Raw genomic sequence first — 57671 nt, 5'->3', positions numbered from 1 at the left:
CGTTTGGGGAGCAGGAATAAATGATCGCCCGGAATAAGCATCCGCAAAAATCCCACCCGAGGCTTCATACCCCTCGATCGCACCAGTTTGCTCATCAAAGAAGAAATCGACAACCGAACCAAGGAACTGCCCATCGGTTGTGACAATTCGCGTGCCTTTAAGAATAATATTGCGATCGAGAACTCGATGAATCTGCTCACTATGTTTTGCAGAAATAATGTCATCTCGACTTGAAATAATTAACGTATCTATTCCAATCGCTCGCAGTGATCTCAACTCGATCACTTTTGCCGAGCGAAATAATCCCGATTCTTCTACCAGTACACCTAATAAGTGATTGGTTTCTTGATCAAAAATTAGATCTTGAACCCATGCCACTCGCTTTCCTGTATCAAAAGCAATCACGCTTTTATTTAGAATGTCGCTACCTTTTCTCATGATTTCCTTTTAAATTTCAGAGGGTTCTTCCATCTGGCTAATCATGGGAGAGGAAGTTGTGCGCCCAAAACCTGGTACAAGATTGATATAGCCAAAATATTCGAGTGAAACTGCCACAGCCGCAGCAAGAATTGCAATCAAGGCGATCGCTGGAGTTGGATTTGAACGTTTCCCAATAAGACGTGGCATTGTTATAGTTTGAAAGATGATGAATTCAATAAAAAGCAAGCTTCAAGCCGATTAAGCCAGATGTTCTTAGTGTATTTTCTGGTTCATTTCTTGCCGTCAATCGACTGATATAAATCATTGGAAAGATGAACTCTATCCAGAAGTAGAGATTGGATAGTATGCGGTCGTTTTTTATTGATTTAGAGTTTGACTCCCTTGATTCAAGAAAAAAGAAGAGAGGATCCGAAACGTTTTCCAAACTCACGGATTTCAATAAAAAAGTCGCGATCGCCAAATTTCTCGACGATCGCGACTTACGTCACAAAATTCTCACTAAACGGTCGTAATATCTTTTTCTTTCTCTGCTAAAACCTTATCGACTTCAGCAATATATTTGTCCGTCAGCTTTTGAATCTTATCTTGAGTATCACGGGCTTGATCTTCAGAGATTTCTTTTTCTTTCTCCTGTTTCTTCACCGTATCGACTCCATCGCGGCGAATATTGCGAATTGAGACTTTGCCTGCCTCCGCGTATTTTGCCGCCAGCTTCACCAATTCCTTGCGGCGATCGCTCGTCAAAGGTGGAATATTCAATCGAATGGATTGACCATCATTATTCGGAGTCAATCCAATATCTGAGAGCGAAATCGCCTTCTCGATCGCATTCATACTGCTGCGATCGTACGGCTGAATTTGAATCGTCGTCGCATCGGGAGTCGAAATATTTGCCAACTGCTTGAGCGGCGTTTCCGATCCGTAGTACTCGACCGTAATCTTATCCAGCAGGCTTGAATTCGCGCGACCCGTGCGGATTGTATTAAAATCGCGACGCACCGCATCGATCGCCTTTTTCATATGGTCTTCTACATCAGCAAACTTCACAAAAACCTCCGACAATCGTTCCGATAGATTCTCCTGCGACCGCCCGCTTGATGTTTCCCCGCACAGACAGGTCAAAGACAATGATAGGAATATCGTTATCTTTGCACAACGCGATCGCGGTACTGTCCATCACCTTTAGATCCTGTTGCAAAACATGCGAATAAGTCAAACTCTTAAACCGCTTCGCGTCTGGATTCTTTTTCGGGTCAGAATCGTACACCCCATCTACCTTTGTAGCTTTAAACAGCACTTCTGCATTAATCTCTGCGGCTCTCAGTGATGCAGTAGTATCCGTCGTAAAGAACGGATTTCCTGATCCGGCTCCAAAGACCACGACTCTTCCTTTTTCCAAATGTCGAATCGCGCGGCGACGAATATACGGTTCCGCGACTTCTTGCATCGCGATCGCAGTCTGAACACGGGTTGGAATGCCAATTCGTTCTAACGCATCTTGCAGCGTCATTGCATTCATTACCGTTGCAATCATTCCGATATAGTCTGCGGTGGCGCGCTCCATCCCGGCTGCTGCACCCATCATGCCTCGAAAAATATTTCCACCGCCGACCACGATCGCAACTTCAATGCCTTCGTTTACGAGTTCTGCCACTTCCTCAGCGATACCATGAACTACGGCAGGATCAACCCCATATGAAAGCTCTCCCATTAGAGCTTCCCCGCTAAGCTTCAGCAGAATCCGCCGATACGTGACTCCCATGTATTTATTTTTTGTCGTAGTTGTGTCCAACTAAAGATAGCAGTTGATCGGAATTTTGTGATCCCTTTGTCAATCTTTAACTCGATCGAGAATTCACGCAAACTCGTCTGCCTTGCCATAGAATAAGTACCTGTTCTTTCCAGGCTAGGGTTTATGTCTGTCCTGTCATCTGCGCCGTTCTCCGCTGCCGAAATTGCATCTGAAGGGATTCAGCCCGAAGAGTATGAAGAGATTGTGCATCGGCTCGGTCGCCATCCAAATAAAGCTGAACTGGGAATGTTCGGGGTGATGTGGTCGGAGCATTGTTGCTATAAAAATTCGCGTCCATTGTTGAAGCAGTTTCCGACGGAAGGAGCACGAGTTTTAGTCGGCCCCGGTGAGAATGCAGGAGTCGTTGATTTGGGCGACGGGTTGCAGTTGGCATTTAAGATTGAGTCGCATAATCACCCATCGGCAGTCGAACCTTTTCAAGGCGCAGCAACCGGGGTAGGCGGGATTCTGCGAGATATTTTTACGATGGGGGCACGCCCGATCGCGCTTTTAAACTCGTTGAGATTTGGATCGTTAGAGGATGCTCGCACACGTCGGATTGTCAATGGTGTCGTCGCTGGGATCTCCCATTACGGGAATTGCGTCGGGGTTCCCACGGTCGGCGGAGAAGTTTACTTCGATCGAGCTTATTCAGGAAATCCCCTAGTCAACGTGATGGCATTGGGATTGATGGAAACGACTGAGATCGTCAAATCAGGTGCGAAGGGTTTGGGAAATCCAGTTTTATATGTGGGATCGACGACCGGACGCGATGGCATGGGTGGAGCAAGCTTTGCGAGTGCCGAGTTGAGTGATGAATCGATGGACGATCGACCCGCTGTGCAAGTTGGAGATCCGTTCTTAGAGAAGTCTTTGATTGAAGCTTGCCTAGAAGCATTTAAAACAGGTGCAGTCGTTGCGGCTCAAGATATGGGAGCCGCAGGAATTACCTGTTCAACTTCCGAAATGGCGGCAAAAGGGGGAGTGGGCATCGAATTGGATCTCGATTTGATCCCAGTTCGAGAAACCGGAATGGTTCCGTATGAGTATTTACTTTCTGAATCGCAAGAGCGAATGCTGTTTGTTGCAGAGAAAGGAAGAGAACAAGAACTGATTGATATTTTCGAGAAGTGGGGACTACATGCAGTTGTCGCGGGGAAAGTGATCGAAGAATCGATCGTCAGAATTCTCTTCCAAGGTGAAATTGCTGCCGAAATTCCCGCAACCGCTCTTGCCGACAATACGCCGATTTACCATCGCGAATTGCTCAGCGAACCGCCTGAATATGCTCAAAAAGCTTGGGCTTGGACAGTTGAGAGTTTGCCGGATGCTACAACTCAAGGCATTCTGGGTCACAGTTGGAATGAGGTTTTGGGAAAAGTTCTGAAGTCACCAACGATCGCATCGAAACAGTGGGTCTATCGCCAATACGATCACCAAGTTCAAAACAATACCGTTTTACTTCCTGGTGGCGCAGATGCCGCAGTCGTCAGAGTTCGACCGTTAGCAGATTCCACGTCCTCATCGGTGACACCGAATCCGGCTGCACTCACGAAGGGCGTTGCAGCAACCGTTGATTGCAATCCTCGCTATGTTTACTTGCATCCTTATGAAGGTGCAAAAGCGGCAGTTGCAGAAGCAGCGAGAAATCTGAGTTGTGTTGGTGCAGATCCGATCGCAATTACCGATAACTTAAATTTTGGTAGTCCAGAAAAGCCGATCGGATATTGGCAACTGGCAGAAGCGTGTCGCGGATTGTCCGAAGCCTGCCGAGAATTTGAAACTCCCGTCACTGGCGGCAACGTTTCGCTATACAACGAGACCCTCGATTCTCAGGGCAACCCCGAGCCAATTTATCCGACTCCAGTTGTGGGAATGGTCGGATTTATTCCCAACCTCGATCGCATTGCTGGACAAAGCTGGAAACAAAACGGCGATGTCATTTACTTACTCGGTTCCGATGCGTTGACGTTGGGTGGATCAGAATATTTAGCGATCGTGCATCAAACCATTGCCGGAAAGCCCCCGATCGTGGATTTTGACTTAGAGCGAAAAGTGCAAGCCGTTGTGAGATCAGGGATTCGCAGCGGTTTGATTCAATCCGCACATGACTGTGCAGAAGGAGGAATCGCGATCGCACTTGCTGAATCGTGCTTTGGCAATCAACTTGGAGCCACGATCGACCTTGCTGCAACCGACTCGCGACTGGATCAAGTCTTATTTGGAGAAGGAGGAGCGAGAATTTTAGTTTCGGTTCAAGCTGACTCGGTTGCAGAATGGGAAGCGGTTCTTCAAAAAGAAGTCGGCGACCATTGGCGAAAACTAGGAAGTGTAGGTGGGGATTCCTTGAAAATATCGATCGCCCAAAACCTAGTTATCGACGCTAGGATCTCAGAACTATTCGCAGAATGGTCAAGTGCGATCGAGAACGGACTTGACCCTAACGAATAGTCCGAACCGTTGTGTGAGATATTTAAGACAATGTTAAGGATTGGGAAAATTCTTAGCGTTCCGATTGCTGTCTAACTACGCAAAACCAAGCCTATGTTGCCTGATGACACGTTTTCTGTAGATCCTGCTGAGCAACGTCCCGACAAACCGGAAGAAGCTTGCGGGGTGTTTGGGGTTTTTGCTCCAGGCGAGCCTGTCGCAAATCTTGCCTATTTTGGGCTGTTTGCGCTACAGCATCGCGGTCAGGAATCTGCCGGAATTGCTACGTTTGAGGAAGGAGATGTAATTCATCTCCACAAGGATATGGGGTTGGTTTCGCAAGTCTTTAATGAAACCAAACTCAAGGATTTGCCAGGATATTTAGCGATCGGGCATACACGCTATTCGACAACGGGATCGAGTCGCGTGGTTAATGCTCAGCCTGCACTCGCAAAATCACGATTGGGAACGCTAGCGTTAGCACACAATGGAAATTTGGTGAATACCAGCGAACTCAGAGCCGAGCTAGCTGAGACGAATCATGACTTCATCACCACAACCGACTCCGAAGCAATTGCATTAGCGATCGCTGAAGAAGTGAATCGAGGCAACGATTGGGTGAAGGGAGCAATCAATGCGTTCAAACGCTGTCAAGGTGCATTTAGTTTAGCGATCGGGACTCCAGACGGCATGATTGGCACTCGTGATCCCAATGGGGTGCGCCCGCTAGTGTTAGGAACATTGGCACAAGAATCTCACGATCAGCCCTTGCGATATGTGCTGGCTTCAGAAACTTGCGGACTCGATATTATTGGAGCCGATTACGTTCGAGATGTTCAACCCGGTGAACTGGTCTGGATTACCGAAAATGGCATTGAGTCGATTATGTGGGCAGAACAGCCTGTGCGCAAGTTGTGCATTTTTGAAATGATCTACTTTGCGCGTCCCGATAGTGTGATGCACGATGAAACGTTGTATAGCTATCGGTTGCGGATCGGGCGGCAATTAGCAGCAGAATCGAATGTTGATGCTGACATTGTGATTGCTGTGCCGGATTCGGGCGTTCCTGCTGCGATCGGGTTTTCTCAAACGTCTGGAATTCCTTATGCAGAAGGTTTGATCAAAAATCGCTATGTTGGTCGGACTTTCATTCAACCGACTCAAGGGATGCGAGAAGCCGGAATTCGCATGAAGCTCAATCCGCTCAAAGATGTACTTGCTGGAAAGCGGGTGATCATTGTCGATGATTCGATCGTGCGCGGAACCACCAGCCGCAAGATTGTGAGAACCTTGCGCGATGCAGGAGCGATCGAGGTACATATGCGGATTTCTTCGCCGCCTGTGACGCATCCTTGCTTCTATGGCATTGATACTGACAGTCAGGATCATCTGATTGCAGCAACAAAATCGATCGAGGAAATTGCGAAGCAGATCGAAGTAGATTCATTGCAGTATCTCAGTTGGGAAGGGATGTTAACTGCAACCCGCGAGAACCCAGAGGAATTCTGTTCAGCATGTTTTACCGGAGACTATCCGATCGCGATTCCGGAGACGATTAAGCGATCGAAGTTGATGCTGGAAAAAGCTGCAAAATAAAGCAACCTACTCTGAGGTTTGTGCAACCTCAGAGTAGTTAAAATCTTTCTTGATCGAGAATCTGCATGGTACACTGACCAACAATTCGTAGTGACAGTCGGCATCTATGCAAGTTCAATTTAGGCTCGCTGGGAATCTTGTTGTAATTGGATTGTTAGGCGGATTTTTTGCCGCATCTGAGGTACAGGTGCAATCCCAGACCTTACCACCCCCCCCAAATGTTCCTGTCTTTCCTCCCAGTGCGCCTTTACCCTCTGTCAATCCTGCACCGATCATTGTCCCCCCTCGGATACCTGATAGTCCTCCAGCACCCAATGATCGAGTCTATGCTCCTCGCATCAACTCAGTGCAGCCGATCAGGGGTCAGTTCCGGATCTACATCGATAGCGCCAGTCCATTCATCTTGCAGCAGGCAAGGATGATTCAGCCGGATGCTTTTTTTCAGAACCTTGCAGGGCGACGGGTGATTCAAGCAGGACTGTTTACGGATGAAATGAAAGCTCGTCAGCAGCTTTCAAGATTCGCAGCCCAGGGACTTGAAGCTCGAATCTCAACGAGATCGCCGCAATCAAACTTTGAACCCTCGGCACCTCAGCGCGGTTACTATGCGATTGTGCCTGGGAATCGTAGTGAAGTTGAGGAATATCGAGAGCGTGCTGTGCGTTTAGGAGTGACGCAATCTATCTTGCAATTGCGCGATCGTCCTCGCGGCTTACATCTCGCAGTCGGTCCTTTTGCCAATCGCAGCGAGGCAGAACAGGTCGTTCAGTATTTGCGAGAGCGCGGCAGTTTGGATGCGCGATTGTTTTACGATCGCTAACAATGCTACATATACATTGCCATGACCCAACCGAGTCCCAGTCCCATCCATGTAACAATGATCAGGACTGCTAAAGATGAAAAATAGCTGAATTCTGCTGTTTGGAGATCAATGCGTACTAATGCTTCTGCACACAGAACCATAATCACTGGGATGAAAATTTTAAACCAGTTGAGCAAGATCGAGGCAAAGGCTGCGAGCATGAGCAATGACAGAAATGCGATCGTGTCCGAGCGAAACCATTTGGTCAGGATCTTTTCAGAGTTTGTGAGGGGACTCATCAACATCAGTGCGAGGAAAACGCCCAAAATTGCAGCAGAAATGATGGACGACCAAAGATGCGAAGTTGTGATGATCAATTTGCTAAAGATCGCATAAGCGATCAAGAGCAGCGATGCTGAAAGCCAAGGAAACTTTCTCACAAGCATGGATTAGACCACTCGATTTTGACGAATACACTCAGCGTACCAGTGATAACTCGATTTCGGGATTCTCTGCTGAGTCTTGTAATCGACATAGGTAATTCCAAAGCGTTTATCGTAGCCGTATGACCATTCAAAATTGTCCATAAAGCTCCAGATAAAGTAGCCCAAAATCGGATAGCCTTCGATCGCGGCTCGATGGACGCTTTGCAAATGCTGACGCAGGTAAAGAATACGATCGAGATCAAACACTTCTCCCTGAGAGGTCAGTTCATCTTGAGCGGCACATCCATTTTCTGTAATAAAGAGCGCTAAATCAGGACGATTCAACGTTTCGCTCACATGGCGAATTCCCCAATACAAACACTCTGGCACAATCTGCAACCAAGGCATATTCAAGGCTGGATAGTTTTTCGGAAAGTTAATCCATTCACAGCCTTGCCAATTGTCAGCAGCCCGAATGTAAGTTCCGGTGTAAATATTTAATCCCAGAAAATCGAGAGGTTGATGAATCGTTTGGAGATCACTGTCTCGAATATCTGGAGCATCATTTTTCAATTGTTCTAACAATGCGGAACTATATTCACCTGTCAATGCTGGATAGATAATGCCACCATTGCCAGCGTGATAAGGAAATGCTTTCTTTGCAGCTTCGATATGTTCGGGAGATTCATAAAGCGGAACTGTTACACCAAAATTATCGACTAGCCCGATCGAGCAAGATTTCGGAGAATTAGCACGAATCGCCTGACACGCTAATCCATGGGCAAGTAAGGCATGATGCGAGGTTTGCCACACTTCTTTTTTCGATCCCACCTTAGTTCCAGGAGCATGTTGAGGCGTTTTTCCTACGCCATATCCCATGTGGGTAAAGCAGGTGATCTCATTCAGCGTCATCCAGTTTGTAATGCGATCGCCCAAGTTTGACACCACGACTTTCACATACTCTGCAAAGTCTTGCGCCATTTCTCGACTGCGCCAGGAGCCGTATTTCGTTTCTAATGCTTGGGGACTGTCCCAATGAAATAACGTGGCGTAGGGGGTAATGCCGTGATCGAGCAAACAATCAACTAATCTGCGATAAAAATCAAGCCCTGCCTGATTCACAGCACCGCGTCCGTCGGGCACAATTCGAGACCAGGAAATACTAAATCGATAGGTCTGGACTCCCAGTTCTGACATCAGTTTGATGTCGTCTTTGTAGCGATCGTAATGTTCACAAGCGATCGCGCCCGTCTGTCCTTGAAACGTTCTGCCTTTGGTCGCGCTGAATGTATCCCAAACGCTGGGCTTACGTCCATCGCGATCGACTGCGCCTTCAATCTGATAGGCAGCAGTCGCGGTTCCCCACTGAAATCCGGTTGGAAATTGCTGGCTAGTCATGTTGATTGAGTAAAAGAACGATCGCTAAAATTACAGTCGGAGATAACACTGCAAATAATACATTCAATGTCGTGGGCGGAATCTCTGCAAATGGAGCGAGATATTTAATCACGATCGACAAGATTAAAGATGCGACCATGACTTTGACAATCACAGCCAGCGTATCAAGTTTCGTAGCGTTCATAAGCTTCGACAATTTTTTGAACAAGTGAATGGCGCACAACATCTCCTTTCGAGAGATTACAGAATGCGATCGACTCGATCGGTTTCAAAATCTTCTGTGCCATTGCTAAACCCGATTCTTGATGCATCGGCAAATCGGTTTGAGTCAGATCGCCTGTGACCACCATTTTCGATTTAAATCCAAGTCGAGTCAGCAGCATTTTCATTTGCGCTGGTGTGGTGTTTTGTGCTTCGTCAATGATCACAAAAGCATTGTTTAAAGTTCGACCGCGCATATAAGCGATCGGAGCCACTTCAATAATTCCGCGCTCCATCAAACCGCCGATCTTCTCCGGTTCGACAAATTCATAAAGCGCATCATAAAGCGGTCGCAGATATGGATCAATTTTCTGCTGCAAGTCTCCGGGCAAGAAGCCTAATCTTTCCCCCGCTTCCACAGCAGGACGAGTCAGAATCAAGCGCTCATATTGATTCGACAAGAGCGCTTGAATCGCCATGACTGCTGCAAGATACGTTTTTCCTGTTCCGGCAGGTCCAATACAAAACGTCAGATCATGCGATCGAATGGCTTGAATGTACTGCCGTTGCCGAAATGTTTTAGCTCGAATCGCTTCGCCGCGTCGAGTTCGACCTAACACATCCTGCTGAATCGTCTGCAATTCGCCTTCTTGATGCGTATCGAGCGCATGTCGAGCCGTGAGAATATCGACACTAGAAACCGCTTGTCCTTTGCTCCACGTATCTGCCAGCGATTCGATCAGCCGTTTGACCAGATCGACCTGATTTTTGGTTCCCGTAATCAGGAGATCTTGACCGCGCATCACCAGCTTTGCGCCAGTCTGATGAGCCAGCGTTTTCAAATTGTCTTCTTGATTGCCAGAAAGCGCGATCGCACTTTCTGGATTCGGCAGTGAGAACGTAATGGTTTCGACCATGCAATCCTAAATAAGTACTCTGTCTCAGTCTAGGCGTTTTCCTCGAATTGTTGCCGTAGTGTTGCAGGATTATTCATCAATTCAGATTGGGTGATCTCGCTTTGCGCTCCAGATTTTAACCATTTCAATTGAGCCGTGCCATTTTCCGCTTCTGAATCTCCGAGAATCAAACATGCGATCGCACCCGATCGATCGGCACGCTTAAACTGTTTTCCAAAGGCGCTGCCGCTCATGTCTAACTTCACGGTAAAGCCAGAACGACGCAAAGAGTGAGCAAGGTTCAACGCTTGAGCTTCAGCTTTTTCGCCACGCGAGACAACATAGAGATCAACAGGATTTACAACAGATTGCTGAATTTGCTGCAATAAGATCACTAATCGCTCTAATCCCATTGCCCAACCGACCGCAGGCGTTTCTGCTCCGCCTAACTGTGAAACTAATCCGTCATATCTTCCGCCAGCACAGACAGTCGCTTGTGCCCCCAAATCATCGGACTGAATTTCAAACACAGTATGCGTGTAGTAATCTAATCCACGCACAAGCCGAGCATTGATATTACAAGCAATACCTAAATCTTGGAGTAAGGCTTGAACGCGATCGAATCTTTGCTGCGATTCTGAACTGAGATAATCCAAAATACTCGGCGCACCCTGTAGAATCTCTTGGGTTTGTTTGTCTTTAGAGTCCAAAATTCTCAAAGGATTCTTAGTCAGCCGAGTTTGAGAATCTGAATCAAGTTTCTCTTGGTGCGGAGTGAGATATTCAATCAATGCAGTTCGATACGCTTGACGATCGTTGGCATCTCCGATCGAATTCAATTGCAAGGTGAGATTCTTCAAGCCAACTGATTGCAGAATATCTGATGCGATCGCGATTGCTTCTGCATCTGCTCTTGCATCTGCACTGCCTAAAACCTCAACGCCCAATTGATGAAACTGCCGTTGCCGACCCGCTTGCGGACGCTCATACCGAAACATCGCGCCTAAATACCATAAACGCTGCACATCTCCTTGAGTGTGCATTCCATGTTCGATATAGCTACGCACTACACCTGCTGTTCCTTCGGGGCGTAAGGTAATTGAGCGATCGCCTCTGTCTTTGAAGGTGTACATCTCTTTTCCGACAACATCAGTTGTCTCACCAATGCCACGTTCAAACAGATCGGTTTGTTCAAAAATCGGGGTGCGAATTTCTTGATACGCTGCTCGCCCTAAAATCTCTCGTGCGATCGCTTCTACTCGCTGCCAATTACTAATTTCTTCTGGCAAAATATCTCGCGTTCCGCGAGTCGCTTGAATACTCATATCAAAACTTGATCCGTTTAACTCACTCGCGAAATTCCCTAGCAGTCAGAGATTAGCGCTAATTCCTGACATATCTTATGACAATTCCTTGCCCGGTTTACACTTTCGTCAATCCTGTTCGGTGTGTAAATAGGCGTGTCTAGTAGTTGAACACAATAAATTGACAACTACTTCACCCGTCCTCGCTGCCAAGCCAAATAACTTTCTCGCAAATCCTGTAAGAACTGATTGCGGGTTGAGGCTTGCCATTCTTGAGCCGCATTACGCAATACTTCTGACATGGCAGGAGACGCAGGAGAAAATCGCTCGAAGCATTGCACCTTCAAATTCTCGGACATTGCCAGGGAAATTGCATTGATCATCTCGATCGCTCCCGATCCGACAATATGCGCCCCTAAAATCTCACCACTCCGCCGCACAATCAACTTACACAGCCCTGTTGTCTCTCCGGTGATTTGTGCCTGCATCAAGGGGCTAAACGGTTGCCGCAAGACCAAAACATCTTTACGATAACGTCGATGCGCTTGCGACTCGTTTAAGCCAATCCATGCACATTCAGGTTCAGTCGCCACGGATTGAATTGCTCGATCGTAATCTACTTTGAAAATCGGTAGAGATGTCAGATTTTTCAGCACCACATCCGTTTGATAGCGGGCGATCGATTGCACTGGATGCGCGATCCAATAAACTCGCGGATGATTGGTTTGTAAGCGATCGTTGAGTTGGATCGGTTCGTAAATCTCCATTGCTTCGAGATTCAGATCTGAGATCATAGGTTGCCAACCAACCGTGACAAGTAATTCATCTGCCTCGATTGTATAGTTCTCAATCTCGATCGCTTTTTTTGGACCCACTTGCTGAATTTGCTTGATATGCAGCGCATTAATGATGCGAATCCCTTCAGCTTCTAGAGCCGCTTGAACTAAGAAAGCGGCTTCTGGATCAGCCATCGTCAGCAAATGAGGTTGACGCAGCAGCATCGTGACTCGCGACCCCAAGCGGGCATAGAGCTGCGCAAACTCTATCCCAATTGGATCATCGCCAATAATTGCGATCGATTCTGGCACTCTGAGTAAAAGCTGATCCGCCGTCAGATAATTAACACTTGATAAGCCAGGTGGATCAGGAATGGCAGATCGATAATCTTTTGCAATCAAATAGGCGGATGATCTCAAAAGTCTCCCATTTACGACAAATCCGGTCTGTGGCTTGCGACAGAACTCGCCTGCACCTGGGATAAATTCAATCCCTAAAGTAGCTAATTTTGCCGGGTCATAGAATTCTTGATGCGATCGATCCACCACATTCATGTAGTGCTGGATCGATTCAAACGAAAGCGATCGCACCTCAGAATTAAAAAAAGAACGGGAACGATTCACTTGATCCAACTTCTTAGTCAAGTTGGAGAGAATATGCACGTGGGGAAATTTTGGCTGACAATTTTGCGCCACAATTGCGACTCTGGCACGCTTTCGTGCTGCTGCGATCGCAGCATAAATTCCAGTTTCTGAGTATCCAAGGATTACGACATCATATTCAGCAGACATGTGCTTAGCCCATCGATCAATCGTTGATTTTCCGAGGTGAGGCGTACTGCAACTCGAAAATAGCGATCGCCTAATTCCGGAAAACTAAGACAATCTCGAATAAGCATCTTATCGTGTTCGAGCAGGTCTTTCTGTAGTTGTGAAACTGAACACTCGGATTTGACTAAATAGAAATTCGCGGCTCCGAGGTGTGGAGATAAGCCTGGAATTTGGTTTAATCCTTCAAATAGCTGTGGACGTGCTGCTTGTAGCCAGTCAAATGTTTGTTTCTGGAACTCAATATCTTGGAGCACGGCTTCTGCTGCTTTTGCTGCCAAAATATTCACTGACCACGGATCACGCCGCTCTTGCCAAGTTTTCAAGCGATCCGGATGAGCAATTGCATAGCCAAATCGTAATCCTGGCAAACTGTAAAACTTTGTCAGCGATCGTAAAATCACTAAATTTGGATACTCTTGCACGTCTCCAATCAAACTTTGCGATTGGTCGGGCGGCAAGAAATCCATAAAGGCTTCATCGACAACCACCAGTTCAAATCGGTGCAGCTTCTCTAAAATCCACGATCGATCAAACAGTTTCCCTGTGGGATTGTGTGGATTATTCAGCAATAGACCTGCATTTCCTAGGAGATCTGCCCCAATTGGACATGTTTTTATCTCAGCACCAAAGGCTTTCAATGCGCGGAAATAGTCCCCAAACGCTGGAACAAACAAAACGGTGTTCGCCAATTCTGCTAAATCCCAACACGCCCAGGTGAGCAACTCAGCAGAACCATTACCGGGAAGAATCCAATCCGGGGAAAGCTGGTGGATCTGAGCTAGCATCGATCTCACCTGCTGATAATTCGGATCGGGATAATCCCGCAGTAAAGGCAATGCAGCTTGGATCGCTTCAATTGCCGATCGCGGTGTTCCTAACGGGTTAATACTGGCAGAAAAATCAAGAATTGCATTGGGGGAACAGCCAGCGAGACGTGCTGCCCAAGATAAATTTCCCCCATGTGCTGGACGAGCCAATGATTTTACCTGCCTGTTTCTATCGGATTGAAACTTATTCCGGAGCAACTTTTTCTTTGAACAGTTTACCTGCCGAAAATGCAGGCACGCGAGTTGCAGGGATTTCCATCTTATCGCCAGTTTTGGGGTTACGTCCTTCGCGCGCTTTACGTTCGCGGGATTCAAACGAGCCAAAACCAACCAAGGTCACTTTATCACCTGACGAAACTGCCTCAACGATCGTTTCGATCGCTGCGGACAAGACTGCATCAGCTTGCTTTTTCGTGACACTTGCTTTTTCTGCCACTGCATCAACGAGTTCACCTTTGTTCATAGCCTTTCTCCTCAGAGAGTGATGAATGTTTTGTTTGTCTCAAATGAGACTGTTTTGTCGAATGCCGAAGATCGAATTCAGATCGGCTGAAACTCCGATTCTCTCGAAATTTCAATTGCTCATTCTATAGTCTGTTTCAAAAAAGTGAACGTCCGAAACGACTAATTTGTATGGATTTTAGGAACTTTTTTCTATTTTTTCAGTTTTAGCTGAGTATTTGTACCCAAAAAATCAGATTTCCTGATCAAACGTTGCTGAAGTTTAACGATTTTGCAATATTCATCAGCGATCGAGCGCGATCTTGATTCTCAAGGTTTCAGTCTCACGTGAGACAAGCTCGGCGCAAAATTTATTGGCAAATCAGCGATCGATTGGAGTGGGAAGTTGGGAGTGAGGAGTGGAGAGATAGGGAAAATCTGAAATCTATAGTTGCTGATTTCCATCTCGCCCTTCCGAAAAGTAAGTAGGTGGGTGTAATTCAACATCAGTTCGGCAAGTTCTCTCGCTTCGTTGCTCACCCGCCCCGGAATGAATTCGGGGCTAACGCTGCGAAGTCCACTCTGGGACTAACAGCCGATAGAAAACGCCTTCTTCAGTGGGTTTCAACCCAGTTCGCACCGTTAGCCCTGGAATTCCATTCCGGGGCGGGACGCAAACGAGAGCAGCTATCTTTCAATTCATTTCACCTCCCTACTTAAATGCAGTGGATGAGTAGCTCTCTTCTTAAATCTGATCTGGATCGACTCCCATCTGCCGCAATCGTTCTGCAAGTTGATTGGCTCGTTGCTGAGCTTGTTCTGCCTGTTGCTGAGCTTGTTCTACTTGTTGCCGAACCTGTTGAAGTTCTCGATCGAGTTCGTCATAACTTAAGAACTTTTCACCATTTGGGCGGTAAATCTGCATTGGATTGACCGTGACATCAAACCAAATCCCCAAACGAGGACTGACATAATTTGGAAAATCGTCAATCTCTTCAAGTGAAATATCAGTTCTGAGCCAACCGCGCAATCGGTTTGTGTCTGGATCGTAGAGATAGTATTCTTCAACCTCATAGCGATCGTAGAACAATAATTTTTGATCCATCTCCTTCTGTGTGTTGCTTGGAGACAAAATCTCGAACACCACTTGAGGCGGAATGTTGCCTTCTCGGTGCTGGACATAAGCGCCCCGTGCTGCCCCTTTGACTCCAAACGGATCACCTTTCGGTCTGCCAAAAACAACCATCGCATCCGGTGCAACTCGAATATTGGCTTTGCCTTCGACTGGATACCAGAGCAAATCGCCTGCAACAAAAATATTCGGATAGTTCTGAAATAGAAGATCGAGATTCTTTTTGATCAAAACAATCCATTCAAACTGCTTGGTATTATCCGACATTGGCTTGCCGTCGCTTTCCGGGTAAGTTAGGTCTGCTTTGATGTCAGAAACCATAAGTTTAGAATCCATCAATTGCAAATTTGCGTTCTAACGTACCTAAGCCGAGATCTTCTGAGGTCAGCGATCTCACTTCATAGAGCGCCATCATGTCTTTTAGCCCTGGATTGCCCCGGCTGCCTCCGGTCAAACCTTTAGCAATCAGCAAGCCACAAATTCCCTTGGTTTTCTTACAGCGCTGATCCCATTTTTTCCGGGCTTGGGCGTGCGTGGGATCGTCTTCTTCAAACTCGCCAAATAAATGAAGTTCCTGATTCTGCGTTTGCAGCAGCCCTAAATCATAGCGATCGTCCACAAAGGGATCAGAGCCAGGATTAAAGCAAATTCCGTTCAAGCCACCTGCGGCTTCAATTTCCTCGATCATCTGTTTCGCTTTGGGACGCGACGTTTGGATCAAAATAATCGGCAATCCTTCCCCGGCTTGAGTTGGCGCTTCAAGTTGGAAATGCTGAACCGACAATCGCATCATTTCCACCATGTCCCACGGCACAACGCCTAAGCTGAGAAACGAATTTTCAGGAACGAGATCATCGCGAATGATTGGCATTGCGCTCAGATCCTCGTCTTCGTCCTCGACCATTCCATACAGTTCTTCTGCAACCTCTGGCAGCGTTGTCACTTTGACTGAAATTGTGTCGCCATCGGGAGCGGGAATTTTAAATTTGCTGCTGAGCGCCGGGAAATCCTCGTTCATCAACTTCCGGCGATGCTGTTTCAAAAACCGATGCAGCGCTTCTAAAACGGTGATGAATGCCATCGCTTCTTCATCGTAAAGAAACGATCGAATGCCTTCTAGCGGATGTAAATTGCCAAACACAGGCTGCAAGATTGGCTCAAAGCGATCTAAATCTAAATCGTCTTCGTCCTCAAAGTCGTCTTCATCCTCGGTTTCATAGGTGAGAAACAAACAATCCTGGGCTAAAAATGCCTCTTCCATCCGCTCCATCGAATCGTTAGAAAGCACACGCTGACGAAATTGGCGCAGAGAATCGAGCGATCGATAGAGCAAAATTCCATACTCCATGCCCAACATGCCCATGACTGAGGCATAGACGCAGCCCAAATCCCATCGATTTAACTCAATTTCAATGATTTTATGGTCGGGCAAGACTGACCAAGGCGCGTCTTCCCAGATCACATCTGCTTTCGCTAACAATTCCTCGGCAAATTGGGGTGGAATAGAGGGCGGACGAGAATTCGTTGCATCCTGAAAACCGCGAAAAATCTCATCAATTAATGGCAAATCGGGAACGTAATCAAGTGCGATGTCGAGATCTTGAAGCACACCTCTTAAATAGAAGAGGATTTCACGATCGCGCACGACAATTTTCTGCGGTCGGGCAGGCTTGGCTGGACTATGCGGATGTTCCATTGCCCGCAACAACGTTCGGACGATCGCTTCATGTCCGGTCTCTGGCGGCACGACATCCATCGCTCTGACGACCCCTTGCGAGCCATCCACCCAGAGAATACATTCGCCATCACTGGGTGTACTGGAATCAGACCAATTTGCCTCGATCGGCACACCAGACGAGAGCGCACGGCGATCGCCTTCCCACACCGATTGGATTTGGGGTAACTCTAACAGCCGACGATAAGTAGAGGGGTTGAGACCAGTCATAACCAAACCAGTGAACACGGTGAAGCAGTAGATTTTATCTTAGTCTGTTCCTCTTGTCTCAGCACCGATTCGCTTAAGGTTCCGCAATGTTTATTGCCAAGGCGCGTCGGGCATAGAGTTGCTAAGATGAAAGTGAATGGTCAAAGGACTTCACCTCTCCACCTTTCTACAGGAGCGATCGCAATTCTCATGACACAAGCAACTGAAACCAAAACTCCCCAACGCGGCATTCTGATGACCGATGCCGCACTTAAACATGTCCTCACGCTTCGAGAACAGCAAGGAAAAGATCTTTGCCTGCGCGTAGGTGTGCGGGGCGGTGGCTGTTCTGGCATGTCCTACACAATGGACTTTGAAGATCCCAGCAATATTCGAGACGACGATCACGTTTACGATTACGATGGCTTCAAAGTCGTCTGTGATCCAAAAAGTCTGCTCTATTTATATGGATTGCAATTGGATTACAGCACTGCCTTGATTGGGGGTGGCTTCCAATTTACGAATCCCAACGCTGACCAAACTTGTGGTTGCGGCAAATCATTCTCAGCTTAAACTAATAAATTGTTAGATCTTAGGGGTTAGTGGCAATGCTGCTAACCACTTTGTTATTGGTTGTAAATTGTCATGACTCAAACGGTTGAAACCCTTTTCGATGAAGGATTAGAGCGCTATAAAGCGGGGGAATCTCCTGAAACGTTGATTCCCGTATTTAAAGAAATCTGCGATCGCTCTCGTAAAACGGGCGCAGCTTGGACTTGCTTGGCATGGCTCTATCTTTTGGCAGATAAACCCGCTTTAGCGTTCCCTGCGGCGCAAAAAGCGGTGAAACTTGTGCCACAAGATGCTCAAGCTCGAATTAATTTAGTCTTAGCAATGTTGGACTTGTCTAAACCTGGGGTGAGACCTCATGTTGAAATGGCGCAGCAATTGGTTTTTGCTGTAGAAGAATTGCGCGAAGAAGTTCAGCAAAATATTGAAGATGGATTGGCAAGAAAACCAGGTTGGAAAAGTATGGAACGCGTCAAAGCCTGGCTATTTGAGTCTTAATTTACTTCAATTTTCTTCACATTCTTGTAGAGTCAGACGTGAATTCTGGCTCTTTTTTATTGAAATTGTGCGCTCGTAAATGAGCATTTACAAACATCAGAATAAATGCGACGAAATCGTTGCATTTTTGAGTTGAAAATCTACAGATTACTTTAATCGTTGTAATACAAACATAAATAAGTTAATAGAAAACTTAGAAAGACAGTGATAGTATTTGAAGACTAGGTTAAATACCTCGTCTTTTACAGTCTTTTCGTCACTTCAGAGAGCAAGTCAAAGATTAACTTGCGTGCTTTATTTCGCAGTGTGCGAGTTTAGTTTAGCAGACTAAACTCACGTTTTCTCATTGCTTTTTAGGGTGTCGATCGACGATTTTCTTGTAGCTTAAGGAGCGGATTACCATGTCTATCGATCGAGTCGGTGTCAAACCTGGAACGCGCAATCACAAAGGCTATTTCGTACAACATGCTTCGGGATATCAATTAGTGGAAATGCACCAGTCGGGTTGGGCGGTAATTTGTTTGAATGATGCGGTATGCCATTACGTCGATCCTGAGAATCTGCAAATTTCACGCGAGAAGGATTTCCCATCGGTTCATGAACTCTAATGTATTGACTTTTTTAATGTGCGATCGGGTTGTGCTGTCTTCAGTTTCAACCCGATTTTTGTTAGGGTTAGAATCGCTGATGCATTGTGTTGGGTGATGAAAGAAACGGTTTTTAAGTGGCTGAATACAGCCTTGATGCTGAATTTATTTTTTGTGCTGCTGTGTTTTGGCTGGTTTGCGATCGCGCTCATTGGCAATGCGGCAAAGTTTCCTTTGGGGCTGAATCTTTGGCTTTCACTCTGGACTCCAGTGGTTCAACCTGCGTTAGGAATTTTGATGGCAGGCGCATTAATCAGTGGATTAAGTAGCTGGGTGATGAAACGCCTGAATCCAAATTAATTAAGCCCACGAGCACCAACCTGCGATTGCGATAGCCACTCCCCATGCGGCAGTTGCTTCACGGTCTTGTTGGGATGCAGTTCCATTGTTTCAAGGAGGAGCCTCGTAGCGTCCTTCGCTCCAAGATGGACGACCTTCATTATCGAGCCAGATCAGTCTGCACTGACCTCTTCATCACAAACCTACACCTGTAATATCCCCTCGCTCCAAACGCTAAAATCCAAAACACAAGTACCCAACCCGATTTCAAATCGCGATAGCATTGGAGGATGTTAGATCTCTTGTTAATGGCTAGTGTTGGGTTTTTGGGCAGCTTCGGGCATTGTCTGGGCATGTGTAGTTCGCTGACCGTTGCATTCTCGCTGTCGAACGATCGCACTTCTCGCTTTGCGCAATTGAGATTCAATCTTCTCTTGAATGCTGGACGGGTGATGAGCTACACCCTAGTCGGAGCCGCGATCGGGGCGCTTGGATCGGTGCTGATCGCGGGTGGACAACTGGCTGGGATTGATAGTGCCTTGAGACGAGGACTCGCGATCGTGACCGGGTTACTGCTCATTTGGTTTGGTCTTGCGAATATCAATCCAACTTGGCTGCCGCAAGTTCCGATTCTGCATCCAATTCAGGGAAAATTGCACGATCGCTTGAGTCAACGCTTGGGTGACTTTTCACGATCGCGAAAATGGTGGACTCCGGCAATTCTTGGTCTAGTTTGGGGGCTGATTCCCTGCGGATTTCTCTATGCGGCACAGATTAAAGCCGCAGAAACTGGCAATGCCTTACAAGGCGCACTGACGATGCTGGCATTTGGCGGAGGAACTGCGCCAATGATGATTAGCACTGGATTATTTGCAGGGACATTGAGTCGCGATCGCCGAAGTCAACTGTTTAAATTAGCGGGTTGGATAACTTTGACGATCGGTCTTTTGACCTTGTTTAGAAGTAGCGATATGGTGGACTACACCGGACATGCTGCTTTAATTTGTTTAATGCTCGCGCTGATTGCGCGACCGATTAGTCGGATTTGGGCGGCTCCGTTGCGGTATCGGCGAGCGTTAGGCGTGGGCGCATTTGTGCTGTCCTGTGCACATATGGGACATTTTTTGGATCACACGTTTAACTGGAATATTTATGCGATCGCATTTCTGCTTCCGAATCAACAAATTGGAATGTGGGCAGGGATAATTGCATTGGGGTTGATGATTCCCCTAGCGTTGACAAGTTTCGATTTTGCTGTTGCTAAATTAGGCACGGCATGGCGAAAAATCCATCTCGTTAGCATTCCTGTCTTAATTCTCGCTGTGATTCACACGAGCCTTACGGGATCGAATTACCTGGGTGAAATTAACTCTGATTTTATTCATCGCTTCCGAGTCGGAATTTTAATCTTTCTTGTGATTACAGTCTTATTGATTCGACTACAAATTTTTTGGTCGCTCTTCTCTTTAGAAAAGTTCTATGCTGCATCTAAACGATAATTTAATTGCTCATAATATTAAAACTTCTGGCAATGTTGCTGCGACTTTTCACATCGAGCCAAACCATAATCCAAAAGTCGGTGAAGTTTCACAAGCTTGGTTTGCACTGACTAAAGCGGGTGGAGAAATCATTCCGCTCGATCGCTGTAACTGTCAACTCAAAGTGATCTCTAAGAATACAATCCTCAAACAACCGCAATTAAAAGCTATTTCAGCCGAGCAATATCAAGGCATTCCAGGTGCAGACATTACGTTTCCAAAAGCGGGAATTTATACCCTGGAAATCAGCGGCACTCCTAAGCAAGCAGACGACTTTAATGAATTTCAATTTGCTTACGAGGTGACAGTTCAAGCTGGAACTGCCCCGCAATCTAGCCCTGTCGCTGCAACTCCGATTCAAACCACCCCACAGACGAATTGGGTTTTGCCTGTCGGACTGAGTGCGATTGTGCTTTTAATCGCTGCTTGGATTGTAAAAAGAACCCTTAAAAAATAGCAGAACCCAAAATTCGAGTCACAATGAGAAATGCCGAATTTTCCGAATGTGACCCATGATTGATCACGATGTCATTATTGTTGGGGGCGGGCTGGCTGGATCACGTGCAGCGCTGGAAATTGTCCGCACCAATCCTAGTCTCAGCATCGCCGTTGTTGCCAAAACCCACCCGATTCGATCGCACTCGGTTGCCGCACAAGGTGGCATGGCAGCGTCTCTTAAAAACGTCGATGATACTGACTCCTGGGAAGCACATGCCTTTGATACTGTTAAAGGCTCGGACTATTTAGCTGACCAGGATGCAGTCGCAATTTTGACGCAGGAAGCTCCAGATGTCGTGATCGATCTAGAGCATATGGGCGTGCTGTTCTCGCGACTGGCGGATGGTCGCATTGCTCAACGCGCATTCGGCGGACATTCTCACAATCGCACCTGTTACGCAGCCGATAAAACAGGACATGCGATTTTGCATGAATTGATTTGTAACTTGATGAAGTACGGAGTCAAGATCTACGAAGAATGGTATGTGATGCGTCTGATCTTAGAAGACGGTCAGGCGAAAGGGGTGGTGATGTATCACTTGCTCAGCGGACATATCGAAGTCGTTCGCGCCAAAGCCGTGATGTTTGCAACGGGAGGCTATGGACGGGTTTACAACACCACGTCTAACGATTACGCTTCGACAGGTGACGGGTTAGCGATGACTGCGATGGCAGGATTGCCGCTCGAAGACATGGAATTTGTTCAGTTTCATCCGACGGGTTTGTATCCGGTTGGGGTGTTAATTTCTGAAGCTGTTCGGGGTGAAGGGGCGTATCTGATTAACAGCGATGGCGATCGCTTTATGGCAAACTATGCGCCGAGCCGGATGGAGCTTGCCCCACGCGATATTACCTCCCGTGCGATCGTGTCTGAGGTGCGAGCCGGACGTGGCGTTAAACCCGATGGAAGTCCGGGTGGACCTTATGTTTATCTCGATTTGCGACATATGGGCAAAGAGAAAATCATGAGTCGCGTCCCGTTCTGCTGGGAGGAAGCCCATCGCTTAGTCGGGGTCGATGCAGTGACGGAGCCAATGCCAGTTCGCCCAACGGTGCATTATTGCATGGGCGGTATTCCCGTCAATACAGATGGACGAGTTCGAGCGAGTGCTGATGAGCTAGTCGATGGATTTTTTGCAGCAGGGGAAACGTCTTGCGTCTCGGTGCATGGGGCGAATCGATTAGGCAGTAACTCGCTGTTAGAATGCGTCGTGTATGGGCGGCGAACCGGAGCCTCGATCGCGAAATTTGTCCAAGGTCGGAAAGCTCCGGATCTGAATGCCGATCGCTATATCACAGAAGCAAAAGCCCAAATTCAAGGCTTATTTAATCAATCTGGACAGTACCGGATTCACGAAATTCGCCAAGCTTATCAAGACTGTATGACCGAGCATTGCGGTGTGTTCCGGACTGATGAAGTCATGCAAGCTGGATTACTCCAACTGCGGGAATTGCAGCAAAAGTATAGTCAGATTCGCCTCGACGATCGGGGAACAAGCTGGAACACGGAATTGATCGAAGCGTTGGAACTGCGATCGCTCTTTGTCGTCGGTGAGATGATTCTGTTCTCGGCGATCAATCGCAAAGAGAGCCGAGGCTCCCATTTCCGCGAAGACTATCAGCAGCGAGACGATGCTGCATTCCTCAAACACACATTAGCTTACTATTCAGCAGCAGGCATTGATATTAACTATCTACCCGTGGTGATTAATCAATTCGAGCCACAAGAGCGGAAGTATTAAATTCGGCTGTGTAGAACTTTAGCGCGGAATCTGAATGATAAATTCTGTCCCATAATCCAGCACCGAATGGCATTGCAAAGTGCCCTGATGCCGTTCGGTAATGATTTGATAGCTAATCGATAGACCTAAGCCAGTGCCTTGACCCACAGGTTTAGTCGTGAAAAATGGATTAAAGATATTTTTGAGGGTTTCTTCTGTCATCCCTGGTCCGTTATCAGCGATGCGAATGACAACAGACTTTTCTTGCAGTTCCGTATCGATGTGAATGGTTGGAACAGAATAAGTCTGGAGTATATCGAATAGCTTCGTGCCTGGTCTGTCTGTCCGTGCTGCGAGTGCATGACAAGATGTGTTGGTGCGAGTTGCTTGCTTATCAGGTGCAATTGCTTCGATCGCGTTGACCAAGATATTCATGAAGACCTGGTTGAGTTGACCGACATAGCACTCGATGAGGGGAATCTGTCCGTAAGTCTTGACAACTTGAATCGCAGAGCGATGATTTGTTGCTTTTAATTGATGGTCCAGAATGACGAGCGCATTATCGATGCCTTCATGAATATTAGCGGGTTTGAAAGCTGCTTCGTCTAAACGGGAGAAGTTACGCAAAGACAGAACAATCTGCTTAACTCGGTCTGCCCCAGCTCGCATTGATGAGAACGTTTTGGGGAGATCAGCTTTGAGAAATTCTAGATCGACCTCTTCAAGTTTGGCTTGAATCGCGGGTGTCGGTTGATCATAAGTCGTCTGGTAAAGCTCCAACAGATCGAGTAAATCTTGTGTATAAGCGGTCGTGTAAGTAATGTTGCCGAAGATGAAACCAATCGGATTATTAATCTCGTGGGCGACTCCAGCGACCAATTGACCGAGAGAAGACATCTTCTCAGTCTGCACAAGTTGTAATTGAGCTTGCTTGAGACTTTCGTGCGTATGAGTCAGTTCGGCTAATGCTTGGCTCAGACTGGCTGTACGTTCTTGGACTTGCTCTTCGAGATAATGTTTTGCTAATTGTAGTTCTGCTGTTCGAGCCTCAATTTTAGATTCGAGGTCGGCATTTGCTTGTTCAAGGCTAGTTTTTGCTTGTTCTCGTTCTATGATCACAGCAGAGAGCACCAGCATCATTAAGGTGATTGCACCAATAAAGGCTTGCAGCAACAACAATGTTTCGTTCAGCGTGCTGCGATTAAAAGAACTAGTTCCGTGAATTGTTCCTGCGAGTGCAAGTCCAGCAACTAGGAGAATCGAGTAATTTGTGAACCGCTGCCCAAATCGTAGTGCTGCCCAAACCAGTAAGGGAACGACCATATACTCGATCGGATATGCCATACCAAAAGCAATAATCCCGACGATCGAGATCAGCACTAACCAAATCCCAACTTCTCGCAACTGCTTAAATTGTCGAGAAGTTTCAGGAGAATGATCTGGGTGCACCAGCAGGCGAGCAATAGATGCAATATCCAATGCATTCTTTTGAGCTGATTTGAAAGTTTGTCCTAACCATTGCCAGGTTGCAATGCGATCGAGCCACATCAAAATGAGGAGCGGCGCAATCACCAAGACTCCAATGTAGTCTCCAAGCCAGAATGTGATCCAGCTATTGAGAAAGTTATTCGGTGAAATGAGTCCACACAAGAGCATCGTTCCGGCTCCAAGGGTGGGGCTAATCATGCAGCTGAATAGTTCAATTCCCGCAAACTTGAAGACGTTCTGAGCTTTTTGAAACAATAGGTCTGCTCCAACCCAGCGGCGAAGTAACCATGCTCCTACTAATGCTTGCAAAACAGAACCCGTTGCAATGCCTAATCCTGACACCATCGACATTGCCCCATTGCCCGTATTCACCCACAGAGGCCACGCTGCTGCGATTAATGCAGCAATCCATATCCCGACTGCAAGCTGATCCCCCCAGCACAACAGCACTGCAACGGCAATGCCAGAGGGGGCGTAAACAGGCGTAATAAAGCCAGGTGGAATGGCGAGATATTGCCCCAATTTGGCTGTAATGTAGTAGACTAATGCGGTTCCGACTAGTCGATAAATGAATGCAGAGGGCTTAGGGGCTGCGATAGAGTTCATTGAATCTTGGTGATAGACACAGTTGACTAGTAGACTGAATGGAGACTGAGCCGAGCAGTTTCAATATTCCCAGAATCAGTTCAAGGTAAGCATTGCCAACGATGTCTAAAAGCTACTATGCAGCTATGAGATTACTTTGCGCCCAAAGACTTGGATCACTTTCTGTTCAACGAGGCTCAATGGCTGGTGATCTGAATTCGGATAAAACGATTGCTGGATGAATTGTATGGCGCTAGAAAGCGATCACAACAAAAAAGGGAATCAACTTGATCCCCTTTCAAAGTCAATTCTCTTAACTTAATTCACGGCCCACCAGCCTGCTGCCGGACCGACAAATCGAATCACGAGCCACGCCACAACGAGCAGGATAATTCCAGTCCATGCCCCCGTCGTTGTCCAATTCATAAACTTTTGGGTTTGAGTCTTTGTGACTGGCAGCCAGGGAGCAATCTTTTGCTCTTTGCCATACTCTTCACCCAGCGCTTCTTTACGACGTTTTGCTTCTCCCATAAGGTTGAAAAAAATGTTTGAGTGTATTGATTCTGATCATATCGCGAATGCTTATTCGTCTACAGGGTTGAACAAGCTTGAATCCAAATAAGAAATCCGCGCAAATGGGCTGAGTGCGGTCAAAACTTGAGCACCATAGCTTCGGTGTAAAACGCGGCTATCTAAGATTGCGACAAACCCTTGACATTCTCGCACCGGAGCAATCGATCGCTGTAGCTCACTTAGCGCTTCTGGTAGGAGATACAGCCGAAACCAATCTTGACGATGCTGTTTGTAATAGGCAACGCGACCTGCAACCAGCGGATGTTCGAGCGAAGGAATCGGTAAAGTCGCGATCGCGAACACATACGGTGCAGGCAAAACTCCCTGATGCTCTCGCCAAAACTCCCAACCTGTAACTAAAATCCCGTTTTCTTCCAAACATGTGCGCTCAACTTGCACTCTCGACCCAAACTCAGCCGCCAAAATTGATCCCACTTGCGATCGCAGCGGCGTATCCCCGACCAAAATCACGGTTAATCGCTGAACCGAGGCGGACAGACTCAGCAACGATCGCAATTCTTTCAGCAACGCTCCTTGAAACTGAGGCGTATTAGGCAGCGGAATTCCTTCGGGCTGATAAAGCTGAATCAGATCTTCTTGGCGATCGAGGGCGAATTTCAAACAGGTCAAATCGTCACCTAAGCCCACATTTGATCGATAAATCTCTGCATCTGTATCGAGATCCAACGCGCCCCCGATCAGAACCGTCGGCTGCTGTGTCCAAATCGGCTCTAGAAACGAAGCAATCTTCACCGGAGTGCAATGCAGCGAAAACTGTCCAGCTTGCCGTAAAATCGTCACCCAAACTAAGCGATCGTTTTGCTGTAACTGCTCAAAAAAATGCGCCCAATTTGGCGGCAATGTCTCAGTTAAGTAAAATTTGAGTTCGAGTAAAATATCGCGTTCAGCTTGCTCAATCAAATAGCATTCGTAAGGATTAGCAGGATGTTGAAAAATTGCTCGAATCAGTTGAATCCGAGAATCTCGAATCAAATCGGCTTGCGCTGGACAAGCTAGCATCAGCGCCTCCCAATCTGCCGAGTCAAGTTGCACGGTTAATAGATCGCGCGTCCAAGATTCGAGATCATCTACCCCATCGATAATCGTCGGAATCCCAGTCGGAAATCTGCCCGCGGAATTTAAGCGATCGCTCAACCAAGCTTCAGGCGTTGTAATCAAAATGCCTTTGTAATCGGGAGCCGGCCAGCGATCGCCCGTTTGAATCGGTTTGGGATACTCAATCCACTGCCGCAATCGGGGAATCTCGACTCTTAAAATCCGTTGCTGAATCGCTTCCGGCACGACCAGAACCACTGGTTCTTGCCACATCAGCAAGGGCACAAGATAACTGAGGCGATACCGTCCCTGAAGATCACCCGGTGTCCCGGTTTGAATCAAGGCACTCCGTCCAATCCGAAGCGCCCGCGCGACCAGACGCGCCATCGTCAAATGGTGCGACCAGTACAATTCGCCTTGTTCTCTGAGAAAGGCGCGGAGTTGTTGATGGACTTCTACCTCAATCACAAAGTCACCCGATTTGGAACTAAATCATCATTTTGACACACTCATTCAAAACCCTGCGGTAAGTTAATTTGCTTTTGGGGAGAGTGGGGAGTGGGGAGTAGGGGACTTCCCACCTCATCTAAAAGATTCTCAATCGCGGTCGCAAAATGATAGGCTCTAATAAAAGCTGTGTATTGCGTTTGCTCGATCCAGTTGGGAGGGATTAACAATGAAACGTTTGATTCGCGTTTTGGCGATGGTGAGTTTGGTGGTGGGCTGTCTGGGCTGGTTTTCCCAAGCGGCAGTCGCAGCAAACTTGAATGGAGTCACCGTGTTGGCGGCTGAGTACCGCAATGTGGTCGAAGATAAGATGGCAACCGAATTCGGTAAGAAACTTGACCTGAACAATACAAACGTTCGGGCTTTCCGCGAATTGCCAGGGCTATATCCGACTTTGGCGGGATTGATTATTAAATATGCGCCGTATGAATCTGTGGAAGATGTTTTGGATATTCCAGGACTGAACGACAAGCAGAAAGAAGTGCTGCAATCGAATTTGGATAATTTCGTTGTGACCGAAGTGTCCAAAGAACTCGTTGAAGGCGGCGATCGCTATAACAATGGCATTTATCGCTAATTGACGATCGAGAAACTTGTCAACTCGACGCTCTCTACAGAATTCAATGTCTGTGGGAGCGATTTTTTTATATAGGAAGCGTATGTTGCAGTCTGCGTATGATGTGCTGGTGGTTGGAGCGGGGGCGGCTGGGTTATATACGGCGCTCTGTTTGCCGTCTCAATATCGGGTGGGGCTGATTACCAAGGATTCGGTAGCACGCTCGGCGAGTGATTGGGCACAAGGCGGCATTGCGGCGGTGATCGATCCTCAAGATTCAACCGATTTGCACATTGCGGATACGCTCTCGGCAGGGGCAGGGCTGTGTGATGTCGATGCCGTGACGTTTCTGGTGGAGCACGCAGCAGACTGTATTCACAATTTGGTGGATTTGGGGGTGGCATTCGATCGACATCACAATCAGTTGGCGCTGACGTTAGAGGCGGCACATTCTCGACGGCGAGTGCTACATGCCGCAGATACAACGGGTCGTGCGGTGGTGAGCGTTTTGGCAGAGCGGGTGCTGGAACGCGAAAATATTCAGACGTTAGATCAGACGTTTGTTTTAGATATTTGGCTGGATGAGCAAAATCGCTGTCAGGGAGTTTGCTTGATTCACCATGCTCAAGTGCATTGGATTCGCGCTCAGGCTGTGATTTTGGCAACAGGCGGAGGTGGGCAGGTCTTTGCTCAGACGACGAATCCAGCAGTCAGCACAGGCGATGGAGTGGCGATCGCGCATCGAGCCGGAGCTTTGCTTCGCGATCTAGAATTCGTGCAATTTCACCCGACAGCTTTGACGAAATCGGGTGCGCCGAGATTTTTGATTAGCGAAGCGGTGCGGGGGGAAGGAGCGCATTTAGTCGATCGAACAGGACATCGATTTGCGTTTGATTACCATCCAGCGGGGGAATTAGCGCCGCGCGATGTGGTGAGCCGGGCGATTTTTAATCACATTCAGAAAACGGAATCTGATCCGGCGAGTGCCAATGTATTTCTCGATTTGCGTCCCATTCCCGTTGAGACGATTCAGCATCGCTTTCCCAATATTATTCAAGTCTGTCAAAAATGGGGGGTAGATGTTTTTAAAGAACCGATTCCGGTCGCTCCAGCGGCGCATTATTGGATGGGCGGCATTGGGACGGATGTGGAGAATCGAACCTCGATCGAGAATTTATATGCAGTCGGTGAAACGGCCAGTACTGGAGTTCATGGCGCAAATCGGTTAGCCAGTAATTCGCTGTTAGAGTGTTTGGTGTTCGGCGCGCAATTTCGATCGCTCCAACTCGAACCAATCTCAGCCCAGACCGTTGCAGAGATCGACTCGATCGCAGATGTAGAATTTACCTCGATCGAGCAACTTCGGGCTGCCTTGCCGCGATTAGTGTGGCAGAGTGCAGGCATTTCGCGAGACCAGAAGACTTTAGAAAGCGCGATCGCTCAAATCGAACTCTGGCAGCATGACTTTTTGCAGCTTCCGCTGAGTCAAGTCTTAATCCATCTCAAACCGCAACAGGCAGTGAAACTTCAGGTTTCAGCATCAGAATTGCGGGATTGGGGAGAGTTGTACAACTTACTCGATGTCGCGCATTTGATTTTGAAAAGTGCCCATTTGAGAACGGAAAGTCGGGGCGGACATTATCGATCGGACTTTCCCGATACTTTAAGTGAATGGCAAGTGCATACGATCGTGCAAGGGGAGAAGTGGTCTACTGCTCCAATTCGGCACTAGGCGCAATGTTCTGAGAGCCAATTCTCTAAATCTGCCAAGCTTGTGAAATCGAGTAAGGCTTCACTCAGGTCTTCAAGAATGGGGAGCGGGAGCGTTGTGAGTTGAGAGCGAACTGATTCAGGAAGCTCTTGCTGGAGTCGTCGGGTTAATTGTCGGGAAACAAGCGCGATCGTCTGCTCTTCGCGCCCTTCTTCTTTCGCTTCTCGAATCGCACGGGGTTCTTCAGATAAATTGATTCCGATCATTGCTCTGACCTCTGCTCGACTTAAGGTTGAAAACTTGTAAACCATGATCGCGGTCACGATATCTATTATGTCGTTTCTCTCGCTCAGCGTTAGTGGTTCTTGCTCGGCTCGAACTAATAAGTTTCGAGCAAATTGAGGAGCTTCGGCTTCTGGTTTGATCGTCAGAACCAAGGCGGCAACGAGCAGCGGCAAAGATTGCACATCGCCTAATTCATCAAGGTAAATGCGATGAACTTGCTCGCCGTTTAAGAGGGAACGGTGAGGATACTGCTTGCTTTGCTCTAAACTTCGTGAGGGATAAATCACCACCGCTTGCCAATCTGAGAAGCGAGAACTGTTTTGATAAAAATACAGCGACGATTCGCTAAATAGGCGTTCATAGAGTTTCTCGTCTTTCTGGAATTGAATTTCGCAGAAATAGACAATGCCAGATTCATCAGATTCAGGCGGCAGAAATACGCCATCAATTTCAAATTTCGGCTCTTTGACTGCAACAGAATCAAATCGATACTCTGCTGCATTCGCGGGTCGAGTCTCAAGCAACTCAAATAATAGGACTGGAGATTGCTGAAACAGTTTGTAGAAAAGGGGATCGCGCCGCATGTCGAGCTTTGATAAGACTCGATCAATTGTACTGCTTTATCCTCTGACAATTTTTAAGATTTTCGTTCCTTGTCAATTGCCGCAAACCTTCTAAGATGCGATGGCGACAATTTTGGATGCGAGACATGGAAATGAAACCGCCTTTACCTCCTTTCACCTTAGAAACTGCAAAAGCAAAAATTCAAGCGGCGGAGGATGCTTGGAATACCCGCGACCCCGATCGCGTTGCACTGGCTTATACCGAAGATTCGCAATGGCGGAATCGAGCAGAATTTTTGAGCGGACGAGAAGAAATTCGAGCGTTTCTCAGACGCAAATGGAACAAAGAATTGGACTATCGGCTGAAAAAAGAACTGTGGAGCTTCACTGAAAATCGTATCTCTGTCAAATTCGCCTACGAATGGCATGACGATTCTGGGCAATGGTATCGCTCTTATGGCAATGAGCAATGGGAGTTTGCAGAAAATGGGCTGATGCGACGACGAGAAGCCAGTATTAATGATTTACCCATTCAAGAATCCGATCGACAATTTCGTTGGGAACGTTGAACTCCAATTCACGATCCTAAAAGACAGGGCAATTTTGGTGCTGCATTTTGAATGAGAGCAGATACACTCTGAGATTGTGCTGAACTTGTCGAGTTCCTCTAAATTCATCTATGCGCGTGAGTTCTTTTCGTCGGTTTCAACTGGGATTCGTGTTTGCGATCGTCACAACCAGTCTGCTTGCCCAGGGTGTTTGGCGTACGGTTGCAAAGGCAGATTTTCTCCCATACTGTCAGCAAACTTCAGCGACGATCGCACAAAAAGATGCGGCGCGTCGGGCAGCACTCAAGGGCGGAGCAGAAGCTCAGCAGAAATATCAGCAAATTCTCACGCAACAGGCTAATCAGTTACGGCAATGTCGGAATCAAAACTGGCTGAAAACTCAGGGCATTTGGTTGCGCTTGTATGCCTGTGATGCAAGACCTGGAGGGATTGATGAAGTCCTCGATCGCATTGTCGATCGAGGCTACAACGAAGTGTATGTCGAGACATTTTTTAATGGCATGGTTTTACTACCAGCGTCGGACAATCCGACGGCTTGGCAGTCGATGCTTCAGTCTCCAAGTAATGTAGATCTACTGGCACAGATTATTCAGAAGGGTCGCGCGCGCGGCTTAAAAGTTTATGCCTGGATGTTTAGCATGAACTTCGGGAATAGCTATGCAAATCAGCCAGAAAAGCAAGTTTCACTGTTACGAAATGGGCGCGGGCAGACCAGTTTGACGGCAAATACATTGGCAGGGTTAAGCACAGAACTGGGAAGTTTGAATCCGAATGAAGCGTTTATCGATCCGTATAGCTTGCCTGCCAAACAAGACTATTACCGGATGATGCAAGCAGTCCTAAAACGTAAACCGGATGGGGTGTTGTTCGATTACATTCGCTATCCGCGTAGTCAAGGGACAGCATCGATTGCCACGAAGGTTCGAGATCTTTGGGTGTTTGGAGATGCGTCCCGGAAAGCGTTAGTCGATCGCGGCTTGAATAATAAGGGACGAGAACTGATTAAACGGTATCTCGATCGTGGTGCGATCAATGCGAGTGATGTGGCTGCAGTCGATAAGCTATTTCCGAGAGAGAAAGTTCCGATGTGGCAGGGGCGCACCTCGGCAGCGATCGATACTCGTGGGTCTGTCGCGCAGCGGGCAAGAATTTTGCAGATGGATCTGTGGCGGTTGAGTGTGGCTCATGCGATGCAGGGAGTGGTCGATTTTCTCAATGTTGCAACTTATCCGGTTCAGCAAGTAGGACTGCCTGCGGGGGCTGTATTTTTTCCAGAAGGCAATCAGATGGTTGGGTTGGGATATGATTCGCGGTTACAGCCTTGGGATCGGTTTCCCAAAAATATTGCTTGGCATCCAATGTCGTATGCGACTTGTGGCAAGGCGGATTGTGTTGTGAAACAAGTGCAGCGCGTATTGTCGCTAACACCTGCGGGGACAGAGGTGAAACCTGTACTGGCTGGAATTTGGCAGATGTCTGTGAGTAATCGTCCGCCGTTAGAAGTACAAATGCAGGCATTGAAGTCGCTTTCGCCGCGAATTACTTCGATTAGCCACTTTGCTTATTCTTGGCAAGAACCGCGATCGGATCAAGATCGCAAATCTTGCTCACAGCGGCAGTTGTGAGGAGATTTCCCAAGCTGGCTCGTCGAAGTTGAAACTTGCTAGAGTAGTTTCCTGGGCAAAGAAAGGCATTTGCTCAGGGCTGGTTGGGAAATCTTTTCAGCCTTCACACCCATCCCCGTGTTTCTGCATCGGTTAAAGGTCGCTCTAGTTTGACATATTCGTTGCGAGCCGCTGCCAGAATGTGCTTCATTTGTACTGCCTCATCTGCATCTGCTGCAATAAAGGCTGCATTGACGGCAATATTGCGAATGTTTCCACCTGCGACTCCTAGGCGGGCGAGCTTGTCGAAATCTAGATTTTCAGTCGGTGTATCTTTAGGAAAAACTCTGCGCCAAATTTCTGTTCGCTGTTGCTGATCTGGAAAAGAAAACGGAACTACAAATCGAATGCGCCGTAAGAAAGCAGGATCGATCGAGGCTTTCAAGTTCGTCGTCAAAATTGCTAGTCCGCGATATGATTCCATGCGTTGCAAAAGGTAGCTAACTTCTAAGTTCGCATAGCGATCGCGGCTATCTTTGACTTCACTCCGCTTGCCAAATAATGAATCTGCCTCATCAAACAGTAAAACTACGCCCCCTGCTTCAGCCGCATCAAAAATACGGCGCAAGTTTTTCTCAGTTTCGCCAATGTATTTACTCACAATCGTACTGAGGTCAATTCGATAGAGATCAAGCTGCAATTCGTGAGCAATGACTTCTGCGGCTGTTGTTTTACCTGTTCCACTGGCTCCAGAAAACAAGGCAGTAATTCCTAAGCCGCGCGCACTTTTACTGCCGAATCCCCAAGTTTCATAAACACGAGATCGCTGTTTCACATGAGCAATTAACTCGTGCAAGGTTTGCTGTTCTTTGTCGGGAAGTACTAGATCTTCCCAACCCATCGAACTTGAAATGCGCTGAGCTAGTTCATCTAAACGCGGGCGGGCTTGTTCTCGGCAAGTTTGCCAAAGGTTGCTTGCTAACTCATCACTCGAAGTGATGGGCAGAGATTGAACTTGCAGACAAGCTGTCTCGATCGCATCAGGAGAGAGATTAAACTGCGAAACCAAAGGAGCTAAGTGACCTTTGAAATTGGGTAAATGCTGATGCCACAGCGATCGCTGTTCAGCAGGAGAGGGTAGATCCACATCAAAGCTAAGGTAACGACGCTGACGTTGACGACGACGATCAGAAGTCGCCACGATGACGGGGGCAGCGAGTTGATCAATCAAACGAGAGAGCAGACTTGCTTGAGTAGAATTGAGATCGGATTCTAAGGTGCAGTCAATCCAGAATGCAGCTTGACTGAGCAGATATTCTCGTTCACATAGACGCATCAAGAGATGAAATTGCGCGATGTCGGTCGGAAGGGTATCAATCGCGATCTCAAAAAGATTGAGCTGAGATCGCGCCGCAATCGCAAGTGCAATCGCTTGTAAGCTGATGCGATCTTGTCCACAGAGTTGAATGACCGGAAGTTGCTTTAAGGATTGTTTCTGCGCAAATTGTATCCAGGATTGATAGCTCTGTTTGACAATCCGTTGGTGTGATTCTACCAGCGCGATCGCATCAGAAGCGACTGGTGTAATACATCCTGCTAATCTTTCATCTTGCTGAGGTAGCCCGATTAAATAATGGAGAATGCGCTCATCAATTCGGATGGGGCTTTGAGTGAGCGCATTACCTGCTCCAATCTCAATTAAATGCCAGTACCGCAAAGGTGAATCTGGTGCTAAAGCACTCCAATGCGGATCTGACAGAGTAGCTAGTGCTAAGCTCAATGTTGGATAAGGCTTTTGTGCATCGTTTTGAACAGTGGCACAGAGCGTTGCCCATTCGCCATCGAACTCCATGCCTGCACAGAGGACTAAGAGATCGCGCTCATATTCAGACAGTCTGAACATTCGGCAGAGTGTCACAAGCGCAGGTGGGGCTTCTGGAGAGAATGCGACAGGTTCAAACAATGTCGGATCTTGTTTAAGTTGCTGCCGAACATGCGCGATCGCGGTTTGCAAATACTGTTGATTGAGTTCAGCCCAGGAAGTTAGAGAAGTCATCGTAGAGAGATTTGCAAACGCACACACCTGCTCTTATCTCTAAATTCCAAAACGGATGAAACCGTAGGGCTACGGAAGTAGTTTCACGATCGCAGTGAAATAATCATCTCAAAAATATGCATCAGGTTATGATTTCTGCAAATCATTTGGGTCAAGGTTGGGCGTTTCCGCTACAGGTGAGCGTTCAAGGTGGGTTACATCTGAGTGCAACCTATCAAAATATTGAAGAATCGATCCGAATTATCTTAGGCACAGAACTGGGAGAGAGAGTGTATCGTCCTGATTTTGGGTCGCGATTGTCGGAGTTAACATTTGCACCGCTGAACACTCAAACACTGTTACTTACACGAGTTTATGTGCAAGAAGCATTGGAAAAATGGGAGCCGCGGATTGTCGTGGATAGCATTCGCACTGAGCCAGATCCGATCCGGGGAAGGATAGACATTCTCGTGGAATATCACCCGAAAGAAACGCACGATCGCCGCAGTCTGGTTTATCCATTTTACCTACTGCCTGCAAGCTAATCCGTAAAATTACGGCATCGCTAAATCCGGTGATTCACTTATTTGTTTCAGTGTTAAATTGACTTAGCTCATCGCTATTTACTCTGATTTGCGATCGCAATTTTATGGATATGGAATTTGAGTTTCTGCCTAAGTTACCCAAATCAGATCTGGACGATCGCACCTTTGAAGATCTGGTGAATGAATGTATTCTCAGGATTCCTCGGTACTGTCCCGAATGGACAAACTTTAATCCGGGCGATCCTGGCATTACGATGGTTGAGCTTTTTTCCTGGTTAACTGACCAAATGCTGGTTCGGTTCAATCAGGTTCCACGCCGCAATTATGTTGCATTCTTAGAGTTACTAGGCATTCGTCTTTTACCTCCTACTCCTGCTCAGACTGAAGTTACTTTTTACCTGACGGCTGCTTTGCCAAGCACGTATCAAATTTCACCGGGTACAGAAGTTGCAACGGTTCGGACTGAATCCCAAGACGCGATCGTATTTAGTACCGATCGACCCTTAACGATTGGTACGCCTCGGATTACGCATTTTCTGACTTCTGAGACTGCCGACGCTGCGCCCGTCATGTTACGCGATCGCTTAACGAACTTTTGGACGGAAGAAGATGGGCAATGGGAAGGACAAGCACAATTTATTTTCAATGAGCGTCCTCAGCCTGGAAATTGCTTTTACATTGTGTTTGATCCTCGCTCTGAGATTGAAGGCAATGTGCTAGCGTTGACGCTCAAAGGTGAAGTCGCTAGCTCAGTTGGGATTAATCCCAACCAACCTCCGCGCCATTGGGAAGCTTGGACTGGTTCATCTTGGCAGCCCATTTTGCTGCAAGAAGACGACGATGCAACGTATGGATTTAGCTTTCGAGAAGCAGGGCAAGCGGTTCGGAATGCGATTCGAGAAGCTGATGTTACGCTGCATTTACCGCTGGTTTTTCCAGTGTCGTATTTTGGCGCATATCAGGGGCGCTGGTTGCGGTGTGTATATACTCAACCGCAAATGGGACAGTCTGGATATGCACGCGCCCCAGAACTACTAGGAATGTCGGCTCGAACGATTGGGGGGACGATCGAGGTTCATCAATGTACGCTGATTCGAGATGAATTGCTTGGAGAAAGCAACGGCACACCGGGGCAGACGTTTCAGCTTCAAAGTGGCTCGATTTTGCCGCGTCGAGAAGGCGAGCACTTAATCGTAACTCCGCCAGGAGGATTGCCTCAAATTTGGCGAGAAGTGAATGATTTTGCAGATTCTGGTTCAGAGGATTTGCACTATACGATCGAGTCTTTGACCGGACAGATTCAGTTCGGTCCTTTGATTCGAGAACCTGGACAACTCAAAACCCAAACGAATGTCCGCAGCCGCAATCAGCTCACACTTGGCAACTCAGCACCCCCAAGTTACTCAGAAACTCGTCAGCAAATGGAGCGGCAATATGGAGCAGTTCCAGCACGCGGGGCAACAATTCGGATGGCAGCCTACCGAACTGGAGGCGGACGCAAAGGAAATGTACAAGCCGGAACAATTCAAATTGCGAAATCTGCTGTGCCTTATGTCGATCGCGTGATCAATCATCGCTCTGCGCATCATGGAGCCGATGCAGAATCGCTAGAAGATGCAGTGATCCGAGTGCCGCAGATCTTGAGAACGCGCGATCGCGCCGTGACTCCAGAAGATTTTGAAACGCTAGCCGTGCAGGCAGGACAAGGATCAGTCGCGCGCGCTTTATGCCCGATTCGCTCGACTCAAGAAACAACGCCTGGAGTCGTCGATTTGCTGATTGTGCCCAAAGCCAATCTAGATGGCATTGAAGCAGCGATCGGCATCGCACCGAGCCAATTCAGTCTGACTCTACCTTTGAAAACGCAAATCCTCAGCTATTTGGATGAGCGACGATTGCTTGGTGTGCAAGTAAGACTGCAAGAGCCAGAATATGTAGGCGTGTCTGTGCAAGTCGAAGTTGGATTACTGCCTGAATATCAAAATACCCAAGCACAGCAAACGATTCTTCGACGATTACAAGTTGAACTATATCGATTTTTGAACCCGCTCATCGGTGGCGTGGATCGATGCGGGTGGGAGTTTGGCTGTCCGGTTTATGTTTCGGACATTGTGAGTTTGTTCCAATCGATTGTGGGGGTGCGGTATTTGGGAGCAGTCTTGTTGTTTGAACTGCGGCGGCAAGGTTCAGGCTGGATACGCACCCTAGCGCAAGACGGCATGATTGATCCAGGCAAGACAGGATTGATTTGCTCTTGGGCAGATCCTCGGCTGCGATCGAGTCATGCGATTAGCTTTATGAATTGAGGGAGGATGTTAGATGCGTTCTAGTTCAACTCTCAGCGTCAATCTCACTCCCATGCAAACGCCAGATTCGGCGCGATCGCAAGGCTCAATTCCTCAGTTGCTCCTTCGCCCAGGTGAGCCGAGTGAGCTAGTTGTACAAGTCAGAAATACTGGCTCAGAGCCGATGCAAGTCTCTCTACAGGTGGAAGGGAATTTTCCGCAAGACTGGTGCTGGGTAGGGATGGAAGGCTCAGAGATCTTGCCGCATCAAACGATGGATGCCGTGCTTTATTTTCGAGTGCCTGCGGACTTTTTTGAAGCTGCTGAGGCATTGCGCGATCGACCTCATCTCAACATCAATTACCAAGGTAGAATCTGCGTTCATGCTTCAGAGATTGAAACCGCAGAATTTCAGCTTTTTCTGCGTCCTCGAAGTTTGTACCTTGATTTTTTGCCTGCGATTTATCGAGAAATCGATTTTGTGGGGCGCTTTCTCAAAATCTTTGAAGAAACCTTTGAACCCGCGGTACAGAGCCTAGATGCGCTCTGGGCTTACCTCGATCCACTGACGGCTCCAAAAGCTCTGCTGCCTTTTCTCTCGCACTGGGTTGCTTGGTCAGCAGAATCTCAGATGAGCTTAGATCAGCAGCGGCGATTGATTCGGAATGCAATGCAGATCTACCGATGGCGAGGCACAAGACGAGGATTAAGGTTTTATTTACACCTCGCTACAGGCTTACCACTCGATGAGCATCTCGCTGAAGAGGCAAAGCACATTAGTATCTTTGAGCTTTATCAGCGGGGATTTGTGTTGGGTACAACGCATTTAACCGAAGATGCCATTCTTGGAGGAGGTCGTCCGTTTCATTTCTGTGTCAAATTGCGTCCAGACCCAGATTTTCCGATCGATGAAGCGCTAGTAAGACGGGTGATTGAGCAAGAAAAACCTGCGTTTTGCACCTACGATTTTTGGATTGAACCCCGGAGCCAGACCCATGACGATGCCTTTTCTTCAACGATCGCTACAACCCTTTGAGCGGCTGCAAATTTCAGATGGATTGTTAATCACGGCAAAACGCTGGCAGCAGGCGCATTCCTATCATCGTCAGCGGCAAAATCTCCTCCATCAATCTGTGCATAGTCCTGGGATTGTTTGGGGACTCGGAGTTTCTGTGATTCGTGCGCCGGAGACGATCTCGTCACAATACCGCGATGGTCGTTGGGTACAAATTCAGCCGGGGCTAGCGATCGATAATTTTGGCAATCCGATTGTTGTACCTGCGCCGATTGAGTTTCGTATTGCTTCAGAGGCTTCTGCTAAGCAACCTGTTGAAGTCTTTCTGATGCTACGCTATGTCGATCCTGATAAATTACAAGCACTGCCGGAACAAGAAACGATTCAAGAAACGTTTCGGATTGATGAAACAGTGACTCTGCCGCAAGTCGATGAGATTGAACTCTGCCGAATTTGCTTAGCTCCGGGTCGTCATCAACTCAAACCAGCAGAAAATGTGATGTTTCCTGGGTTGAACGAACTCGATTTGCGCTTCCGTCCTGCGGCGCATGTCCGGCAAACAGAATGGGTCGAGGTGGGATGCTTTTCTGCTTCCGCAACCGCGCAGTTTCGAGCCTTACTGCACAGCGCGATCGCACTTTATCCCAAAATGGCTGGACGGGTTGAACATCTGGCATTTCCCCTCAATTCCTCTGTGACAAAATACCATCTGTTGTATCTGACAAAAGCTCAATTTCTTGCGTTAGATGAGGCTTCGATGCGTGGATTGCTAAGCGCGATCGCGCAAGGCACAACAATCATAGTAGCGGAATCGTTGAAAGGATCAGCGATCGCCGAATTACAGACGGTTCGGCAACAACTCACGGATGCTTTGCTGGAAACTTCTGAATCTGAGGAAACGTATCTAGCAGTACAATGCGAACTGTCTGCTGTTACAGAGCAACTTCAGGAATATTTGCAGCAGCAGCACGCAGAACTAAGCTTTCACTGCCATCAGTTGGGGATTGCAATCAGTCAGGCAGAATTGCTTTCATCCCGTCATCCGTTGAAGACAGAACCTTTCTTATTTTCTCAGTTTCCGACGCTAAGACAACAGCCGATTACGCTGTTAAACTCACAAGGATTGATTCATCTACTAGGTGACTTAAGCGTGGCTTGGGATGGCGAAGTGCCATTTTCCAGGGAAGCCGTGCGAACTTCGCAAGAATTAGGAATTAACGTGTTGCATTTTGCTTGGCAAAGGAAGCAGCGAACTACATTACAGGCAAGTACCGCCGCTCCAGAGCAATCTTCTCAATTCGTGCAAACTTATGCTTAATAAATTCCGACTTCAATTTAAATTTACGCTGTTGCTGAGTGTTCTGTTTCTGGCGAGTACTGGCTTAAGTGCCTTATTGATCTCAGGGCAAGTTCAAGACCGTGCCTCTCAGCAAGTTGTCGATCGAGCCATGACCTTAATGGAGACCATTAGCTCGGTGCGGGATTACACCTCGCAGAAAATCCAACCCCTTCTGGCTGAGAAAATTGAAACAAAAGAGGAATTTGTCGCAGAATCGGTTCCGGCTTATTCAGCCCGCGAAGTGTTTGAGAGATTGCGACAGAAGATGGGTTACGAGGACTTTTTCTACAAAGAAGCAGCCTTGAATCCGACGAATCTTCGCGATCTCGCGAATGAATTTGAAACCTCATTAGTTGAGCGGTTTCGCCAGCAGCAAGACATTCCAAAACTGTTTGGGTTTCAAACCATCGCAGGCAAGCAGCTATTCTATGTCTCACGACCTCTGAGAATGACTGATCCAAGTTGCTTGCGGTGTCATAGTACCCCTGAGGCTGCTCCGAAAAGTCATCTCAAAACTTACGGGAATGAGCGCGGATTTAACTGGAAATTGAATGATGTCGTCGCAGCGCAGACCCTCTACATGCCGAGCGATCGCATTGTGCAAAGTTATCAGCACCAATTTTTGATCGCGTTTGGTGCTTTTGTTGGGATTTTTGCGCTGATCATTTTGGTGTTGAATCTGCTGCTGACACGATCAGTGATTCAGCCGTTGCATCCGATCGCCAAAATTGCGAATGCACTCAATCAGGAAAATGCTGATATCAAAGACGAAGATTTACAGAAACTCAATCGTTTTATTCAGCGTAGGGATGAAATGGGGCAATTAGCCCGCTCATTTCGACATTTAGCCACGTCGATCTGGGCGCGAGAAAATTCTTTAAAACAGCAGCTCGAAATGCTCCATCAGGAAGTTCTCAATGCTCGATCGCCAGATGAAACTGTTGGAACTCAATCGCAAGTTCAGGCATTGCTGGCAAAAGCAAAAGTGATTCGGTCTGCGCTCAAGGTCAATTCAACCCATTCTCAGTCCTAACCTATCAGCCCTAACTCATGTTAAAAGAACTGATTAAAACTCAGGTTTCCACGAAAGAAATTGCCTTTAAGCCGGGTGGTGATCCAGTTGCTTTTGAAGTCAGTGTGCTGAATCATAGTACCCAGTTTGCGACTTTTCAACTGGAAATACTCGCAGCAGGGGTGGATGAAGTCGATCATCACTGGTATCGGTTGTCGCCAGAGGTTTGTAGTAAAACCCCACCCGGCGATCGCACAGTTTTCCAAGTCAAAATTCTCACAAATCCGATTCCAGGATTTGTTGGACAAGTGAATCTTACAGTTCGGGTTTTCTCGCTCGATCTGGCAACCGAGACGAAACAATCAATACGCTTGACTCTAGAACAAGGTTCTGAAGCTGTCCCCTTGGTGGTTGATCTGCTTTTAAACAAGATTCAAACTTATTCGGGTGATTTAATTGAGCTTTTAGTCCGCACGGATAATCCTGGGCAGGTGCCTGTCCGTGCGACGCTGCGCTTGCACGGATTAGCTCCAGAATGGTTTGCTCATGGCGTGGAGCAAACCATTCAAGTCCAGCCTGGACGGACATTAGAATCTATCTTTCTCTGTCAGCCTCCGGTCGAAACTGCTCAAAGTCAGGTGTATCCGTTCCAGGTCGAAGCGGAGATCGAAAATGGTGTGAGTAGCAGCGATTCAGGCACGCTTGAGATTTTACCGACAGGTGCGGCTGATTTTCGCTGTACAGTTCGTCAGCAAAAGATTCCCTTACACTTCCTCGAATTTTTCCAACGGACTGGAACTGCGACTTATCGACTAGAGCTAGAAAATGCAACGAATGTGTCTCAAGATGCCCATATTGAAGTAGATTCTGGCTTTGTTACTTCTGATGAGATTGAAGTTCTTCCAAAGCTAGCTGAACTTCATCCCTATGAAACTCAGCAGTTTCAACTGATAGTTAAAAAACGTCGATCGTGGATCGGACGAACTCAATCTGGAATGCTATCTGTTCGAGCAGTGTGCTCAGACGCTCGGATTAGAACCCAAAACGAATTGCAAGCTTTGGAGTTGAAAGTTGCTCCGATGATTTCGGTATGGTGGCTTTCTGCGATCGCATTTTTTACGATCCCTGTCCCGCTCTGGATTTCCTCTTGTTACAATCCCCACAATCCGCGCTGTGGGCATTCAGGAGCCGTTGCCTCAGTTCAGTTTAATGGCACCGCAGAACAGGCGATTTCAGGCTCGACTGATCAATCGCTCAGGCGCTGGTTGACTGCCGGATTCTTTAATCCGCTTGTGTCCCAAGAAATGGGCATTGTTTCAAAAACCAGCCAGGCAGTTCGAGTGATCCGCTATCAACCGATCGACAATAATCGCATTGCCGCAGGTCTAGAAAACGGAGAGATTCAACTGATCAATCTGCTCAAACAGAATTCTGCGCCCGATAGTATCTTTAGGCTAGGAGCGGGCGATCGCGTTTTTGATCTGAGATTTAGCAACGATTCTCAATACCTATTCAGTGGTCATGGCAGTGGAGCCGTTGCACAATGGAAACTGAGTAGTGCGAGTCTGAATACCAAGCCTGAACAAACCTTAACGGTCAATTTTGCGGTTTCTGCTTTAGCGTTAGTCGGAGACCAGCAATTAGCGATCGCGGGACGATTCAATCGCTTAGAACTTTGGAATTGGAGCCGTAAACAACATAAGCCCATTCGCTACCCGGTTGCAGGGGGGCAAAACCAATATATTCAAAGCCTAGCAAGCGCGAAAGCAAAACCTAATCTCATGGCATCTGCCGATAATCAAGGAACGATTACGCTTTGGAACCTGAAGGAATGCCTTGATTCGCAGCAGCCCTGTCAAGTCATCGAACAGTGGTCAGATGGGCATGGTGGGCAACCAGTCCGCAGTGTCGCCTTGAGTCCCAATGGTTGCTATCTTGCGAGTGCTGGTGCAGATGGCACAGCAAAGCTATGGGCACTTTCGCCGAATGGTCATCGGGCTGAACATCCTGACTCTGGCAAAGTCATCCAAAAGTCGTTGCGATCGAACGCCGGGATTGAGAGTGTGGATGTGGCGATTGTGAAAGATCAGGTGTTGGTGCTGAGTGGAGGTGCAGATACTCAGGTGCAGATGGATCAAGTGAACCGATTTAAGAATTTGGAGTGCGATCGTGATTAGTGCTGCGAAACATCCTAGCTTAGAAGAACTCTTGCAGTTGCCCATTCATCAACGTCGCCTAGTGAATTGGCTGATGCGTCATTCGGGTTCGACACTCTCGGAAATTGCCACAGCTTTGGGAGGGCAGCGGGCTGAAATTCAGCAAGAGTTAGAGGCTCTGATTGCACAGGGGTTTTTGCAAGAAACCCGTTTTGCAGGTCAATCTCTGTATAGTTCTAATTTGCAGCCTATTCGCGATCAGGATGCTCATACTGATCAAAATCTACCGATCTCTAAGCCATTAGTTGCGATCGTCAATTCGTCGGGTCACGATACTGTCATTCCCGGCACCTCTTTTACGCTAGATGTCAGTATTCGCAACCAAGGCGATCATCATGCCATCATTGATGTGTCTCTAGAAGAGATGGCTCCAGAACTTGCAGCGTGGTGTCTTAGTCCGCAAGAATCTCTAGCACTCGGGGCACAGCAGGCAGGAGATGTGTCTTTTGAATTTCACATTCCGGCGGCAGCATTTCCAGCGACGTATAGCTATACGATCGTGGTTGATGCACTTCAGCATTACCCAGAGTTTCCAGCGATTCAGTGCCAGCAGAAGCTAGAAGTCTTAGCAGCAGTTCAAGCAAGCGCGAGTGCGAGTGATCCGACCTTTGCAATTCAACCTGCGACGAGTGTAACTCAGCCTGCGATCGTACAGCCTGGTGCGGCACTGCAAGTGCAAATCATGGTGCAAAATCGCTCTGATCGCGTCGATCGGTTTCGATTTGTCTGCAATGACTTGCCGCAAGCCTGGTGGAAAGTCATTTATCCGCAGGCAGTTCAACTTTCTGGATTTATTTTAGAATCAGACTGCCTCAATCTAAATCCAGGCGAGCAAGATCAAATTCTACTGATTGTGACTCCGCCGCTGACTGCAACCGCAGGCAATTATATTCCAACGCTGCAAATCAAATCTGATAACTATTCCGATCTTTCATTCGTTGATCTGCTCTACTTGCAGATTACCCCTGTCTACTCACTTCAGGCTGAGCTGCGGACACTGAGCAATCGCATTAAGCAACAAAATGGATTGTTCCAGGTTCGCTTAACGAATCAAGGAAATACTCAACGTCAGCTCACGATTCATGCCCAAGAAGTTGACGCGCAAGCAGTCTGTAACTATATTTTAGACTCTCCAACCATTGAGCTAGCGGCTCATAGTACGGCAACGTTAGATTTGCGAGTCCAGCCTAAACAAGGGTGGCGCAGACCTTTAGTCGGTGGCGGGCAGGTCATCAATTTTAACGTCAACTTTCAGGATGAGCAGAAACATCCGATCATGCCCGAAACGGCTCCTGGGCTGGTGATTTGGGAAGCTCGCCCATTTTGGCAAATTTTACCTCTGATTTTGGCAGGAGTCTTAGGGGTTGGAGCGATCGCATATCTTCTCTGGTTTTTTCTCATCCGCACTCCCGAATCTCCAAAAATCGTAGACTTTGCTCCAGAAGATACACAGTACGCAGCCCTGAGCAGCGATGTCGTGCACCTCACTTGGCGAATTCGTGAACCGCATCGAATTCAATCGCTCAAGCTCGTCGGCTTAACTACTGATGGCAAGCCTGCAACACTGCCAACGGTTTATGATTTTAGCCGTGGGCTGCCCGATGTGCTGAAACCAGTCTGTACGATGCAAGTGGATTGGTTAGTCTGCCGGAATGTTCGCACAAATGCGCGCAAAGCAGGAGAGTATGTGTTTGAGTTGACGATCGAGCCGAAACCGTTTCGCAATGCGACTGGAGAGAGTAAGAAAACGCCTCCTGTCAAGATTGAACCGATGCCGACGGCTCAGATTGTAAGTTTTGCTTCGACACAGCCGATCTATCAGGAGGTTCCGAAATTTGATCCAAGCGATCCAAAAGTTAAAAATCAACCCAAGTTAGAGCCTGCTGAAGTGCGGTTAAATTGGGCGATCGCGAATCCTGCTCAATTGCAAACGCTGCAATGGATTGGACGTACGGCAGATGGAGCCGTGGTGAGTCCAGTTCAATCTTTTGATTTTAGTCAAGGTGTGCCTGAGCCGCTGAAACCTTTTTGTAAGCTGGATGCTCAGTTAGTCTGTCAGGCAGTTAAAACGGGATTGGGCAAGCCTGGAGACTATATTTTTGAACTAACGACGATTTCTAAGACGGGAGAAGTTTCTCAGCCCCGTAAAAGTGAATTGGTTAAAATTCTACCGAAGCCCCCTCGAATTCTGAGTTTGAAGCTTAATGGACAGGAAGCACAGCCGAAATATGTTGTTGCGATCGTTCCAGGTCAGCCGAATTTAATGGTGTCTCTGGCTTGGAAAATTGATACGAGCGCGGGCAGTAAAGTCGAACTCCTGCCTACACCTGGTAGTATTCCACCGGAAGGATCGGTGACTTTGCCACTGGCAGCTAAACCCGGAAATCTGATGTTCACATTGCAGGTTACTAGCCCGACGGGGCAGCAGGTTGTCAGAGCGATCCAAGTTGAGATGTTCGATCCGAATGCACAAGATCCAGCAGCAGTGGCAGCAGCAGCAGCGACAGCCGCCTTATCTGCAAAGCAGGCGGAAGCGGGTACATCGGATGAGAACGGAGGAAATAGCTTGCTTCCCGTTCCTTCTGTGCCTGATATACTCTCTCCTTTAGAAGCTCCGCCTGAGTTTGGGCAGTAAAAACTTAGCTTCTGGTGGAATTTGGAGCGATACAAATTCCACCAGAAGCATCAACGCAATAGTTTGACTAGATTCCAGGAATTTCTGAGACGTGGCTTTTCAATTCTTCTACTGAAAAGCGCACGACTTCTTGCCATTCCTCAGTCGTAAATTCATAACCTCGCTCACCCGCAAGTTTGACAAAGGTATCGACATCCGGTGCTGTATTCAACTCATCTCGCAAACTTGGATTCATTTGCGCTGCCCGAAATAGCTTGACTACTTGTTCCTTTGCCATGATTGACTCCATTTGCTAAAACTGCACGGATTGTTCTCGATCGAGTGCTTTGACAATCTTATTTCAGCAATCCAAAACTGCAACAAACTTTTTCTCCGTAATGCTATCGTTGATGATCTTTCAACATACATCTACCCTTCAGATCGAGATTGTATGTTTCTTCTTAAGTAGGTATCGGGCGAATGCTGCCGATCATTTCTTCTATCCAACAACGAATTTTCAATTCCTACTTACGGCAGTCTCCCGCTGAACTCCGCCAAGCTAGATTTGATCGGCTCTACACAGTGGCTCTGTTCCGCCCTGATCTCGATGCAATTCGATCGCAATGGTTCCCGCCCGAATCCGTTCAACCTGAACCGGATAAATCTAGCAGTCATTCGATTTTTGATTCAATCTATCAACAGTATCGCTGCACTCAAGGTGATCCGCTCCGGTGTCGAGAAAGCTCCAAAACCCTACACTGCGAAACCTGCAAATTCCCCACTCAACTGCCTCAACAATCCCGTATTGCAGGTCAATTTGGTCAATATCAAATTGAACATTGGATCGATCGACAAGGCATGGCGAGAGTCTATGCTGCTACCCAAACTGAGACGAAGCAGGCGATCGCATTAAAAGAATATATTTTCCCCGATCAATACTTCAATTCAACAGATCGCTACCGTCAGAAAGATACCTTCAAACGGCTGTCCGGCTTAACCCTAGCAGATGGACGCTCCCAAGATGCTCGATTACTCTGCCCGATTGAAACAATTGCCGACCCAACGACTGAACGTTGCTATTTAATTTTCGACGATCGCTATCATTTCCCAACGCTAAAAGCGTATTTATCAGAAACAGGTGCCATGCCTGCAAAGTTAGTACAGCAAATCCTGAATCAGATTCTACAAACGTTAGAACTGCTTCATGTACAACGATTTCGCCTTCCGGCTGGACAACTTCAAGCTGGAATGGCTCATGGTAATTTACGGCTCGATACTATTCGAGTTGCTCAGCAAGACGATTCACTCGGGCTGATACCGCCGACTTCACACGCATCTCCCACACTGTTTCTCTATCTTTCAGATCTAGCATTATGGGAAGATTTGAGCGTTCCGCCATTCATTAAGCTTCCGCCTCGAACGGTTGCGAGTGACTTAGTTGCAGTTGGACAAATCGGATTTTATCTTCTTCTCGGTGGACAGTTTGATGCCGCCGGAAAGCCATTTGATCCTGGTTCTCCAGAGCATTGGATGAATGTAGAGCCAGCTTTTAAGCACTGGCTATTACGATCGCTCGAAATTGAATCTCCGTTTGAAAGTGCTGCGATCGCTCGTCAAGCTCTACTGGATTTAGCTTCAGAACAGCAGATTGCCAAAGCTTCGGCTCAACTTGCTCCTGAGCCAAAAGATCGAATGCCAAGATGGGTGCTTCCTCTGCTTGGACTGGTGGGCGTGATGGCGCTAGGTGTGATGGCTTGGCGATTTTTGCCCAAAGCAGAATCAGCGGCAACTCAGTCTCCTGAAGCGCCTGCTCCTTGCTGTATCAATGCGGTTAGCATCCCACAAGGACAGTTCAAATATACCGCAGTTAAAAATGGAACTTGGAGCTATGTCCTGCAACAGCCTGATCTGATTGAGCAGGGTCAAACGCTAGAAGCAAAATTGAAAGCTGCTCAACCTAAATTGCAATTAGCATTAGAGCTATCCGATTCGATCGATCAAGCAGTTCAAAAAGTTCAGGCAAGAACAGTAGATTTTGCGATCGCGCCTCTTCCTCCGAACCAATCTGCAGACTTAGAGTATCAAGCGATCGCTTATGACGGATTAGCGGTCGTCGTTGCTTTTAGCTATGTTGAACGTCAGCAAGGGCTACCTAGTCAATTAAACGGGCAGCTTCATCTTGATCAGTTAAAACAGATTTATCAAGCGAGAGTGAGTAACTGGCAGGAGCTTGGCGGATCTGCCTTACCGATTAAACTCTATGCTCCAACCGATGTAGAAGCCGTTCAGCTTTTTGAGAATCGAGTGTTGCAAGGTAAAAAACTTCCGAGCCAAGACGCAATTTCGGGTCAAGGCGTAACTCAACAGTCGCATTTTCCAATGTTGCGATCGATTCTCCGAGATTTTGAGGAAGGCAGAACTGGAGGAATTGGATTTGCGCCTTTGAGTAAAGTATTTGGACAATGTGCGGTTTATCCCTTAGCTATTCAAACCAAAGAGCACAAAGCGATCCAATTGCTCAAGCTTCCTCAAGAGCCAATTCGTCCAAGTACGGATTTATGCAATCAAAAGGGAAGCTATTCGGCAAATCGCGAAGTGATGCGATCGCAACAGTATCCGCTGACTTATCCAATCGTGGTGATTTACTCGAAAGACAACGATCGATCAAAGATAGGCGCGAAATTTGCGGAAATTCTGAAGACTCAGGAAGGACAGAAATTACTCGCTCAAACGGGTCTAGTGCCATTACAAGATTAAAATTTTTGCCCGATTGCAGGTAGAAAACCATTTGCAGTCGGGCAAAAATTTGGCGATAGGAGAGTTGCTTTGAAAGTAGAAGAGTGTAGTTGTCTGCAGGTTATCAATTTGCTCTTTTTGACCCACAAACATATGACTCGCAAACTCTAACGTCACGCGGTCAAGATGAAAATCGCAAGTGATAACGGAATCAGGAACGTTTTACTTCTTTTGTATCCAAACTTGTAAACCCTCAAGTCTGCGCGATTCACCTCGCGTGCCACAAAATTGACCATTCGATCGCACAGGGGTATCGCCAATATCCTGTAAGTGGCAGAAGTAATTGACGTTATAGTTTGCAGCGGCAGAACCCGTTAACCGAATAGCAAAGCCTTCTAACCTTTGAGACTTGCCTCTTGTTCCAACGAATTGACCACTTCCTACCCAAGGTGTATCTCCTATATCCTGGATGTGCGCCATATACTCAATGCCCAGACCCGGGATTGAATCAGAAATTTGCAGAGAGAAGCCTTCTAAGCGTCGTGATTCACCTCTTGTTCCCGCAAAAGCATCATTCTGAAATGGGACATCACCGATATTTTGCAGATGCACGATTCCTCGTAAGCTTACCTTTTGAGGTGTAGTCGGAGGATTTACAGATGCATTGCCAGCACAAGCGCCTTTTTCACCAGGTTGTTTCATAAAGATCTGACGATAAGCATTGCAATCTTGGGCAAAGACCATTCCGCTTGACCACTGATTGTCCCCATCCAAAGTACTAATAAAGCCGAGCATGACATTAGGTTGCTGAAGGCGCGCGGAACTCTTCAAATCGCTGAGTAGGCGATTCACTTCGCTTTGACCCAGTAGGATGAGTTTGCTCATCACGATCGTATTGTAAGCCGCAGGAACGACATTGGCATTGAAGGATTCGCTCGGGTTGGTGTAACCTGTATCCTTGATTTTTAGGTAATTGGCGTTGAAGCTTTTCAAGTTGGTATTTTCTCCAGATCCACGACCTAACACCTGATCAAAGTATTTGTCTGGACTTGTGAGATACTCCTTCAGTTCTTGCTTGGTCATCCCGATCGCAGATTTCAGCATTGTATTCAGCAGATCTTCCTTCAGTTTACGGATCGGTTCTAAGAGAAAGTCTGGTGTAATCGCATCGACGATACTGCTGATGGCATTAGCTGTCAAACCCACAAAATCAGGCGCTCCCGACATGGAGAGCAAATGATCAGTGACATATTTCTGTAACACTGCTTCAGCTCGCTGCGTATCTGCCGATCGCGAAGTATTAAAAAATAATGCTTTTGCAACTTCATGGCTGACCCCAGGCCAAGCTTTCAGACCACTATCAATATCATCTCGCCAAGCTTCTTTGTACGTGACTTGAATTCCGTTCGTCGCAACGTAAGTACCTTTTTCAGCCAGGATCGCAACTCGGCTACAGCTAAAATCCAGAGGTTTGCAGGCGTCGGCGCGGCGATCGTAGTCTGCTTTCTTGGCATAGTAAGTACTGATATCGCGCTGAAGATTAGCCCGCAGAGTCGAATAAATTCGAGGAACAGACAGATCTGTACCTGCTCCTCCGGCTCGTAGCAACTGACCATCGAGAACTGTCCCTGGTCGAGCGTCGATCATGTTTTGATAAATGAAATCGCTGACTCCATCAATGCTGACATTGAAAAAATTCCGATCCATTGCGCGGGCATCGACTCGTTTGTCAGTGTAGCCCTCTACGACAATATGCTTTACTGCATTAGCAGGTCCCTCAGGAGGTGTGATGGCAAAGGAGCCGCCTGAGAAATTATTCACAAAGGTATGTCCGAACATATCTCCTGCTGCATGAGTGAGATAGCCGACTGTAAATGCTCGGATTGCTGAAGTATTTGCAGTGTTGGCTTGACCCCATAAGTAGGCTAACCATGCATTAGGTCCTCCTGCAATTTTTGTCTCTGAAGCCGATGGGTGGATCACTTGCTGTCCGGTCAAAATATCGGGATAGGCATCAGGACCCAAAATTCCGGCCCGGTATTGAGGTGCATTGCTGCGGAGCGCAGCAAGAATTGTGGGATCAACTTGGTAAGTTCCGACTTCTCCAGTCACTTGCCCGTTATTATAGTCCACGCGAGGAATTGTAACTTTGCCGTCATCTAATGCATCATCCAGTGCTTGTTTGCCCAGATAGACGTGAGTTGTGGGCTTCCAAGCCCAAGCTGCTGAGGGGTATGATACTAAACTGATAGCAATAGCAATAATAATAAGTAAGCTCAGATTACATATCTTCAGCCTATGCCAGAGAGAATAAAACGTTGGTAGCATGATGATTAGGTTGTTACTAAATTGTAAATGCCCCCAAGTCATGTAAGCTCTTAAGAACTCGCAATTTCTAGGAAATGCTTCCTAAGCCTACTGGTTACTGCCGTAAATTATGAGTGTTCTTATTTATACTTAAATTTCGCGATCGAAATATCGATCTGCCGAGTTGAGTGAGAATTGAAAATTCCGTTAGATTCCAAAAATCTTGAAGACGAAAGATTTCGTGTCACGAAGAAGTTACGGAGAAGAGAACTTCGGCAACGACGGATCAAGAGCTTGCTTCGGCTCGCAAGGTTTACTTTTATCAACACAAACTTTCGGTTGCTTAGCTCGTTGCTCCTCTGCGATCACCAACTTTAAAGTCGATTGCGCGATCGCTTGATTCGGATTTAATTTCAACGAAGCTTGCAAAGTTGCCTGTGCCTCTGGATATTGTTTCAAATTCCACAATGCAACACCTTTCCCCGTCATTGCTTCTGCACTTTTCGGATTGAGCTTCAACACTCGATCGTAAGCTACAATTGCATCTCTGTACTTGTTCATCGCAGTAAGTGCGATCGCACGATTAAACCAAGATGGAATGAATTGCGAATCTAATGCGATCGCGCGATCGGCTGAATCTAAAGCTTGTTCATACTGTCTCAAATGCCAGAGTACGGCACTTCGATTTGCCCAAGCAGAAACGTGGCGCGGATTTAATTTCAAAACTTGATCGTATGCTATGACGGCATCTGTATAATTTTTGGTTGCTCTGAGAATCGTCGCTCGATTAAACCAAGCCGAGACATAAGTTGGATCGAGCCGAATCGCTTCTTGAGTCGCCGCGATCGCTTCTGGATATCGCTGTAAAACCCACAGTGCCACACTGCGATTGCTCCAAGCTTCTGCATAGGTTGGAGCAATCCCAACGGCTCGATTTGCTGATGCTAATGCTTCTTCTGCTTGTCCTAAATTCAACAAGGCTTGCCCACGCTGATCCCAAGCTTGAGCCGCGCCCCATTGTCCCCACTGTCCATCTCCCTGAATTGCTTGATCACAAGCTGTCAATGCTTCTTTAAACTGTCGCAAGCGATTCAACATGGCACAGCGTCCAACCAATGCCACTGATAGTTTCTCTTTCAGTTGAATCGCTCGATTGTAAGATGTGAGTGCTTCAGCAGTTCGATCTAACTCTTCTAAAACCAGAGCTTGAGCATTCCAAGTTAAGGCATCATTTGCATCAAACTTAATCGCTTGATCAAAAGCCGCGATCGCAGAAGTCAACTGATTCGATAACCGATAGGCATTTCCCGCATGATACCAAGCAAATGCAGGACTCTTATCTCCCCAACGTCCATTTCCAGCTAAAGCAGTTTGACAAGAGATAACCGCATCTTCGTAGCGTTTCAACTGCGTTAATGTTTCACAGCGATGTGCCAAAGTAATTGAATCTTTCTCTTCTAGCAGCAATGTTCGATCGTAAGCATTCAGAGCTTGCTCAAATTGTCCTTGCTGGCTTAAAATCATGCCGCGATTTAACCAAGCTAGATAAGGTGATTTGCGTCCCCAGTTTCCATCGACTTTGAGCGCTTGGTTACAGTTATCAAGTCCTTCATCCTGGCGATTTAACGCTGAAAACGCCATACATCGATAGGTCATCGCGAGGGATATTTTTGGGTCAAACTTTAAAGCGCGATCGGCAGATGCGATCGCATCAGGATATTTTTTCAGCTTTAACAAGACATTGCTATGCTCTGCCCAAATTCCAGCATCTTTTGGACGGAGTACGATCGCTTGTTCACAAGCAGCTAAAGCTTCCTCATACTTTTCTGAATCGGCAAGTAACCCACATAGATTTGACCAGTAATCAAAGTCTTTCAGTTTATCTTGAAGTGCAATTGCCGGAAAAGACAAGGCGACCTGCATCGCAGCCATCCACAAACCAGCACTAAGAAGGCGAAGAATATCCTGCATGATCAGTTTTTAGAACTTTGTTCTGGTCAAGTTTATCCACAGTAACATGGTAGCTCTGGGCACTCAAATTCAAGCATTTTTGAGTAAATATACGATGAAAACAATGCTCCTAGCTCTGATTGGTTTTGCAATGCTCTGTACATCCGCTATGGCAGCAAAGCCAGAACATATCAAACAGTTAAAAGAAACTCGGCAATGTGCTGGATGCAACCTAGAAAATGCGGATTTACGAGGCTTTTATCTGCGAGGCGCACAGTTGCAAGGGGCAAATCTCCGAGGTGCGAATTTACGGGATGGCGATCTTCGGGGTGCATTTCTCAATCAAGCAAATCTCACAAATGCTGACTTGCGAGGTGCCAACTTAGAAGATGCTGATTTAGACAAGGCTCATCTCGAAGGTGCGCAACTCAAGCAAGTTAGATTCAGCGATCGTACGGTCTTAGCTGAGAAATGGCGGTTAGTACATCAATTGATCAATCGTCCTAGAGAAGTTACGGATTTACAAAAAGTAGATTTAGCAGGCGCAAATCTCAATGGAGCAGATTTGAGAAATGCAAATCTTACTGGAGCCAATCTAGAACGAGCGACGCTGGAAGATGCACTGATCACGGATGCAATCTTAGATTCAGCACAGTTAAATCGAACCAGCTTTTTCATCAGTGATTTAAAGAATGCGAGTTTTGTCGCAGCAAACTTGCAGCGATCGAATCTTCGAGCAACGGATTTACGTAACGCTATTTTTCAAAAAACAAATCTCAGCCAAGCGGATTTAAGTCATGCTTACCTCAGCGGCATTCGTTTGACTGAAAGTAATTTGAATGCAGCGAATTTAATGCGATCGACGCTGACCCATAGCCGCATTGAGCAAAGTCAATTGCGAGGAAGTAACCTATTCATGGCTGATCTTCGCGATGCCAAACTGATCGGCGTAGAGCTAACAGGAGCGAATCTACGCGGAGCGGATCTGAGTCGAGCCGATCTCGCACACAGTAACTTCCAAAGCATCCAAATGCAAGGACTGAAATTACGTGGAGTCAATCTCAGAGGAGTCAATTTAAGCGGATTAAATTTGCAAGGCATTGACTTCAGCGGTGCAGACCTAAGTCATGCGGTCTTGAATCGAGCCAATCTGAGCGAAGCCAATCTGAAGGGTGCAAATCTCACTCATGCGAACCTGACGGAGGCAAACTTAACCAAAGCCGATCTCAGTGATGGAAATCTCAGTTATGCAAATCTCACTCGAACCAATTTTTCCCAAGCAAATCTAGACAAGGTGCGACTGAACGGCATTCAGCTTGAGTTTACCAACTTCTGCCAAGCAACGATGCCGGATGGTCGGAAGGCAGGGTGTTGAGAAGGGGGATTATTGATTTTGCGGAGAGTGGGGAGATGGGAGAGACGTACGATCGCGATTCTTTTGCATGACTCATCTACTCCTTTTATCGGATTTCTTGACGCAGACTCCATGACGACAAGATTAAACCTTTAGAATAGAGAGAACGTATCTCATCGTGGCTTAATCTCACTGCTTATGTCTGTTCTGGCGGTAATCCTTCTTTTAGCGGTTCTGATTTTTGTTCATGAACTCGGTCACTTCCTTGCAGCAAGACTTCAAGGTATCTACGCGAATCGATTCTCGATCGGATTTGGTCCGATTCTGTGGAAATATCAAGGCGAGCAGACAGAATATGCACTCAGGGCTTTGCCACTGGGCGGATTTGTTGGCTTTCCCGATGATGATCCAGACAGCACTATTCCGCCCAATGATCCGAATTTGTTGAAAAATCGTCCGGTGCTTGATCGCGCAATTGTGATCAGCGCAGGGGTGATCGCAAACCTCGTTTTTGCTTATTTCATCTTGGTCGGACAGATGGCATTCGTTGGACTGCCGACGATCGACTACAATCCTGGCGTAATCGTGCCAGAAGCGATCGCTGAAGGTGTTGCAGCCGCAGCAGGTGTGCAAAACGGGGATGTCGTCACCGCTATTAATGGCAAGCCTCTCGGTGCATCGGAAACGGCAATGAATACGTTGCGGCAAACGATCGAATCGAGTCCAGGAACACCACTGCAACTCTCGATCGAGCGGAAAGGACAGCCCGTTAACGTCACTTTGACTCCCAAAGATGAAAGCGGGAAAGGCAAAATTGGAGTCAAATTACAGCCGCATTTCAAGACGCAGCCGAACGGAAAGGTTGTTTATTACAAGCATCCGTCTAACCCGATCGCGGTTTTCACAATGGCATCAAATGAGTTTCAGCGCATTGTGGTCTTGACCGTTGGCGGATTTGGACAACTCCTGAGCAACTTTAGAAATACCGCTGAGCAAGTCGCAGGACCAGTCGCGATCGTGGCAACTGGAGCGAGAATTGCCCAAACCGATTTTGCGAGTTTGTTCAACTTTACGGCTCTGATCAGCATTAACTTGGCGATCATTAACATCTTGCCTCTGCCTGCATTAGATGGCGGTCAACTGGCGTTTCTGCTCGTCGAAGGACTGCGAGGAAAACCCGTTCCTTCCAAAATCCAAGACGGCGTAATGCAGACCGGATTAGTGCTATTACTGGGATTAGGCGTTTTTCTGATCATCCGTGACACGGTGAATCTCATTCCACAGTGACAAGTCGAATTTCCGCAAAAAAACAACGAGCCTTAGAAATTCTGGCGCGGCTCAAACAGCTCTATCCAGAAGCTCCTTGTACTTTAGATTATGAAACTCCGGTTCAACTGATGGTAGCAACGATCCTTGCGGCTCAATGCACCGATGAACGAGTGAATACCGTAACGCCTGCCTTGTTTCGCCGTTTTCCTGATGCGGCGGCATTGGCAGGCGCTGACGTTTCTGAGTTAGAAACTTTAGTGAGATCGACGGGCTTTTACCGCAACAAAGCCAAAAATATCCAAGCAGCTTGCCAGATGATCATGGAAAAATTCGGGGGAGAAGTTCCGCGCTCCATGAAAGATTTGACGAGCCTGCCTGGGGTTGCCCGCAAAACGGCAAACGTGGTTTCGGCTCATGCCTTTGGCGTAAATCTGGGCGTAACGGTCGATACCCACGTGAAGCGATTATCGTATCGATTCGGGTTAACCAAACATACAGAACCCGTCAAAATTGAGCAGGATTTGATGAAATTGTTACCCCAACCTGATTGGGAGAATTGGTCGATTCGACTGGTTTATCATGGGCGCGCAGTTTGTAATGCGCGCAGTCCACAATGCGATCGCTGTGTTCTCGTCGATATCTGCCCTTCCGCCCATGTTGGGCAGCCCGCGAAGAAGGTTGCGAATTTATCTAGAAATTGACTCACTAGAAACGAGCATTATTGAGTAGAATCAAAAATAGTGTCTTTTATCAAAGGGTTCAAAATTCATTCATGGCTAAGAAGAGCATGGTTGAGCGCGAGAGAAAGCGCGAACGTCTCGTTGAGAAGTACGCTGAAAAGCGTGCAGCTTTGAAAGAGCAGTTTGCGGCAGCTACGTCTCAATCTGAAAAGCTGGAGATTCACCGCAAAATTCAACAGCTTCCCCGCAACAGTGCAAAAGTTCGGGTGCGGAATCGCTGCTGGGCAACCGGTCGTCCGAGAGGCGTTTATCGTGATTTCGGGCTGTCACGCCACTGCATTCGCGAAATGGCACACGCGGGATTGTTGCCGGGTGTGGTTAAGTCAAGTTGGTAAGACGAGTTTAGAGTTTGGATTTTGGATGTCGTGAGATCACAGGCTTGCAGTCCAAAATCCGAAATTCTATTGTCCGCAACAGCGATCGATGCCTAAGCTATCCATTAACAGATCACTAACCGCGTTGGCGATCGCGAATTCACCATAAAAACTGTCAGAAAAATCATACGCCTGCATCTCTGAAATAATCGCGATCACCAGCGATCCGAGATCGTTTTCGTCTTCCATGCGTTGGCGCATGTAAATTTGAGCGGCGCGTTCTGCAATTCGATGATTTGCGGGTTCTGGAAGAAACTCTTCATCGAGCCACTGTTGCAATTTCGCTTGTAGCCAAACCGCCTCCTGCTCCGGATGTTTTGCAGGCGGTAATGTGATTGGTGGAATGGGTTCGACCATTGTGCGTTCCCCAGACTAACAAGATAATTCAAACTATATCGTAGATTCTTTATTTCAAAGCCTCCCCGGAGCCAGGTTATGCAAGTCGATGTGTCCTCGATTCTCGAAGGCTATGCTCAAGGCTATTTTTTAATGTCTGATGAGTCAGGTAAAGATTTAGCTTGGTATACCAGCCGCGAACGGACTCTAATTCCCCTCGACGATCAATTTAGATATCCCAAGTCGCTGCGGCGGGTATTGAATCAGAATCGCTTCACAGTTGAGATTAACAAAGCATTTATGGAAGTCGTAGAGGGATGTGCCAATCGCGAAACGACTTGGATTTCTAATGATTTGAAAGAAATTTATTGGATGCTATATCAGGCGGGATGGGCGCATAGCTTTGAAACTTGGCAAGATGGCAAGTTAGCAGGCGGAATTTTAGGCTTAGCTCTGAGAGGAGCATTTATTGGGGAGTCGATGTTTTTTCGGATTCCAGATGGCTCGAAAGTGGCGATGGTGAAGCTGGTTGAACACTTGAGAGCGCGGAATTTTGTGTTATTTGATGCTCAGATGATGAATCCGCATCTAGAACGATTTGGCGCTTATGTGATTAATAATCGCGGCTACAAGGATCTGTTGCGGCAGGCTTTGGAGAGAGAGTGTTCGCTGATTTAATCCAGCGATTTAATCAAATTTGGGTGACCAAAGATCTTCGACTTTGACTTCCCAACCGGGGAGGAGTTCGGGGACGGTGATGATGTCGCCATTGTGAAGGACGATCGCTTCTTGATTACTGCGACGAATTTCAACCCATTCTTTTTCGGGATTGATCAAGAGTCCGACTCTGGTTCCGAGGTTGAGAAAGTCATCGATTTTTTTTCTGAGTGCTGAAACACTATCACTTGGCGATTTGACTTCGACGGTGAGATCGGGAGTGATTTCAGCAAATTTCTGAGGACTGCGGCGTAATCGCTCGGCTTGAACAAATGAAGCGTCTGGAGCGCGGGTGTCAGAATTCGGCAGGGTAAAACCCGCACTCGAAGCTGTAACTCTTCCGAGTTTTCTGGGTCTGACCCA

General features: G+C 47.3%; 51 protein-coding genes (2 of these 51 running past the window's edge). 27 read left to right on the top strand and 24 right to left on the bottom strand.

The annotated features are described in order from the left end of the window. The 4 genes from J0L70_RS06090 to pyrH all read right to left on the bottom strand — a co-directional run. Nucleotides 1–438 carry the start of a PRC-barrel domain-containing protein gene (locus J0L70_RS06090; protein ID WP_287453566.1) on the bottom strand. 1185 nt of this gene lie to the left of the window's left edge, so the window shows 438 of its 1623 coding nt (coding positions 1–438); the start codon lies at nt 436–438; the stop codon falls past the left edge of the window. Between the two features lie 9 nt (nt 439–447). Then, entirely contained in the window at nt 448–627 is a 180-nt protein-coding gene (locus J0L70_RS06085) for a hypothetical protein (protein WP_287453565.1), read from the bottom strand. Between the two features lie 312 nt (nt 628–939). Beyond that, nucleotides 940–1488 (bottom strand): ribosome recycling factor, encoded by a 549-nt coding sequence (frr, locus tag J0L70_RS06080; protein ID WP_017289494.1) that lies wholly within the window; start codon nt 1486–1488, stop codon nt 940–942. Continuing rightward, on the bottom strand, nt 1475–2203 hold the full coding sequence (gene pyrH / locus J0L70_RS06075; protein ID WP_017289493.1) for a UMP kinase: 729 nt from the start codon (nt 2201–2203) through the stop codon (nt 1475–1477). Before pyrH ends, frr begins: the two co-directional genes overlap by 14 nt. Nucleotides 2204–2356: 153 nt before the next feature. Between pyrH and purL the strand changes: the two genes are divergently transcribed. The 3 genes from purL (at nt 2357) to J0L70_RS06060 (ending at nt 7079) form a co-directional block, all read left to right on the top strand. After that, the gene (gene purL, locus J0L70_RS06070; RefSeq protein ID WP_287453563.1) at nt 2357–4684 is read left to right on the top strand and encodes a phosphoribosylformylglycinamidine synthase subunit PurL; all 2328 of its coding nucleotides are present in this window, start codon (nt 2357–2359) and stop codon (nt 4682–4684) included. Between the two features lie 93 nt (nt 4685–4777). Beyond that, nucleotides 4778–6259 (top strand): amidophosphoribosyltransferase, encoded by a 1482-nt coding sequence (purF, locus tag J0L70_RS06065; protein ID WP_190651177.1) that lies wholly within the window; start codon nt 4778–4780, stop codon nt 6257–6259. Nucleotides 6260–6365: 106 nt separating this feature from the next. Next, nucleotides 6366–7079: a hypothetical protein gene (locus J0L70_RS06060; RefSeq protein WP_287453562.1), complete on the top strand. Its 714-nt coding sequence runs from the start codon at nt 6366–6368 to the stop codon at nt 7077–7079. A gap of 5 nt (nt 7080–7084) precedes the next feature. On the opposite strand, the gene J0L70_RS06055 is transcribed toward J0L70_RS06060, so the two are convergent. From J0L70_RS06055 to J0L70_RS06010, 10 genes are all read right to left on the bottom strand, one after another. After that, on the bottom strand, nt 7085–7507 hold the full coding sequence (locus tag J0L70_RS06055; RefSeq protein WP_287453561.1) for a hypothetical protein: 423 nt from the start codon (nt 7505–7507) through the stop codon (nt 7085–7087). A gap of 3 nt (nt 7508–7510) precedes the next feature. After that, on the bottom strand, nt 7511–8884 hold the full coding sequence (locus J0L70_RS06050; RefSeq protein WP_287453560.1) for a GH1 family beta-glucosidase: 1374 nt from the start codon (nt 8882–8884) through the stop codon (nt 7511–7513). Next, nucleotides 8877–9068, bottom strand: coding sequence for a hypothetical protein (locus J0L70_RS06045; protein WP_287453558.1), 192 nt, complete (start codon nt 9066–9068; stop codon nt 8877–8879). Before J0L70_RS06045 ends, J0L70_RS06050 begins: the two co-directional genes overlap by 8 nt. Further along, complete coding sequence (locus J0L70_RS06040) at nt 9049–10002, bottom strand: PhoH family protein (protein ID WP_017289486.1); 954 nt, start codon at nt 10000–10002, stop codon at nt 9049–9051. Before J0L70_RS06040 ends, J0L70_RS06045 begins: the two co-directional genes overlap by 20 nt. Before the next feature lie 29 nt (nt 10003–10031). After that, the gene (gene hisS / locus J0L70_RS06035; protein ID WP_287453555.1) at nt 10032–11306 is read right to left on the bottom strand and encodes a histidine--tRNA ligase; all 1275 of its coding nucleotides are present in this window, start codon (nt 11304–11306) and stop codon (nt 10032–10034) included. 167 nt (nt 11307–11473) lie between these two features. After that, a complete protein-coding gene (locus tag J0L70_RS06030; RefSeq protein ID WP_287453554.1) occupies nt 11474–12853 on the bottom strand; it encodes an FAD-dependent oxidoreductase in 1380 nt (459 codons plus the stop codon). After that, entirely contained in the window at nt 12829–13869 is a 1041-nt protein-coding gene (gene cobD / locus J0L70_RS06025; protein WP_287453553.1) for a threonine-phosphate decarboxylase CobD, read from the bottom strand. Before cobD ends, J0L70_RS06030 begins: the two co-directional genes overlap by 25 nt. 34 nt (nt 13870–13903) lie before the next feature. Continuing rightward, nucleotides 13904–14197, bottom strand: a complete 294-nt coding sequence (hbs, locus tag J0L70_RS06020; RefSeq protein WP_263970850.1) for a non-specific DNA-binding protein Hbs — start codon at nt 14195–14197, stop codon at nt 13904–13906. A 708-nt stretch (nt 14198–14905) separates the two neighbouring features. Beyond that, nucleotides 14906–15613, bottom strand: a complete 708-nt coding sequence (locus J0L70_RS06015) for a Uma2 family endonuclease (protein WP_242044412.1) — start codon at nt 15611–15613, stop codon at nt 14906–14908. 4 nt (nt 15614–15617) lie between these two features. After that, nucleotides 15618–17237, bottom strand: coding sequence for a DUF6930 domain-containing protein (locus J0L70_RS06010; RefSeq protein WP_287453550.1), 1620 nt, complete (start codon nt 17235–17237; stop codon nt 15618–15620). Between the two features lie 126 nt (nt 17238–17363). On the opposite strand from J0L70_RS06010, the gene J0L70_RS06005 reads away from it, so the two are divergent. The 7 genes from J0L70_RS06005 (at nt 17364) to J0L70_RS05975 (ending at nt 22988) form a co-directional block, all read left to right on the top strand. Continuing rightward, entirely contained in the window at nt 17364–17789 is a 426-nt protein-coding gene (locus tag J0L70_RS06005; protein ID WP_287453549.1) for a HesB/IscA family protein, read from the top strand. A gap of 72 nt (nt 17790–17861) precedes the next feature. Then, on the top strand, nt 17862–18284 hold the full coding sequence (locus J0L70_RS06000; protein ID WP_190651193.1) for a tetratricopeptide repeat protein: 423 nt from the start codon (nt 17862–17864) through the stop codon (nt 18282–18284). 401 nt (nt 18285–18685) lie between these two features. Continuing rightward, nucleotides 18686–18892, top strand: a complete 207-nt coding sequence (locus J0L70_RS05995; protein ID WP_017289476.1) for a hypothetical protein — start codon at nt 18686–18688, stop codon at nt 18890–18892. A 96-nt stretch (nt 18893–18988) separates the two neighbouring features. Then, a complete protein-coding gene (locus tag J0L70_RS05990; protein WP_017289475.1) occupies nt 18989–19231 on the top strand; it encodes a DUF8620 family protein in 243 nt (80 codons plus the stop codon). A gap of 269 nt (nt 19232–19500) precedes the next feature. Further along, nucleotides 19501–20709, top strand: a complete 1209-nt coding sequence (locus tag J0L70_RS05985; protein WP_287453548.1) for an urease accessory protein UreH domain-containing protein — start codon at nt 19501–19503, stop codon at nt 20707–20709. Beyond that, a complete protein-coding gene (locus J0L70_RS05980; protein ID WP_190651199.1) occupies nt 20690–21205 on the top strand; it encodes a hypothetical protein in 516 nt (171 codons plus the stop codon). Before J0L70_RS05985 ends, J0L70_RS05980 begins: the two co-directional genes overlap by 20 nt. 55 nt (nt 21206–21260) lie before the next feature. Further along, nucleotides 21261–22988 carry a succinate dehydrogenase/fumarate reductase flavoprotein subunit gene (locus tag J0L70_RS05975; RefSeq protein WP_287453546.1) on the top strand — a complete coding sequence of 576 codons (1728 nt, stop codon included), beginning with the start codon at nt 21261–21263 and terminating at the stop codon, nt 22986–22988. Nucleotides 22989–23006: 18 nt separating this feature from the next. Here the strand turns inward: J0L70_RS05975 and J0L70_RS05970 are convergent, their stop codons facing one another. The 3 genes from J0L70_RS05970 to J0L70_RS05960 form a co-directional block, all read right to left on the bottom strand. Then, complete coding sequence (locus J0L70_RS05970) at nt 23007–25061, bottom strand: sensor histidine kinase (protein WP_017289470.1); 2055 nt, start codon at nt 25059–25061, stop codon at nt 23007–23009. A 297-nt stretch (nt 25062–25358) separates the two neighbouring features. Beyond that, nucleotides 25359–25571, bottom strand: coding sequence for a DUF2839 domain-containing protein (locus J0L70_RS05965; RefSeq protein ID WP_017289469.1), 213 nt, complete (start codon nt 25569–25571; stop codon nt 25359–25361). A gap of 51 nt (nt 25572–25622) precedes the next feature. Further along, a complete protein-coding gene (locus J0L70_RS05960) occupies nt 25623–27137 on the bottom strand; it encodes an ATP-dependent DNA helicase (protein ID WP_190651203.1) in 1515 nt (504 codons plus the stop codon). 208 nt (nt 27138–27345) lie between these two features. Here J0L70_RS05960 and psbU point away from each other — a divergent pair, with 208 nt between their 5' ends. Together psbU and nadB are read left to right on the top strand one after the other, a co-directional pair. Beyond that, nucleotides 27346–27753, top strand: a complete 408-nt coding sequence (psbU, locus tag J0L70_RS05955) for a photosystem II complex extrinsic protein PsbU (protein WP_017289466.1) — start codon at nt 27346–27348, stop codon at nt 27751–27753. Nucleotides 27754–27835: 82 nt separating this feature from the next. Next, complete coding sequence (gene nadB / locus J0L70_RS05950; protein WP_287453543.1) at nt 27836–29464, top strand: L-aspartate oxidase; 1629 nt, start codon at nt 27836–27838, stop codon at nt 29462–29464. Here nadB and J0L70_RS05945 read toward each other — a convergent pair. Next, on the bottom strand, nt 29461–30312 hold the full coding sequence (locus tag J0L70_RS05945; protein WP_017289464.1) for an Rpn family recombination-promoting nuclease/putative transposase: 852 nt from the start codon (nt 30310–30312) through the stop codon (nt 29461–29463). The genes nadB and J0L70_RS05945 overlap by 4 nt on opposite strands. A 125-nt stretch (nt 30313–30437) precedes the next feature. Here J0L70_RS05945 and J0L70_RS05940 point away from each other — a divergent pair, with 125 nt between their 5' ends. Both J0L70_RS05940 and J0L70_RS05935 read left to right on the top strand, forming a co-directional pair. Beyond that, nucleotides 30438–30860 carry a nuclear transport factor 2 family protein gene (locus tag J0L70_RS05940; RefSeq protein ID WP_026148792.1) on the top strand — a complete coding sequence of 141 codons (423 nt, stop codon included), beginning with the start codon at nt 30438–30440 and terminating at the stop codon, nt 30858–30860. 110 nt (nt 30861–30970) lie between these two features. Next, the gene (locus tag J0L70_RS05935; RefSeq protein WP_190651209.1) at nt 30971–32485 is read left to right on the top strand and encodes a glycoside hydrolase family protein; all 1515 of its coding nucleotides are present in this window, start codon (nt 30971–30973) and stop codon (nt 32483–32485) included. A 103-nt stretch (nt 32486–32588) separates the two neighbouring features. Here J0L70_RS05935 and J0L70_RS05930 read toward each other — a convergent pair whose 3' ends face one another. Next, entirely contained in the window at nt 32589–34520 is a 1932-nt protein-coding gene (locus J0L70_RS05930; RefSeq protein ID WP_287453541.1) for an ATP-binding protein, read from the bottom strand. A gap of 128 nt (nt 34521–34648) precedes the next feature. Here J0L70_RS05930 and J0L70_RS05925 point away from each other — a divergent pair, with 128 nt between their 5' ends. From J0L70_RS05925 to J0L70_RS05895, 7 genes are all read left to right on the top strand, one after another. Then, nucleotides 34649–35044 carry a GPW/gp25 family protein gene (locus J0L70_RS05925; protein WP_017289459.1) on the top strand — a complete coding sequence of 132 codons (396 nt, stop codon included), beginning with the start codon at nt 34649–34651 and terminating at the stop codon, nt 35042–35044. Nucleotides 35045–35148: 104 nt separating this feature from the next. Next, complete coding sequence (locus tag J0L70_RS05920) at nt 35149–37350, top strand: putative baseplate assembly protein (RefSeq protein ID WP_287453539.1); 2202 nt, start codon at nt 35149–35151, stop codon at nt 37348–37350. A 13-nt stretch (nt 37351–37363) separates the two neighbouring features. Next, complete coding sequence (locus tag J0L70_RS05915; protein ID WP_017289457.1) at nt 37364–38365, top strand: phage tail protein; 1002 nt, start codon at nt 37364–37366, stop codon at nt 38363–38365. Next, entirely contained in the window at nt 38325–39662 is a 1338-nt protein-coding gene (locus J0L70_RS05910; RefSeq protein WP_287453538.1) for a hypothetical protein, read from the top strand. Before J0L70_RS05915 ends, J0L70_RS05910 begins: the two co-directional genes overlap by 41 nt. Beyond that, complete coding sequence (locus tag J0L70_RS05905) at nt 39655–40716, top strand: Tll0287-like and HAMP domain-containing protein (protein ID WP_287453537.1); 1062 nt, start codon at nt 39655–39657, stop codon at nt 40714–40716. Before J0L70_RS05910 ends, J0L70_RS05905 begins: the two co-directional genes overlap by 8 nt. 17 nt (nt 40717–40733) lie before the next feature. Then, nucleotides 40734–42872 (top strand): WD40 repeat domain-containing protein, encoded by a 2139-nt coding sequence (locus J0L70_RS05900; RefSeq protein WP_287453536.1) that lies wholly within the window; start codon nt 40734–40736, stop codon nt 42870–42872. Further along, nucleotides 42865–45546, top strand: coding sequence for a COG1470 family protein (locus J0L70_RS05895; protein ID WP_287453535.1), 2682 nt, complete (start codon nt 42865–42867; stop codon nt 45544–45546). Before J0L70_RS05900 ends, J0L70_RS05895 begins: the two co-directional genes overlap by 8 nt. A 67-nt stretch (nt 45547–45613) precedes the next feature. Here J0L70_RS05895 and J0L70_RS05890 read toward each other — a convergent pair whose 3' ends face one another. Next, nucleotides 45614–45823 carry a Nif11-like leader peptide family natural product precursor gene (locus J0L70_RS05890; RefSeq protein WP_017289452.1) on the bottom strand — a complete coding sequence of 70 codons (210 nt, stop codon included), beginning with the start codon at nt 45821–45823 and terminating at the stop codon, nt 45614–45616. Nucleotides 45824–46005: 182 nt separating this feature from the next. Here J0L70_RS05890 and J0L70_RS05885 point away from each other — a divergent pair, with 182 nt between their 5' ends. After that, nucleotides 46006–48282 (top strand): substrate-binding domain-containing protein, encoded by a 2277-nt coding sequence (locus tag J0L70_RS05885; protein WP_287453534.1) that lies wholly within the window; start codon nt 46006–46008, stop codon nt 48280–48282. A gap of 201 nt (nt 48283–48483) precedes the next feature. On the opposite strand, the gene J0L70_RS05880 is transcribed toward J0L70_RS05885, so the two are convergent. Together J0L70_RS05880 and J0L70_RS05875 are read right to left on the bottom strand one after the other, a co-directional pair. Beyond that, entirely contained in the window at nt 48484–50589 is a 2106-nt protein-coding gene (locus J0L70_RS05880) for a zinc dependent phospholipase C family protein (protein ID WP_287453532.1), read from the bottom strand. 234 nt (nt 50590–50823) lie between these two features. Then, on the bottom strand, nt 50824–52539 hold the full coding sequence (locus J0L70_RS05875; protein ID WP_287453531.1) for a tetratricopeptide repeat protein: 1716 nt from the start codon (nt 52537–52539) through the stop codon (nt 50824–50826). Nucleotides 52540–52633: 94 nt separating this feature from the next. Here J0L70_RS05875 and J0L70_RS05870 point away from each other — a divergent pair, with 94 nt between their 5' ends. The 4 genes from J0L70_RS05870 (at nt 52634) to rpsN (ending at nt 56216) form a co-directional block, all read left to right on the top strand. Then, nucleotides 52634–53893, top strand: a complete 1260-nt coding sequence (locus tag J0L70_RS05870) for a pentapeptide repeat-containing protein (RefSeq protein ID WP_287453529.1) — start codon at nt 52634–52636, stop codon at nt 53891–53893. 177 nt (nt 53894–54070) lie between these two features. Further along, nucleotides 54071–55159: an RIP metalloprotease RseP gene (gene rseP, locus J0L70_RS05865; RefSeq protein ID WP_017289446.1), complete on the top strand. Its 1089-nt coding sequence runs from the start codon at nt 54071–54073 to the stop codon at nt 55157–55159. Beyond that, entirely contained in the window at nt 55156–55842 is a 687-nt protein-coding gene (nth, locus tag J0L70_RS05860; protein WP_017289445.1) for an endonuclease III, read from the top strand. Before rseP ends, nth begins: the two co-directional genes overlap by 4 nt. Nucleotides 55843–55913: 71 nt before the next feature. Next, nucleotides 55914–56216, top strand: coding sequence for a 30S ribosomal protein S14 (gene rpsN / locus J0L70_RS05855; RefSeq protein ID WP_026148789.1), 303 nt, complete (start codon nt 55914–55916; stop codon nt 56214–56216). A 66-nt stretch (nt 56217–56282) separates the two neighbouring features. On the opposite strand, the gene J0L70_RS05850 is transcribed toward rpsN, so the two are convergent. Continuing rightward, a complete protein-coding gene (locus tag J0L70_RS05850; RefSeq protein ID WP_017289443.1) occupies nt 56283–56612 on the bottom strand; it encodes a DUF8822 family protein in 330 nt (109 codons plus the stop codon). 78 nt (nt 56613–56690) lie between these two features. Between J0L70_RS05850 and aat the strand changes: the two genes are divergently transcribed. Beyond that, nucleotides 56691–57269: a leucyl/phenylalanyl-tRNA--protein transferase gene (gene aat, locus J0L70_RS05845; RefSeq protein WP_287453527.1), complete on the top strand. Its 579-nt coding sequence runs from the start codon at nt 56691–56693 to the stop codon at nt 57267–57269. 9 nt (nt 57270–57278) lie between these two features. Here aat and J0L70_RS05840 read toward each other — a convergent pair whose 3' ends face one another. Next, a protein-coding gene (locus J0L70_RS05840; protein ID WP_287453525.1) for a Uma2 family endonuclease crosses the window boundary here: on the bottom strand, nt 57279–57671 show its 3' portion. Its footprint extends 150 nt past the window's final position; 393 of the gene's 543 nt are visible here — the last part of the coding sequence; its start codon lies off the right edge, out of view — the gene reads right to left on this strand; its stop codon occupies nt 57279–57281.

The organism is Leptolyngbya sp. UWPOB_LEPTO1, from assembly GCF_017302695.1.
GTDB lineage: Bacteria > Cyanobacteriota > Cyanobacteriia > Leptolyngbyales > Leptolyngbyaceae > Leptolyngbya > Leptolyngbya boryana.
Note: the sequence above shows the minus strand (reverse complement) of the source record. Positions and strands in the feature narration are given on the sequence as shown.

Bases quoted from the DNA above. Each gene is read 5' to 3' on its own strand.
- J0L70_RS06085 (WP_287453565.1), bottom strand. From the start codon at position 627: ATGCCACGTCTTATTGGGAAACGTTCAAATCCAACTCCAGCGATCGCC.
- pyrH (WP_017289493.1), bottom strand. From the start codon at position 2,203: ATGGGAGTCACGTATCGGCGGATTCTGCTGAAGCTTAGCGGGGAAGCT.
- purL (WP_287453563.1), top strand. From the start codon at position 2,357: ATGTCTGTCCTGTCATCTGCGCCGTTCTCCGCTGCCGAAATTGCATCT.
- purF (WP_190651177.1), top strand. From the start codon at position 4,778: ATGTTGCCTGATGACACGTTTTCTGTAGATCCTGCTGAGCAACGTCCC.
- J0L70_RS06060 (WP_287453562.1), top strand. From the start codon at position 6,366: ATGCAAGTTCAATTTAGGCTCGCTGGGAATCTTGTTGTAATTGGATTG.
- J0L70_RS06055 (WP_287453561.1), bottom strand. From the start codon at position 7,507: ATGCTTGTGAGAAAGTTTCCTTGGCTTTCAGCATCGCTGCTCTTGATC.
- J0L70_RS06050 (WP_287453560.1), bottom strand. From the start codon at position 8,884: ATGACTAGCCAGCAATTTCCAACCGGATTTCAGTGGGGAACCGCGACT.
- J0L70_RS06045 (WP_287453558.1), bottom strand. From the start codon at position 9,068: ATGAACGCTACGAAACTTGATACGCTGGCTGTGATTGTCAAAGTCATG.
- J0L70_RS06040 (WP_017289486.1), bottom strand. From the start codon at position 10,002: ATGGTCGAAACCATTACGTTCTCACTGCCGAATCCAGAAAGTGCGATC.
- hisS (WP_287453555.1), bottom strand. From the start codon at position 11,306: ATGAGTATTCAAGCGACTCGCGGAACGCGAGATATTTTGCCAGAAGAA.
- J0L70_RS06030 (WP_287453554.1), bottom strand. From the start codon at position 12,853: ATGTCTGCTGAATATGATGTCGTAATCCTTGGATACTCAGAAACTGGA.
- J0L70_RS06015 (WP_242044412.1), bottom strand. From the start codon at position 15,613: ATGGTTTCTGACATCAAAGCAGACCTAACTTACCCGGAAAGCGACGGC.
- J0L70_RS06010 (WP_287453550.1), bottom strand. From the start codon at position 17,237: ATGACTGGTCTCAACCCCTCTACTTATCGTCGGCTGTTAGAGTTACCC.
- J0L70_RS06005 (WP_287453549.1), top strand. From the start codon at position 17,364: ATGAAAGTGAATGGTCAAAGGACTTCACCTCTCCACCTTTCTACAGGA.
- J0L70_RS06000 (WP_190651193.1), top strand. From the start codon at position 17,862: ATGACTCAAACGGTTGAAACCCTTTTCGATGAAGGATTAGAGCGCTAT.
- J0L70_RS05995 (WP_017289476.1), top strand. From the start codon at position 18,686: ATGTCTATCGATCGAGTCGGTGTCAAACCTGGAACGCGCAATCACAAA.
- J0L70_RS05990 (WP_017289475.1), top strand. From the start codon at position 18,989: ATGAAAGAAACGGTTTTTAAGTGGCTGAATACAGCCTTGATGCTGAAT.
- J0L70_RS05985 (WP_287453548.1), top strand. From the start codon at position 19,501: ATGTTAGATCTCTTGTTAATGGCTAGTGTTGGGTTTTTGGGCAGCTTC.
- J0L70_RS05980 (WP_190651199.1), top strand. From the start codon at position 20,690: ATGCTGCATCTAAACGATAATTTAATTGCTCATAATATTAAAACTTCT.
- J0L70_RS05975 (WP_287453546.1), top strand. From the start codon at position 21,261: ATGATTGATCACGATGTCATTATTGTTGGGGGCGGGCTGGCTGGATCA.
- J0L70_RS05970 (WP_017289470.1), bottom strand. From the start codon at position 25,061: ATGAACTCTATCGCAGCCCCTAAGCCCTCTGCATTCATTTATCGACTA.
- J0L70_RS05965 (WP_017289469.1), bottom strand. From the start codon at position 25,571: ATGGGAGAAGCAAAACGTCGTAAAGAAGCGCTGGGTGAAGAGTATGGC.
- psbU (WP_017289466.1), top strand. From the start codon at position 27,346: ATGAAACGTTTGATTCGCGTTTTGGCGATGGTGAGTTTGGTGGTGGGC.
- nadB (WP_287453543.1), top strand. From the start codon at position 27,836: ATGTTGCAGTCTGCGTATGATGTGCTGGTGGTTGGAGCGGGGGCGGCT.
- J0L70_RS05945 (WP_017289464.1), bottom strand. From the start codon at position 30,312: ATGCGGCGCGATCCCCTTTTCTACAAACTGTTTCAGCAATCTCCAGTC.
- J0L70_RS05940 (WP_026148792.1), top strand. From the start codon at position 30,438: ATGGAAATGAAACCGCCTTTACCTCCTTTCACCTTAGAAACTGCAAAA.
- J0L70_RS05935 (WP_190651209.1), top strand. From the start codon at position 30,971: ATGCGCGTGAGTTCTTTTCGTCGGTTTCAACTGGGATTCGTGTTTGCG.
- J0L70_RS05930 (WP_287453541.1), bottom strand. From the start codon at position 34,520: ATGACTTCTCTAACTTCCTGGGCTGAACTCAATCAACAGTATTTGCAA.
- J0L70_RS05925 (WP_017289459.1), top strand. From the start codon at position 34,649: ATGATTTCTGCAAATCATTTGGGTCAAGGTTGGGCGTTTCCGCTACAG.
- J0L70_RS05920 (WP_287453539.1), top strand. From the start codon at position 35,149: ATGGATATGGAATTTGAGTTTCTGCCTAAGTTACCCAAATCAGATCTG.
- J0L70_RS05915 (WP_017289457.1), top strand. From the start codon at position 37,364: ATGCGTTCTAGTTCAACTCTCAGCGTCAATCTCACTCCCATGCAAACG.
- J0L70_RS05910 (WP_287453538.1), top strand. From the start codon at position 38,325: ATGACGATGCCTTTTCTTCAACGATCGCTACAACCCTTTGAGCGGCTG.
- J0L70_RS05905 (WP_287453537.1), top strand. From the start codon at position 39,655: ATGCTTAATAAATTCCGACTTCAATTTAAATTTACGCTGTTGCTGAGT.
- J0L70_RS05900 (WP_287453536.1), top strand. From the start codon at position 40,734: ATGTTAAAAGAACTGATTAAAACTCAGGTTTCCACGAAAGAAATTGCC.
- J0L70_RS05890 (WP_017289452.1), bottom strand. From the start codon at position 45,823: ATGGCAAAGGAACAAGTAGTCAAGCTATTTCGGGCAGCGCAAATGAAT.
- J0L70_RS05885 (WP_287453534.1), top strand. From the start codon at position 46,006: ATGCTGCCGATCATTTCTTCTATCCAACAACGAATTTTCAATTCCTAC.
- J0L70_RS05880 (WP_287453532.1), bottom strand. From the start codon at position 50,589: ATGCTACCAACGTTTTATTCTCTCTGGCATAGGCTGAAGATATGTAAT.
- J0L70_RS05875 (WP_287453531.1), bottom strand. From the start codon at position 52,539: ATGCAGGATATTCTTCGCCTTCTTAGTGCTGGTTTGTGGATGGCTGCG.
- J0L70_RS05870 (WP_287453529.1), top strand. From the start codon at position 52,634: ATGAAAACAATGCTCCTAGCTCTGATTGGTTTTGCAATGCTCTGTACA.
- rseP (WP_017289446.1), top strand. From the start codon at position 54,071: ATGTCTGTTCTGGCGGTAATCCTTCTTTTAGCGGTTCTGATTTTTGTT.
- rpsN (WP_026148789.1), top strand. From the start codon at position 55,914: ATGGCTAAGAAGAGCATGGTTGAGCGCGAGAGAAAGCGCGAACGTCTC.
- J0L70_RS05850 (WP_017289443.1), bottom strand. From the start codon at position 56,612: ATGGTCGAACCCATTCCACCAATCACATTACCGCCTGCAAAACATCCG.
- aat (WP_287453527.1), top strand. From the start codon at position 56,691: ATGCAAGTCGATGTGTCCTCGATTCTCGAAGGCTATGCTCAAGGCTAT.